Annotated in this window: 56 protein-coding genes and 1 pseudogene (1 of these 57 running past the window's edge); 37 read left to right on the top strand and 20 right to left on the bottom strand. The window is 43.7% G+C overall.

Translation table 11 applies throughout. The annotated features are described in order from the left end of the window. A protein-coding gene (locus FFM75_RS08160) for an NUDIX hydrolase (RefSeq protein WP_137628682.1) crosses the window boundary here: on the top strand, positions 1-413 show its 3' portion. 88 nt of this gene lie to the left of the window's left edge; only the last 413 of its 501 coding nucleotides appear in the window; the start codon falls outside the window, past its left edge; its stop codon occupies positions 411-413. Between the two features lie 165 nt (positions 414-578). Here FFM75_RS08160 and FFM75_RS08155 read toward each other — a convergent pair whose 3' ends face one another. Further along, positions 579-2288: an NFACT RNA binding domain-containing protein gene (locus FFM75_RS08155; RefSeq protein WP_137628681.1), complete on the bottom strand. Its 1710-nt coding sequence runs from the start codon at positions 2286-2288 to the stop codon at positions 579-581. 270 nt (positions 2289-2558) lie between these two features. On the opposite strand from FFM75_RS08155, the gene FFM75_RS08150 reads away from it, so the two are divergent. The 11 genes from FFM75_RS08150 (at position 2559) to FFM75_RS08100 (ending at position 10269) form a co-directional block, all read left to right on the top strand. Continuing rightward, positions 2559-2981 carry a MarR family winged helix-turn-helix transcriptional regulator gene (locus FFM75_RS08150; RefSeq protein ID WP_137628680.1) on the top strand — a complete coding sequence of 141 codons (423 nt, stop codon included), beginning with the start codon at positions 2559-2561 and terminating at the stop codon, positions 2979-2981. Between the two features lie 92 nt (positions 2982-3073). Beyond that, a complete protein-coding gene (locus tag FFM75_RS08145; RefSeq protein WP_137628679.1) occupies positions 3074-3940 on the top strand; it encodes a DegV family protein in 867 nt (288 codons plus the stop codon). 1 nt (position 3941) lies between these two features. Next, a complete protein-coding gene (locus tag FFM75_RS08140) occupies positions 3942-4373 on the top strand; it encodes a GNAT family N-acetyltransferase (RefSeq protein WP_137628678.1) in 432 nt (143 codons plus the stop codon). A 120-nt stretch (positions 4374-4493) separates the two neighbouring features. Next, positions 4494-5270, top strand: coding sequence for a DUF975 family protein (locus tag FFM75_RS08135; RefSeq protein ID WP_137628677.1), 777 nt, complete (start codon positions 4494-4496; stop codon positions 5268-5270). A 294-nt stretch (positions 5271-5564) separates the two neighbouring features. Continuing rightward, on the top strand, positions 5565-6545 hold the full coding sequence (locus tag FFM75_RS08130) for a serine hydrolase domain-containing protein (RefSeq protein ID WP_171001460.1): 981 nt from the start codon (positions 5565-5567) through the stop codon (positions 6543-6545). Positions 6546-6612: 67 nt separating this feature from the next. Beyond that, positions 6613-7368, top strand: a complete 756-nt coding sequence (locus FFM75_RS08125; RefSeq protein ID WP_137628675.1) for a hypothetical protein — start codon at positions 6613-6615, stop codon at positions 7366-7368. An 86-nt stretch (positions 7369-7454) separates the two neighbouring features. Beyond that, complete coding sequence (locus tag FFM75_RS08120; protein ID WP_223876638.1) at positions 7455-7748, top strand: RNA-binding protein; 294 nt, start codon at positions 7455-7457, stop codon at positions 7746-7748. Positions 7749-7822: 74 nt separating this feature from the next. Further along, entirely contained in the window at positions 7823-8584 is a 762-nt protein-coding gene (locus FFM75_RS08115) for a DUF4931 domain-containing protein (protein WP_137628673.1), read from the top strand. A 142-nt stretch (positions 8585-8726) separates the two neighbouring features. Continuing rightward, positions 8727-9059 (top strand): hypothetical protein, encoded by a 333-nt coding sequence (locus FFM75_RS08110; RefSeq protein ID WP_137628672.1) that lies wholly within the window; start codon positions 8727-8729, stop codon positions 9057-9059. 28 nt (positions 9060-9087) lie between these two features. Then, on the top strand, positions 9088-9396 hold the full coding sequence (locus tag FFM75_RS08105; protein ID WP_137628671.1) for a DUF960 domain-containing protein: 309 nt from the start codon (positions 9088-9090) through the stop codon (positions 9394-9396). A gap of 132 nt (positions 9397-9528) precedes the next feature. After that, positions 9529-10269, top strand: a complete 741-nt coding sequence (locus FFM75_RS08100) for a DUF1003 domain-containing protein (RefSeq protein WP_137628670.1) — start codon at positions 9529-9531, stop codon at positions 10267-10269. Between the two features lies 1 nt (position 10270). Here the strand turns inward: FFM75_RS08100 and FFM75_RS08095 are convergent, their stop codons facing one another. Then, positions 10271-11125, bottom strand: coding sequence for a DUF368 domain-containing protein (locus tag FFM75_RS08095; RefSeq protein ID WP_137628669.1), 855 nt, complete (start codon positions 11123-11125; stop codon positions 10271-10273). A gap of 227 nt (positions 11126-11352) precedes the next feature. Here FFM75_RS08095 and FFM75_RS08090 point away from each other — a divergent pair, with 227 nt between their 5' ends. After that, positions 11353-12705, top strand: coding sequence for an amino acid permease (locus FFM75_RS08090; RefSeq protein WP_137628668.1), 1353 nt, complete (start codon positions 11353-11355; stop codon positions 12703-12705). Positions 12706-12757: 52 nt separating this feature from the next. Here FFM75_RS08090 and FFM75_RS08085 read toward each other — a convergent pair whose 3' ends face one another. The 6 genes from FFM75_RS08085 to FFM75_RS08060 form a co-directional block, all read right to left on the bottom strand. After that, the gene (locus tag FFM75_RS08085) at positions 12758-13099 is read right to left on the bottom strand and encodes a hypothetical protein (protein WP_137628667.1); all 342 of its coding nucleotides are present in this window, start codon (positions 13097-13099) and stop codon (positions 12758-12760) included. 158 nt (positions 13100-13257) lie between these two features. Next, a complete protein-coding gene (locus FFM75_RS08080; protein ID WP_137628666.1) occupies positions 13258-14862 on the bottom strand; it encodes an L-lactate permease in 1605 nt (534 codons plus the stop codon). 33 nt (positions 14863-14895) lie between these two features. Continuing rightward, on the bottom strand, positions 14896-16245 hold the full coding sequence (locus tag FFM75_RS08075) for a hypothetical protein (protein WP_137628665.1): 1350 nt from the start codon (positions 16243-16245) through the stop codon (positions 14896-14898). 287 nt (positions 16246-16532) lie between these two features. Continuing rightward, the gene (locus tag FFM75_RS08070) at positions 16533-17861 is read right to left on the bottom strand and encodes a glycosyltransferase family 2 protein (protein WP_137628664.1); all 1329 of its coding nucleotides are present in this window, start codon (positions 17859-17861) and stop codon (positions 16533-16535) included. Positions 17862-17874: 13 nt separating this feature from the next. Next, positions 17875-18405 (bottom strand): hypothetical protein, encoded by a 531-nt coding sequence (locus tag FFM75_RS08065; RefSeq protein ID WP_137628663.1) that lies wholly within the window; start codon positions 18403-18405, stop codon positions 17875-17877. After that, positions 18380-19231 carry an EAL domain-containing protein gene (locus FFM75_RS08060; protein ID WP_137628722.1) on the bottom strand — a complete coding sequence of 284 codons (852 nt, stop codon included), beginning with the start codon at positions 19229-19231 and terminating at the stop codon, positions 18380-18382. Before FFM75_RS08060 ends, FFM75_RS08065 begins: the two co-directional genes overlap by 26 nt. Before the next feature lie 379 nt (positions 19232-19610). On the opposite strand from FFM75_RS08060, the gene FFM75_RS08055 reads away from it, so the two are divergent. The 4 genes from FFM75_RS08055 to FFM75_RS08040 all read left to right on the top strand — a co-directional run bounded on the left by FFM75_RS08055 (position 19611) and on the right by FFM75_RS08040 (position 22544). Continuing rightward, on the top strand, positions 19611-20921 hold the full coding sequence (locus FFM75_RS08055; protein ID WP_137628721.1) for a Y-family DNA polymerase: 1311 nt from the start codon (positions 19611-19613) through the stop codon (positions 20919-20921). Then, entirely contained in the window at positions 20914-21234 is a 321-nt protein-coding gene (locus FFM75_RS08050; RefSeq protein ID WP_137628662.1) for an acetyl-CoA carboxylase, read from the top strand. Before FFM75_RS08055 ends, FFM75_RS08050 begins: the two co-directional genes overlap by 8 nt. After that, complete coding sequence (locus tag FFM75_RS08045) at positions 21227-21607, top strand: hypothetical protein (protein WP_137628661.1); 381 nt, start codon at positions 21227-21229, stop codon at positions 21605-21607. Before FFM75_RS08050 ends, FFM75_RS08045 begins: the two co-directional genes overlap by 8 nt. Positions 21608-21722: 115 nt before the next feature. Continuing rightward, entirely contained in the window at positions 21723-22544 is an 822-nt protein-coding gene (locus tag FFM75_RS08040) for an N-acyl homoserine lactonase family protein (protein WP_137628660.1), read from the top strand. Here the strand turns inward: FFM75_RS08040 and FFM75_RS08035 are convergent. Next, on the bottom strand, positions 22531-23088 hold the full coding sequence (locus FFM75_RS08035; RefSeq protein WP_137628659.1) for a TetR/AcrR family transcriptional regulator: 558 nt from the start codon (positions 23086-23088) through the stop codon (positions 22531-22533). The genes FFM75_RS08040 and FFM75_RS08035 overlap by 14 nt on opposite strands. A gap of 166 nt (positions 23089-23254) precedes the next feature. On the opposite strand from FFM75_RS08035, the gene FFM75_RS08030 reads away from it, so the two are divergent. Further along, on the top strand, positions 23255-24490 hold the full coding sequence (locus tag FFM75_RS08030; protein ID WP_137628658.1) for a hypothetical protein: 1236 nt from the start codon (positions 23255-23257) through the stop codon (positions 24488-24490). Between the two features lie 45 nt (positions 24491-24535). Here FFM75_RS08030 and FFM75_RS08025 read toward each other — a convergent pair whose 3' ends face one another. Continuing rightward, a complete protein-coding gene (locus tag FFM75_RS08025) occupies positions 24536-25480 on the bottom strand; it encodes a helix-turn-helix transcriptional regulator (RefSeq protein ID WP_137628657.1) in 945 nt (314 codons plus the stop codon). Positions 25481-25559: 79 nt separating this feature from the next. Between FFM75_RS08025 and FFM75_RS08020 the strand changes: the two genes are divergently transcribed. The 11 genes from FFM75_RS08020 (at position 25560) to FFM75_RS07970 (ending at position 36209) form a co-directional block, all read left to right on the top strand. Continuing rightward, complete coding sequence (locus FFM75_RS08020; protein WP_137628656.1) at positions 25560-26039, top strand: effector binding domain-containing protein; 480 nt, start codon at positions 25560-25562, stop codon at positions 26037-26039. Between the two features lie 206 nt (positions 26040-26245). Further along, the gene (locus tag FFM75_RS08015; protein WP_223876637.1) at positions 26246-26662 is read left to right on the top strand and encodes a MarR family winged helix-turn-helix transcriptional regulator; all 417 of its coding nucleotides are present in this window, start codon (positions 26246-26248) and stop codon (positions 26660-26662) included. A gap of 290 nt (positions 26663-26952) precedes the next feature. After that, positions 26953-27654, top strand: coding sequence for an IspD/TarI family cytidylyltransferase (locus FFM75_RS08010; RefSeq protein ID WP_137628654.1), 702 nt, complete (start codon positions 26953-26955; stop codon positions 27652-27654). Positions 27655-27656: 2 nt separating this feature from the next. Beyond that, positions 27657-28682 (top strand): ribitol-5-phosphate dehydrogenase, encoded by a 1026-nt coding sequence (locus tag FFM75_RS08005; protein WP_137628653.1) that lies wholly within the window; start codon positions 27657-27659, stop codon positions 28680-28682. Next, entirely contained in the window at positions 28670-29779 is a 1110-nt protein-coding gene (locus tag FFM75_RS08000; RefSeq protein ID WP_137628652.1) for a CDP-glycerol glycerophosphotransferase family protein, read from the top strand. Before FFM75_RS08005 ends, FFM75_RS08000 begins: the two co-directional genes overlap by 13 nt. Positions 29780-29803: 24 nt before the next feature. Next, entirely contained in the window at positions 29804-31726 is a 1923-nt protein-coding gene (locus FFM75_RS07995) for a CDP-glycerol glycerophosphotransferase family protein (protein ID WP_137628651.1), read from the top strand. Between the two features lie 113 nt (positions 31727-31839). Beyond that, complete coding sequence (locus FFM75_RS07990) at positions 31840-32292, top strand: MarR family winged helix-turn-helix transcriptional regulator (RefSeq protein WP_137628650.1); 453 nt, start codon at positions 31840-31842, stop codon at positions 32290-32292. Between the two features lie 29 nt (positions 32293-32321). Beyond that, positions 32322-32840, top strand: a complete 519-nt coding sequence (locus tag FFM75_RS07985) for a GNAT family N-acetyltransferase (RefSeq protein WP_137628649.1) — start codon at positions 32322-32324, stop codon at positions 32838-32840. 57 nt (positions 32841-32897) lie between these two features. Further along, a complete protein-coding gene (locus FFM75_RS07980; protein WP_137628648.1) occupies positions 32898-33137 on the top strand; it encodes a type II toxin-antitoxin system RelB/DinJ family antitoxin in 240 nt (79 codons plus the stop codon). A 255-nt stretch (positions 33138-33392) separates the two neighbouring features. Then, positions 33393-34667 (top strand): glycosyltransferase family 2 protein, encoded by a 1275-nt coding sequence (locus tag FFM75_RS07975; protein WP_137628647.1) that lies wholly within the window; start codon positions 33393-33395, stop codon positions 34665-34667. Between the two features lie 9 nt (positions 34668-34676). Further along, positions 34677-36209, top strand: coding sequence for a hypothetical protein (locus FFM75_RS07970; RefSeq protein ID WP_223876636.1), 1533 nt, complete (start codon positions 34677-34679; stop codon positions 36207-36209). A 53-nt stretch (positions 36210-36262) separates the two neighbouring features. Here the strand turns inward: FFM75_RS07970 and gap are convergent, their stop codons facing one another. Next, positions 36263-37288, bottom strand: coding sequence for a type I glyceraldehyde-3-phosphate dehydrogenase (gene gap / locus FFM75_RS07965; RefSeq protein ID WP_137628646.1), 1026 nt, complete (start codon positions 37286-37288; stop codon positions 36263-36265). Positions 37289-37434: 146 nt separating this feature from the next. Here gap and FFM75_RS07960 point away from each other — a divergent pair, with 146 nt between their 5' ends. The 4 genes from FFM75_RS07960 (at position 37435) to FFM75_RS07945 (ending at position 40839) form a co-directional block, all read left to right on the top strand. Next, the gene (locus FFM75_RS07960; RefSeq protein WP_171001459.1) at positions 37435-38244 is read left to right on the top strand and encodes a helix-turn-helix transcriptional regulator; all 810 of its coding nucleotides are present in this window, start codon (positions 37435-37437) and stop codon (positions 38242-38244) included. Then, positions 38245-38814, top strand: a complete 570-nt coding sequence (locus tag FFM75_RS07955; RefSeq protein WP_137628644.1) for a nucleotidyltransferase family protein — start codon at positions 38245-38247, stop codon at positions 38812-38814. Between the two features lie 772 nt (positions 38815-39586). Next, on the top strand, positions 39587-40441 hold the full coding sequence (locus FFM75_RS07950) for a phage integrase N-terminal SAM-like domain-containing protein (protein ID WP_137628643.1): 855 nt from the start codon (positions 39587-39589) through the stop codon (positions 40439-40441). A gap of 197 nt (positions 40442-40638) precedes the next feature. Further along, entirely contained in the window at positions 40639-40839 is a 201-nt protein-coding gene (locus FFM75_RS07945) for a YozE family protein (RefSeq protein ID WP_137628642.1), read from the top strand. 46 nt (positions 40840-40885) lie between these two features. Here FFM75_RS07945 and msrA read toward each other — a convergent pair whose 3' ends face one another. From msrA to parE, 6 genes are all read right to left on the bottom strand, one after another. Continuing rightward, positions 40886-41401, bottom strand: a complete 516-nt coding sequence (gene msrA / locus FFM75_RS07940; protein WP_137628641.1) for a peptide-methionine (S)-S-oxide reductase MsrA — start codon at positions 41399-41401, stop codon at positions 40886-40888. A 4-nt stretch (positions 41402-41405) separates the two neighbouring features. After that, on the bottom strand, positions 41406-41843 hold the full coding sequence (gene msrB / locus FFM75_RS07935) for a peptide-methionine (R)-S-oxide reductase MsrB (protein ID WP_137628640.1): 438 nt from the start codon (positions 41841-41843) through the stop codon (positions 41406-41408). 379 nt (positions 41844-42222) lie between these two features. Next, positions 42223-43152, bottom strand: coding sequence for a manganese-dependent inorganic pyrophosphatase (locus FFM75_RS07930; protein ID WP_137628639.1), 930 nt, complete (start codon positions 43150-43152; stop codon positions 42223-42225). Between the two features lie 22 nt (positions 43153-43174). Then, on the bottom strand, positions 43175-44134 hold the full coding sequence (locus FFM75_RS07925) for a LysR family transcriptional regulator (RefSeq protein ID WP_137628638.1): 960 nt from the start codon (positions 44132-44134) through the stop codon (positions 43175-43177). Positions 44135-44314: 180 nt separating this feature from the next. Then, on the bottom strand, positions 44315-46765 hold the full coding sequence (parC, locus tag FFM75_RS07920) for a DNA topoisomerase IV subunit A (RefSeq protein ID WP_137628637.1): 2451 nt from the start codon (positions 46763-46765) through the stop codon (positions 44315-44317). A 13-nt stretch (positions 46766-46778) separates the two neighbouring features. Then, positions 46779-48788: a DNA topoisomerase IV subunit B gene (parE, locus tag FFM75_RS07915; RefSeq protein WP_137628636.1), complete on the bottom strand. Its 2010-nt coding sequence runs from the start codon at positions 48786-48788 to the stop codon at positions 46779-46781. Between the two features lie 409 nt (positions 48789-49197). On the opposite strand from parE, the gene plsY reads away from it, so the two are divergent. The 4 genes and pseudogenes from plsY (at position 49198) to FFM75_RS07895 (ending at position 51553) form a co-directional block, all read left to right on the top strand. Next, positions 49198-49815 carry a glycerol-3-phosphate 1-O-acyltransferase PlsY gene (gene plsY, locus FFM75_RS07910; protein WP_137628635.1) on the top strand — a complete coding sequence of 206 codons (618 nt, stop codon included), beginning with the start codon at positions 49198-49200 and terminating at the stop codon, positions 49813-49815. 224 nt (positions 49816-50039) lie between these two features. After that, a complete protein-coding gene (locus tag FFM75_RS07905; protein ID WP_137628634.1) occupies positions 50040-50894 on the top strand; it encodes a hypothetical protein in 855 nt (284 codons plus the stop codon). Between the two features lie 135 nt (positions 50895-51029). Continuing rightward, a pseudogene (locus FFM75_RS07900) lies at positions 51030-51260 on the top strand (helix-turn-helix transcriptional regulator). Next, on the top strand, positions 51230-51553 hold the full coding sequence (locus FFM75_RS07895) for a hypothetical protein (protein ID WP_137628633.1): 324 nt from the start codon (positions 51230-51232) through the stop codon (positions 51551-51553). Before FFM75_RS07900 ends, FFM75_RS07895 begins: the two are co-directional and overlap by 31 nt. 73 nt (positions 51554-51626) lie before the next feature. Here FFM75_RS07895 and FFM75_RS07890 read toward each other — a convergent pair whose 3' ends face one another. From FFM75_RS07890 to FFM75_RS07880, 3 genes are all read right to left on the bottom strand, one after another. After that, positions 51627-55364: a BspA family leucine-rich repeat surface protein gene (locus tag FFM75_RS07890; protein WP_137628632.1), complete on the bottom strand. Its 3738-nt coding sequence runs from the start codon at positions 55362-55364 to the stop codon at positions 51627-51629. Positions 55365-55805: 441 nt separating this feature from the next. After that, positions 55806-57410, bottom strand: coding sequence for a cation:proton antiporter (locus FFM75_RS07885; protein ID WP_137628631.1), 1605 nt, complete (start codon positions 57408-57410; stop codon positions 55806-55808). A gap of 48 nt (positions 57411-57458) precedes the next feature. Beyond that, positions 57459-57671: transposase (locus tag FFM75_RS07880; protein ID WP_368773629.1), on the bottom strand; the 213-nt coding region annotated here is incomplete at its 5' end.

Genomic DNA, 57671 nt, shown 5'->3' with positions numbered 1-57671 from the left:
ATACTAATCGCTTTGATTTACCAGGTGGTAGTTTAGGCGATGGGGAACCATTATTACATGCCATCAAGCGTGAAATTCAGGAAGAAACCGGATTAGTGCCGACAAAATTGTCTCAATTAGGGATTACCAGTTTTCGTTATCCTTGGCACTTTGAGCAGTGGCAATACAATCAGCATATTTGTGTGTTTTATCGGATTGATGAGACCGTTGGCCAAGTAGCAGGTCAAGTTTCCGAAACGATTACGGGACAAGATTCGCATGGGGCACTGCGAGTGCCATTATCACAATTATCAATAAGTAACGCCTCACCATTAGTTTTGAAGGTCAAAGCTTATTTGCTTAATCATGAAACGTTTGATGCGCAAGAAATCGATTATCAAACATGGACAGTATTAAAAAAGTCGGTGTATTAATATAGTATAGTTGTAACTTCTTACTTTAACTAAATGATTACCTCAACCCAAAAACCAGCCATCAGCTTAACGCAGCTCTCGTGGGGAAGCAATAACCAACTTCCGCAAAAAAATAAGCCGCCATTTAAGTAGATACAACTTAAATGGCGGCTTATTTACAATAATCTATTCTTTCTTAGGTGTAAGTCGTTCAACCAAGTCAGCATCTGGCGAAACATACAATGTTTTTTGTCCTTCATAAATAACTAAGCCTGGTTTAGCACCATTAGGTTTACGTATCTTACGAACTTGCACATAGTCAACTGGCACCGTTGCCGAATCACGAGCCTTGGAGAAGTAGGCCGCTAAATTGGCAGCTTCCGTCAATGTTGCTTCACTCGGATCATCACTGTGAATAATGACATGTGAACCCGGAATCTTTTGAGTATGCAACCAATAATCCGATTTACGGGCAGTCTTTAAGGTCAACTGATCATTTTGCCGGTTATTTTTCCCAACTGAAATCTCAGTACCATCAGTTGCCACAAATTGTTGTGGTTGGCTCACTTTGCGCGAAGCCCGTTGTTTCTTCTTGGTCTTCCGTTGTTTTAAATAACCTTGTTGCATCAATTCTTCCCGAATTTCAGCAATATCGGCCGGCGCCGCAAGTTCAATTTGCGTTTGAATATTGTCCAAATAATCGATCTCACCTTGTGTCAATTCAATCTGTTCACCCACATAGATAACCGCATTCTTTTGCTTTTGATAGCGGGAGAAATACTTTTGGGCATTACGTGATGGTGATAGCTGATTGGATAGTTCAATCTTAAGTGGTTGATTATCATGGTAATAATCAGCTAACGTAATCTCGGTCATCCCACGTTTGACCTCATGTAAATAGGTGGTTAAGATTTCGCCTTTTAAGCGTAATTCATCAGCTTGCTTGGTATTCGCTAACGTTTGTTGCAACTTCTTCATTTTCTTACGGTTTTTCTTCAAGTCGTTGCGTACCACTCGAATTAAATTACCAGCTTGTTGTTGAACCCGTTCGCGTTGTGCCGCATCTTGATAATAAAAATCAAGCAGGGCACTAAGCGATTCAAATTGGCGCGTTTTCGTCCCAAAAGCGGCATAATTGCTAGCCGCAAACATCGTCTTATGGGTTGGCAACGTCGTCAACGTTGGCGTTGGGTGATCAAAGTTAGTTAAAAAGGCGTTATAGTGGGCCGTCAAATCACCTGGTTGATGCAATTCATACGCCAATTGTTGCGCACTATCGCGACCAAGGCCTTGATAGTGTTGCTGTAATTGCTTGGCTAAGACATCATCATTTGGATATTGCTTCACTAAGGACAAGTAATCGGTATTCGTATCAAACGGATTTAACTTATCTTGTTTCGGTGGCTCGATATAAGTTGCCCCTGGTAATAACAACCGATAACGGTTTTGGTCGGCACCTACGTGTTTGATGACATCTAAGATTTTACTCGTTTGATGATCCACTAAAATCACGTTACTGTGGCGCGCCATAATCTCAATAATTAACGTTAATTGTTCGGCATCACCTAATTCATTTCGCGTTGTTATGGTAAAGTGCACGACCCGGTCATTGGCCATCTGTTGCACATTGGTAATAATTGCGCCTTGCAAATATTTGCGCATCATCATCGCAAAGTTGGTTGGGACTGCTGGATTAACGTATGGAATCTGCGTCACTTGGACCCGCGGATAAGTTGGATCAGCCGACAACAAAACTGGCCAGTTCTTACCATTTGCGCGGACCGTTAGAATCAATTCATTTTGATACGGTTGATGAATTTTAATAATTCGACCGTTTAATAAATTTTCGTGTAATTCGGTGACCATGGCATGGGTAAATAGTCCATCAAAAGACATGTGATCACTCGCTTTCATCTGAATTTCTGCAATGCCGGTAATGCTACCGGCCAACCTTTATAGTATACATGGCAAGTTAGCGTTTAAACAAGTTATAAGTCGGCAGTCATCAGTCATTTCTGCGACGCCGACTGGTCATCAGGCCAGCGAACGACCAATAAATTGCTTATACCAAAAACCAATTTAGCCGTCTACTAACGAAAACCGGTTCACAATGGCGGGCCAGTTATTGTATAATACATTTAAAGCACAATTGAGGGGGTATATTAAATGAAGTCAAGTTTAGCCGCATTGGCTGATACTGCCAAACAACAAACGGCCATGTTAAAAAAGATTGCTAAAAGCCAAGGGGTCACGGTTGCTGAGTGGCAACTATTATTAAAATTATTAGCGGGGTTTGACACCCAAGAAAAATTGGCTGCTGAAATGCAACTCGACACATCAACCTTAAGCCGCCAATTAGCCAGTTTAGTGAAGAAAGAAAAGTTAAGTAAAGAAGCCGTCGGTCGTGATCGCCGGCAACTGATTTACACGGTGACCCCATTAGGCGAAAATGCTGCCGCCGTTATTAATGCTGACTACGCTAAATATGAAGCAACTATTTTTGATAAATGGCCACAAGACGAACAAAACCTACTCCGGATTCTATTAAACCGCTTAAATAAATCGGTTGACCGTACGTTGGGTGACTAAGCCACTTTTTAACCATCGGTACAAGCTGGTTTCAAGGGCGTATTTATGCTAATATATTTGATATTAATTCGATGAAGAAGTAGGTGTGTGTGATGAAGATTGCTGTTGTTACTGACAGCACTAGCTATTTGACACCGCAAGAGGTTGCCGACAATGATATTCATGTGGTACCGATTCCGGTTATTATAGATGGAAAAGTGTATCAAGAAGGCGTCGATATTACGACGAAAGACTTCTATGCCAATATGAAATCATTCAAGTCATTCCCCAGCACGTCGCAACCACCCGTGGGGGAAATGATTGAATTTTATAATAAATTGGGGGATCAAGGTTATGATGCGGTCATCAGTATCCATTTAGCCAGCACCATTTCCGGTTTTTATAATAGTCTTGAAAATATGCGTGATGCAGTTGATAACATTAAATTAGTGCCATATGACTCACAAATTACAGTGCGTTTAATGGGCTATTTAGCTATCGAAGCTTCCCGAATGGCCAAGGCCGGCCATACCGTTGAAGAAATTATCGCGCGCTTAGATGATTTGCGTGCTTCAATGGGTGAGTACTTTATCGTGGATGATTTACAAAACTTAGTGCGCGGCGGACGGTTGTCGAACGCCTCGGCCTTCATTGGTAGTGTTTTGCGAATCAAACCGATTTTAACCTTTGATGAAAAACATGAAATCGTCGCTTTTGAAAAAGTCCGTTCAACTAAGAAGGCTTTGGCGCGCGTGGAACATCTCTTTGCCGAAGAAAAAGCCAAGATCAACTATCCATTACGGGCGATTATCGTCCAAGGTAATAATCTGGAAGCTGCTGAAGCCTGGAAACAAAAGCTACAACAAGATTATCCAGAAATGCCAATTGATATTACTTACTTTGGCCCAGTGATTGGGGCCCACTTAGGGGATAAGTCGTTAGCATTAGCTTGGTTAAAAGATATCGACAAGGCTTATTAAGATGAAATTCTTATTTTCAAATGTCGCCTATAACCGGGCAGCGGCCTACGCTTTAAGGCAAGCCGTTTTCGTCGAAGAACGTGGGATTCCCGCTGACGTCGAATTCGACCAAAAAGATAACGACGAACGCTTATACGTTGTCGCGTATGAACAACCAGATTTACCAGTGGCAACGTTGCGCTTAGAACCAGAAGCCCATCACGTCATGCGTTTTGGCCGCGTTTGCACCCGCAAGCGCTATCGTGGCCAAGGTATTGGTCAACAATTGCTAACCAAAGCTGAAGTCTGGGCGCAAGGCCATGGTTATACCCAAGGCTTAATTCATGGTGAAGTCACTGCACAATCATTCTATGAACGTTGTGGCTATACGGTCCAAGCGGGCCCATACGATGAAGATGGCGCACCAGTCGTGGTCATGCAGAAAACATTTTAGCTATTATTGAAAACACTGGACCTAGTTTCAGTGTTTTTTATTTGCCCCCAAACTAGTTTGCAGGCGAGATAGGGCATGGTATCATAGAACAAAGTTAGGGAAAGGCAGTTGACTAAACAAATGAAAACACGCGCCGAATTGAAAACGGAAGTGAAGCAACTCTTTAAGGGTCGCTGGAAAGACGCCATTTTACTCTGTATTGTGGTCAGTTTACTCTCTATTTTCAGTGTGATAGCTCAATACACTGATAAAAGCAGTACGACGGGGGATTCAAGTACCACCAGTATGACCAATGCCACTAATATTAGTGGTGCAGTTAAAACCATTACGTCAATTTCATGGCAAACTTGGACCGCGGTTCTAGGTGTTGTGCTAATTGCTGTTTTAATTGAATTTATCTTCTATGCGGTGGTTAAAATTTTCATGGTCGGGACGATGTATTCAATGCTAGATTGGCTACGACAACCAAGTCGTGAGATTCATCCAGTCAGTGATTCAACGATCGGCTTCACCCGGCCATATGCTTGGCCAACGATTGGCTTAATCATTTTGCAAGCCATTTGGATCACCTTATGGAGCTGTTTGTTAATCGTCCCTGGCATCATCAAATATTTTGCTTACTCACAGACGTATTACGTCTATAAAGACATGGTCGCTGCAACGCCAGCTGGTCAACCACGACCACGCTTACGTGATGCCGTGACCCGCAGCCGTCAACTGATGGTGGGGCACAAGATGGAATACTTCGTGTTACAACTTAGTTTCATCGGCTGGGCCATTGTTTGTGCCTTAACTTTAGGGATTGGCTTACTGTGGTTAGTCCCATATCGTTATGGAACTTTTGCCAACTATTATCAAGAGTTAGTCGATCAAGCACAAGTTAGTGCGGTCGCTTAATGACTTCGACGTCCATTATGGTATGGGCGTCTTTTTTTGCGGCCAATTTGATTAATCTCAACTTTCAAGTGGCCTAACGACCGTTAAATATGAATTAATTTATATTTTAAATGACGATTTTAAGCGCAGATTGCAAGCGGATTACAAATCATTTACCACCTGATGTTTTACTGGCATTCACTATCAAAAGTCCTTATGATGAAAATTAGTAAAATCATTAGGAGGTCCCAAAATATTCAGATGAAATTAATTAGGAAAATTAGCTTACTAAGTTTAGCCGTGGTGTTGCTAGGTATGACCGCCACCACCGCCGTTGCCCCAGCTGCACAAGCTAGCAGTGTTGCCAGCCAAGCTAAGGCGTTGGCTAAAAAATATCACTTTAAAGGTCAGATCATGCTGACTAAAAATTATGCCGGTAAATCACAAACTATTTACGTCGGTGATGCTAACCATAAAAAGGGACTAAAAAACAACAAAAACACGATCTACCCAACGGCCTCATTACAAAAGGCCATCACAGGGGCCATGATTGAACAACTGATTGCTAAGAATAAGCTTTCAATGACTACCAAATTGTCGAAATATTACCCGCAAGTTAAATACAGCAGCAGTATCACGATTCGTGAACTGCTTGACCATACTTCTGGGATTCATATGGCTGAAACCGCACCTAGTAAGGTGCTGACGGAGCAACAAGCTTACCGATACACCTTGTCAAAATTAACGTCAACCGGGAATCACACGTATCAATACACCAATGCCAATTACACACTATTGGCGGGGATTATCACAAAAATCACCCATAAGTCCTATTACCACAACGTCCAAACGCGGATTGTTAAGCCATTGAAACTAACGCACACTACGGATAAGTATCAGGCCAGCTCAGCCTTAACTGCAGCCGTCAGTTATCGGGCCGGGACCAACTATCAAGCCCGCACCTATGAGAAACGTCTCTTTTCAAGTCTCGTTGGCGCTGGTAACTTATATACGAATGCCCATGATTATTACAAGATTATGTGTGGGATGCGAAATGGCAAAATCTTAACGCGGACACAATATAAGCAACTGCGCCATAACTACCAAGTTAGTTATGCCGGTGGTATGTATCGCTACAGCGATGGGACTAAATCAAACCACGGTGCGGATAATGGTTATGACAGTTACATGTATGCCACTGAAGGCAACCAACGGGCAATCGTTTACTTTGCCAACCAGCGTGAAACCATTGATGCGAATACGTTTGCAGCCAAGTTATATGCGCTAGTTCGTTAGGGAACTAACGACAAGTGCCGGAAAATATGGTAAACTGGCGGAAGCAAGAAAGGAAGTGCGATAGTTAATGCCTGAACAACAGCAGCCGACGCGGATGTCACGTTTAAAAGCGCGCGAAGTATCGTCCAGCCGCAAACGGTCGCAACCTAAAACGCCTAAGCCACCGAAAGGGCCGCAAAAGCCACAAGGACCTAAAGGACCGAAGAAAAAACGGCACTTTTCATTGTGGTTATTAGCGCTAATCGTGATTGCACTAGGCGGGACCATCGTTTATTTCGTAAAAGCGTCAACCAGTGAAGACCTTGTCAAAACGACGGCCAGTTCATCATCTAGTTCCAGCAGTAGTAGTCATAAAAAGAAGGCGTCATCATCATCGTCTAAGAAGAAGTCAAAATCTAGCAGTGATAGCGATAGTGACACTAGCGATGACTCGAGTGATTCAACTGACAGTGATGATTCAGCAACTACAACTGCTGATAACACCACGACGACTGATGACACTAATTCACAAACCACGACGCAAACGCAACCAGCTAGTTCGTCTTCGACAACACATCATACGACGACCACTACAACGGGCAGCAGCCAACATAGTACGTCGACACCAGCTAGTTCAAGCAGTGCCACGAGTACTAGCAAGGCAAGCTCGTCAACAACTAGCAGCAGTAGTGCTAATAGTACCAGCAGTACGTCGACCGATTCTTCAACGAAGACGTTTAGTTCAAAGTCTTCGGCAATTAAGTACGGTGAAACCCATAGCGGGAATTATACCGTGACGAATGGCGATAAGAACGGCACATACTATAAAGTCACCACTGAATAACTTACGAAAAACTTAAGAATTTAATTCAGCCTGTTCTTTTTTGACGAACCTCGGTATGCTAGAGGTAAAGCTTTAGAATCGGAGTGGTGGGATTGAATCGGAACATCGAAGTAAAATATCCGGCAATTTTTCGGGATGAAGGCACATACTGGGGCGTGCGTTTCCCAGATGTCCCCGCCGCCCAGACTTTTGGTAATAGTGTCCAAGCAGCCGCCGTTAATGCGGCCAACGCTTTAGCCGTGGCGTTATTTGACCAAGAACCACCGCGAGCTTCAGATCCCCGGTTCTGGAAATTAGCCACGACTGAGTTCGTCGTTTGGATCACCATGGCCGATGCCAAATTTGGTCCGGGGTCCACATCGCCGGCACCAACAAATTAAATCTTAAGTCCGTCAGAGAAACGGTTTGTCAGCCTGACAAACCGTTTCTTACTGTTTTTAAGGAGGAATATGGCGTGCAAGCACATCCATTAATCTTTGATACGAATATCGCAAAAGGTAAGCCAGAAAACATCCGGCACCCGCATAATAATTGCCCATTTTGTGATCCAAGCACTTTAACTGATATCTTTGCCCAAGATGACGACCGTATTTGGTTGATGAACAAATTTCCAACTTTACAAGCAACTTGGCAAACGATCATTATTGAAACCGCCGATCATGATGGTGACATTGCCACTTACAGTCAAGCGCAAAACCGGGCTGTTTTTGCTTTTGCCTTAAAGCATTGGCAAGCAACGATCGCCAGTGGCCGCTTTGCCTCGACGTTGCTATACAAAAACTTTGGCCCACACTCTGGTGGGAGTTTACGGCATCCGCACATGCAAATCGTCGGCTTAGATGATATCGATGGCTATGCCAATATCACCCCAGCTAACTTATCCGGCTATCCAATCATCACGAACGGCAGTCTTAAAGTGACCGCGTCTGACCAACCTGTGATGGGATTTGTGGAATTTAACATTACGACGACTTGGGAAGACCACGATCAACTTGCAGATGCGGTCCAAAAAGTCGTGCAATACACCTTAAACGACTACTTCCAGGGGCGTTGTGATAGTTACAACTTGTTCTTTTATCCTTTAGGTGATCAAGTTGTTTGCAAAGTGAATCCATTGTTTAATGTATCGCCATATTACATCGGTTATCGCTTGTCGCAAGTCGACACGCCTGAACGGATGCGTGAAATCGCCGCGGAAGTCCGGCAGAAATTTTAATTACCTTGATAATCCCGTTAGGCCATGCTGGTTTAACGGGATTTTTGGGCAAAAATTTAGTGGCTATCGGTCAATATGTTATGATAATCATTAAGAACTAGTATAATTAGTTAACAAAAGAATCAGAGTGGAGGAATGCACCGTGCAAAACTTAATTCCCGGTGATATGTTAGAAGTTAATCAAAAGTTAAAGTGGGAACTGGATAGTGGCATGACTGCCGATGAAAGTAGCGTCATTAACGATGCCGTCTTAGCGGGCGTTCAATACTATACTGATGAAGCCTTAGAAGGCAGCTATTGGACTGTAAAATGGAACACCGCGCATGATGGCATCGACTTATACGGGACAACTGGACTAGTCGTTGGCACGATTAAACCAGTTAGTGCTAGTTTAGAAGCCGATTTTCGACAAGATGCTCAAAGCTTATTTATGCGGATCGAACAAGCAGTCGCTGAAATCGTCCGTGATAATTAATCTGATTTTTTAAAGCGAGGTGGTTGCGATGTTTGATCAAAATGCAGACCGGTACGCAACGTTTGGGCTAGTTGCCAAGTTGCCGAGTGCCGTCATTGACAGTATTTGGGCCATTATTGACGACGACTTGCAAGGTGTCGTCCCATTAGCACAAGTCTTACAATTTGCTTTAATTGACCGACAAGGGACCGTTACGGTTGTCTTTGATGCCAAAAATGACTCAATTTTTGAGTTTGACTTACCAGCTGATTACGACCGCAGTTTCCCGGAAACGGTCGCCGTTTTAGATGATGGTCAAAATCAAACGATGATGTTAGTCGATGAATTACAAGCTTAAGCCGCAACTAAAAGCGTTCAGTCCGTTGATGGGCTGAACGCTTTTAGTTTGTTCAATTGCCCATTTAAGCCAGCGCAAACCGGCGCATTTTTGCAAACGAGTCGCTATACTGACTTCATGGGGGCGATTTTTATGAGCAGACGACATACCTTAGCCGCATGCGTCGTTGATCATCAACATTATGACATTGTTGACGGCATGACACTGAGTGAACTTGATCAAGAGTTACAAACCGCGATTCAAGCCGACTTTCCACACGCCAGTGGTCGAACGTTTATTTGTAGTGAACATTTAGTGGCTTATCGCATGGCCAAGATGGACCAAATGATCGCTAAAGATTATGAAGAGAATAAAAAAATCAACCACCGATTGACCCATATTTTAGCTAAAAATACGTATCAGGTGGTTGATGTCAACCGTCAGTTAGAAAATTCCTTAACTTGGGGGCAACGCATCGCCGATGCCGTTGCCCGTTTTGGCGGTAGTTGGACCTTTATTATTTTATTTGTCGGCATCATGTTGTTATGGATGCTGATTAACATTTTACACTTATTTGGGATGCACTTTGACCCATATCCATTTATTTTACTGAATTTATTCTTAAGTATGGTCGCGGCGATTCAAGCACCGCTCATCATGATGAGCCAAAATCGGGCCGCTGAATATGATCGGCTGCAAGCGGTCAATGATTTTCGCGTCAATTCAAAATCTGAAGAAGAGATTCGGGTGCTTCATACCAAGGTCGACCATTTGATTCAACAAGACGAACCTAATATGTTAGCGATTCAAAAAATGCAGACCCAAATGTTGGGTGAGATTCAAGCCCAAGTCAATGAACTGCGACGACTGCAAGCAACCCGGCCACCACATTGAGTTACTTATACTTGGCTTCTAAGCGACTCATCCAATATCCAAGGGCAATCCCGGCCAAACAAGCTAACGCGCTCCAGAGCCAAGTTAATGGCGTCACACCGGCATAAGAGATACTTTCAGCTGCATGTGAGTTAGGTACGAGGATCAAGATCGTGCTCGCGACTACGATCCCTAAAATAAAATGATAAACCCGTGAATGGAAGTGTTGCAATAAATGATCCATCACCTTGGAAAACAAGGCCATCGCTAAAACACCACCAATGGCAATTGGTAAATAGACGCCTAAGATATCCAGCCGCTTAAAACCAGTTAGCATCGGTGTAAACAAGCCCAAAATTAACAGCAAGTTTGATGGACTCAACCCGGGCACTAAGACACCTAAGGCAATTAGGACCCCAGCAATGACAAAGCCACCAAAATTAGCTGGCAAGGTGCCAAATAGGTCACTCATAAAGTATAACAAGCCACTACTAATCAGTAGCGTCCCGAAAAACCATAGATAATCGATACCATCACGCGGCCCACGGGCATTCGCCGTTTGCATCAATGATGGCAAAGTACCGATAATCGCACCGGCAAACCCCCAGAGCACGATAACTTGCGCATGTGCTAATAAATATTCCAACGGGGCTGACAGTAGTGCGATCCCAACGATGCCACCAATGCCAACTGGGACAAAGTACCAAAAATCTTGTTTAAAACGTTGCCGGAAATGGGCCATAAAGCCCAATAACCGTTCGTAGATCCCAAGAATTGCCGCCAAGACACCACCAGAAACACCCGGTAAAATAAAGCCGAGGGCAATGATGACGCCTTTAATAAAGCGATTGAACCAATGATCGTTTTGCTTAGTCATAAAATAAACTCCTTTTTTGTGGCTAACGGTCAAACTAGCCTAAAGATAGCAAACTCTTTCCCGCACTGCAATCAAAATTTTTCTTAAGTTTATCACGGATTCGTTGACCCATTTAAATAAATTCAGTGAATTTATTTGCTCCAGTCAGTGTTTTAGCATAAAATGGACTAATATGAAAATACATGTAAATTTATGAAAATGATTAGTAAAAGGAAAGTTGAGGCTATATGGAAAATCAACAGCTCGCTCGAAAGCTAAAACGCCGCCACGTGCAAATGATTGCGTTAGGTGGGGCAATTGGTACGGGCTTATTTCTCGGTTCTGGTTCGGCCATTAAACAAGCCGGACCATCAATTTTATTAGCCTATGCCATTGGGGGCTTTTTTTGTTACCTCATGATGCGGGCACTCGGAGAATTGTTATTATCAAATACAAAATTACATTCGTTCCTCGAATTTATTAATTTATATTTAGGTAAAAAATTCGAATTCGCCATCGGATGGACTTATTGGCTTTGCTGGATCAGTTTAGCCATGGCCGATTTGACGGCCAGCGGGATTTATATCCGTTACTGGTTCCCTTGGATTCCACAGTGGGTGACACCGTTAATTATCATTTTGATTTTGTTGGTGTTTAATCTGTTATCCGTCAGTGCCTTTGGTGAACTAGAGTACTGGTTCTCGATGATCAAAGTCGTGGCCATTATCGCTTTGATTGTGACTGGGGCCATTTTAATTGGTTCTTCGGCGCATGTCGGTGGCCATACGGTGACGATGACTAATCTATTCAGTCACGGCGGCTTCTTCCCTAAGGGGATGGGTGGGTTTTTGACCTCGTTTTCACTCGTCATTTTTGCTTTTACGGGGATTGAAATGGTCGGCATCACAGCTGGTGAAGCTGAAAACCCCGAAACCGAATTGCCACGTGCCATTAACAGCTTACCGATTCGAATTTCATTCTTCTACGTTGGCGCGCTGTTTGTGATCATGTCGATCTACCCATGGGACCAAATTGCGACTAATCAATCACCATTCGTCCAAGTCTTTAGTGACATTGGGATTAAAGCCGCCGCTAGTATCATCAACTTCGTTGTCTTGACTGCGGCCTTGTCAGCTTGTAATAGTGCCATCTTTAGTACGAGTCGAACTTTGTTTACGTTGGCGCATGGTCAAAATGCCCCTAAATGGATGGGGAAGGTCAATCGCTACAATGTCCCCGCACGATCGTTAGTCTTTTCATCATTGATTTTACTCGTTATCGTGGTGTTGAATTACGTGATTCCAAGTACGATCTTCACGTTGATTTCTAATGTCGCCACAACGAACTTTATTATCGTCTGGTGTTCATTACTGGTTTGTCATTACGTCTATAAAACGACTACTGACAGCCGGAATAACCCATTCAAGTTACCGTTATTCCCAGTTTCAAATATCGCCACCTTGGTCTTCTTTATTGCCGTTACCGTTGTCCTATGTTTTGACGCTGTCAATCGTTGGGCGGTCATCGGGTCAGTGGTTTGGTTTATGGCGTTACTGTTTATTGAACGCGGGATGCGTCGTCATCAAGAGACCACTAACTAATCGCACTAAGTTAAAAAGCGCCTGCCAAGTAAATATACTTGGTAGACGCTTTTTAATTGACCGGTGGTTTTAACTGGGCTAAAACCGGTTGCGTGTCTTTTAAAACGACCGCTTGATCCGGTAAAGCAATAATTCGATGATGGGCCAGTATCGCCGTTGTTAACGCTTGATAAGCCGCATCGGCTAAGACCCAACATGTATCCGTATCGTATTCAGTCGCATTCAATAAGTCATAGCCTTCGCTTTGGTCAACATAGACTTGAAACCCAATGCCTAGTTGTGCTTGCAAGCGACTAGCATAGCGACGAAATAACGCTTGATTCGCTTCCTGATCAGCAGTCGGTCCAACGACCCGGTCAGCTAAACGAATATCGGGGACTAAAAAGACTTGCATCGAGACACCTTCCATCCTTGATTGTTTCGACTTAACGCTATTTCTATTTTAGCTGATTCACGGGCTTTTTGCAGGTCTTAGTTTCGGCTATTCACCAATTAACAAAAAAGGCAGTCGCTACCGCTAGCTTCGGGGTAGTGACTGCCTTTACAACTTAATTAGATTAAATTAGCGAGTACCAAACCAGCCACACCAATCAAAGCGGCATAGGCTAAAGCAGGTAAAATCGTCTGGCGCAAGATCGTGCCTTCCTGACCATCCAGGCCGACGACTGAACTTACTGCAACGATATTATGCACACAAATCATATTCCCAGCCGCCGCCCCAATCAATTGGGCTGCCAAGACGACCGATTCACTCAAATGCGCGTTCGCCGCAATATCGGCTTGGATCTGGCCAAAGGTTAAGGTTGAAACAGTCGTGCTGCCAGTCACAAACGACCCTAATTCACCTAAGAATGGGGCAATGATAATCCAAATTCCCGCCAAGTATTTCGCCACAAATTTGGCAATGTACATCGGCATGCTTGGTAAGTTACCACTATTTAAACCAGAGTTGGTAAAGACTTGCACTAAAATCAACGTTACAACTAACGCAATCGCGGTATTACCCATGGAACCAACCACTTTTTTAGCTGTTGGCCAGGCCGGCTTTAATGACCGTGCTTGAATCAAGAGGCCAATTAAATCGGCAACGGTCAAAAGGGTGCCGGGGGAGTATAAGAATTCCCAATCTGAACTGATCGTTTTAAAACCCATAATTTGGGTCCATGATAAGTTCACATAGGTCGTTAGCCAGGTCTTTAATGGCTGCCACACTCGGGTGGCTAATAACAAGACCACCACAATCAAATATGGTGCCCAGGCCGTTAATAAGGACATTTTGGGCGTCGTAGCCGTCGGGTCCTTAGGCGTTGCCGCCGCCACTGATTCGGTCTGCCACGGCTGTGCTTGGACTGATTTAGGTAACAACCAGTGATAACGTAAACTCACGATCGCCACGATCAGTGTAATGAAAGGGGCAATAATCGAGACAAATTCATAACTGATCAACGCCGCTGTTAATAATGCCGTAATACTATACACAAACCCAATCAGCAGGGCCCACGGTAAAACTGCCAACCACTGTTGCCAACGGCGCGTTTTGGGGCCAAAGCTCCAAATCAAAATAAAGATCAATAAGGCCGGCATTAGGGCGCCAACAAACAAGTCGAGCTGGGTGACCCGTTGGCCAATCAAATTAAGTAAATCCGTTTTTTCCGTGACGTTACTTAACCCAACCGTTAACGGGGTCCCAACGGCGCCAAACGCGGCTGGCGTTGAATCCGCAACTAGTGCCAAAATGACTGCCGCCATCGGGGTGAATCCTAACGCAATTAATAGCGGGGCCGTCACCATTGCCGGTGTCCCAAAGCCAGAGACCCCTTCAATCAGACCACCAAATAGGAAAGCCACTAAAACCACTTGTAACCGCATATCAGCTGACAAAGCTTGAAAACCTTGATTGATACGATCAATTGCACCAGTCGCTCGTAAACTATTTAACATTAATAGGGCGCCAAATAAAATCCACAAAATTGGTAACGCCTTATGCAACGACTGTAACACTGAAGCCCCGATCACAGCGGGCGATAAGTGCCAGAAAAAGTAACTTAAAATCACCACGACAACGGCACTAATACTCATCCCGCGGGTCGCCGGTAAATTCAGACCACCTAATAAAACTAACGGTAAAATAATAGCAGCTAAAGCCACTAAAATCATGCACCCAACCTCCTTTAATTTGCCATAACGACACTAGGCCGCTTTAGAAGCAGAAATATGATGTTTTTGACTATAAATCGTCACCATTGAGACGATGAACGATAACCCGGTCAACGGCCAAGCCATCCCGTGTAAGTAAACACTGACATGGGTCGCCGTCGAAGGGTTAAAGAAGGCCATCAAGTTCAAATGATTCAAGACACTTACGGTCACTAATAACCCAAAGAATAGTAATTGACACAACAACCCGCCATAAGTCGAGAAACGATATTTATTAATAATCGCCAAGTCAGGATCATTTTCATCGGCCGTATAAACGCTCGTATTAATGGCCGGATTCTCATAACCGACGTATAGGGCGATTAAAATCAAGCCCAGACTATAAAGCACTGGAATCGTGGTCAACACTAAGACGTGCCCGACGACTAAACCAATTTGCGCGTAACGTTTCGCCAAGGCCTCTTGGTGATGGGCCACTAGATGATATAGTGGGCTACCACCTTCAAAACCAATCAAATAAAATGCAAATGCTAAATACATTCCCGTTTTGCCTAAAACAAAGTAAGCAAAGAAACTGTTGAACAGGAGCACAAAACTAATGAGAAAGCCCCGGTTAACGATTCGTAGTTTATTCGCCGGCATTGCTTTCCAATCAGCTGCTAGCTCAATGTTCAAAACGACGATTGCAATCACGATGACCCCTAAGACATATGGTAGGGCGATGCTGAGGGTGGCTTTTCGTAATAGCGTTAATAAAGCCATTGCCCCAAATAAGATAATAAAGAGCAACACGCGCCAAACTTTGATTGGCGTCCGTTCAGGCTTAGTCTGGTGATTGTAAAAAGCCAGTGAGAATTGATCCAGTAAGCGGCCTGCCGGTAACGCCAGGACAAACAAGATTGCTAGTAAAACAAAAGCCAAGCGATACTGTAAGTCGAACATAAAATCAACGATAAATAGCGACCCTAAAACTAAGAAGATGACCCAATATAACCGTTTTAACTTAAAATCCGTACTAGTTGTTAAATGTAATTTAATCGTTAAGAAGTAAGGCCAAATATTCGCAGACGTATAACCGAGACATAAGGCCCCCGCAACGAGCCACCATAAGTTGCTAGTCACACTATAGATCACGCTACCGAACATCCCTAACCACAAACACATCAACAAATACGTGCTAGATTTTAAATTCAGCCGTTTGGTCGAAAAGATACTGGCCGCGCGCGCCACGTAAAAAACAACGATGGCCACTAAGTAATTGACACTCTGGGTTTCTTTATATTTAAACAAGATCAACACGTAAGGTAACATAATGCCGATGTTAGCCAAAAAATTCAACGTGGCAATCGAAAAGTCTAAAAAGGTACTTCGTAATTTATTCAAATGCGTCACACACCATTCTGTCAGATTCCTTAAGTATTAGTATAGCAATTTCACCAACGAAACGCTGGTAAAACGACTAGTTTACCGCGAAATAACGGGAAAATAGGCTAGTCATCACAAAATTAATTGGTCATAGCAAAATTAAGGTTTTCCTTATGATTAGCACCTTAATGGCCTCACTTGATTGTATGACAAACTACATATAAATAAGGAGTTTTGCCATATGCAAAATGCGTTACATCAACAACTTAAATCATTGCACAAAAAAAGTAACGATTGCTTGACCGTTACTTTTTATTTTGCAGTGATTTGCGTTCAGGGCTACGCCAAGTGCCCGAACCGAAACCTAAGATGGTTTTTAAAGCAGGAATAAAGGTCATCACGACCGTAATCGGATTGATCATCCAATAAAACAACATATATAGTGGTGCAAAAAACCAATACTTTAATTTGGCACCACGATGATCCAACAGCAATGCAGCCAGCAGCTGCATAAAACCAGCTAACATTTCAAACGTCACGAAGACAAATGAAATCATCAGCCCGTGAAAGACGCGTTCATAATTGCCGGTTATCAAGAAATAGCCCATTAAGATTAAAAACATCACCGATGTAATTAGGAAGAAAAACGACCAAATGATCGACAAAGTCGAATCAACAAACATCGAAAGTTGATACCGGCGTTGAATCGGGTGGCAAAGGAACTTCTTAATATTGGTCAACCAGACTTCCGTTCCACCTTGTGCCCACCGTTTGCGTTGCTTATATAACTCATGAATCGTTTCCGGCACATTCATATGAAAGACAATGTTGGGGGCAAAGCGCGGCACCGCACCAACCATTTGATGGTCCCAAGCAATACTGATATCTTCAGTCGCCCGGTTTTGGCGAAACCCACCAACATCAATTAAAAATGACTTCTTATATAGGGTGTTGGCACCACTGTAAGCATACATCGAATCATTGATCGAGGTTTGACTACGTTTTATCACGCCAACGATACTTGAAAATTCCACCGTCTGTGATTTACCTAATAACTTCGTTCGATTTTGAACGTCCATATTCGCCGTGACTGCAGAAGTATTCATATCACGATCATGCATAAAAAAGTTCATGTATTTCATCAGCGCATCTTTTTCGGGAATCGTATCAGCATCATTACTTAGAATGTAGTCGCCCTTAGCAAAATACATCCCAATATTAAAAGCATGCGCCTTACCTTTATTTTCAACAATATCAATCGTCCGTAGCCGTGGATAGGTCGCTTGTAGACGTTTAATAATTGCGGCGGTCTCATCAGTCGAGCCATCGTTCATGACCAACACTTCAAAATTATCATAATTTAGAGCCGTGAATAAGTAAGTAATCGTTTCTTCAATCATGATTTCTTCATTATGTGCTGGAATCATAATCGTAATCATCGGTTGTTTATCCGGTGGAATCACTTGCCAGTCATTATCACGTTTATTGGTTTTCAAAAAGCGATACGACAGGGCCCCGGCAAACCAAAAGAAGGACCCGACGACTGGATATAAACAAAGAATCAATAAAAAAATATTCAGCAACGTTTGCGTCCATGTTGCCGCTAAAATATGATCGATAAATAGATTCGTCATCAGCGCATCCTCGTTAATCTAAATCATTAATATCATGGTCATCATACAAGCGCTGAATTTGGTCAGTATCCAAATTTTGGGCTGGCTTCACTTGATAATACCGCGTGTGCTCGCGAAAATCAGCATCCCCAAAACGGTCATCCATAAATTGGGCTAAAGCCTGTTGCCTTTTCTTTTGATTGATTGGGTTGTAGGTTGGCCATTGCTCAACCAGCCGGTCACGCTTGCGATTTTGAATGATTGTCATGGTCACCGCAAACAACGACGTGGCGACAAAGGCAAACAACAAAATAATGCCGATAAATTTAATTTCAAAAATACCTTCATGATAGGCCCAAACACGTGGAATGCGGCGATCGTAAAGCGACCAAAATGAGAGTACCGTCGTCATGATCGGAATAATCACCGCAATCCAACCGATCAGGCCGACAAAGGTTTGCCAAATTTTTAGTCCCCAGTGACCATGCTCAAAATACGCATCCGTATAAAGTTGTTGCCGTGCCTTAGCAGTTTCAGCATCAGGCGTCGTCTTGGTTGTTTTCATTTGTATCTCGCTTTCTAGTCGCCATGACCGGTGCATCAGGATCGATTGGGCGGCCAAATAAGTAACCTTGGCGAATACCAATCTGTAACTGTTCCGCCAATTTTTCATCGGCCGCATCTTCGACACCCATTAAGATCAACGCAATATGATTGTCTTTCGACAATTTATTCCAAAACTGCAAATTCAGATCTAACCAAATCGAAGGGTCATCCTTGCGAAAACTACGCATTGAACACTTTAATGAATCAATATCAGTCAACATCCATTCAATGTCTTTTAAATTAGCTAAATCTGAACCCACGTTATCAATGCCAAAGGTCATCCCATATCGTCGAGCCTCACGAATGCGGCGACGAAAGAGGCGCTTATTAATCCGATCCGGCTGAAACTGTGGGGTATACTCAATCGCTAAATGCATCGGTTCAATGCGTGAAATCGCCCACCGCACAAAATAACGAAAATCCGGATTGATAATTTGATCATATTCCAAATTAATCGATAGGGTGATTGGTTCGGTTGGTAACGCCTTAAAGGTATCATCCAATAAAAAAATAACCCGCTGCAACGGCAACGAATCTAACGCTTTTGGCAATGACCACGAGCCATCTGGATTATGTTGTCGCAATAAACATTCATAACCGGTTACTTGACCGTGATAATCGACCTGTTTTTGGATGAAATAACGCAGTTCAATGGCATCATTTTCTAGATAATTATTAGTACTTTTACGCGAATACCAGTAATAGCCAATAATTGTAACCAAAAAGATGAGTGCCATCACTAAAGTTGCCCATAATAAAGCGCTTTCTAAGCGTGCTAAATCCATCATATCAAATCCTCACCATCAGCAGTTACGATATTAATAGTCAAAAATTAATTAAAGTATAGGCTTTTGTTATGACGATTTCAATTAGTAAACGGCCTCATATTGGGCAAAAACGACCTTGAATTAGCATCGTAATTACGTATATACAATTACTATACAATGCCTTTTTTACTTGCTTACATCGGGGATCAATCGAGTTACCGTCATACGCCTTATTGGGCTGGTCACGATGATTTTAGGTGTTGCCTGTATTCATTTTCTATCAGAGAAACGGTCTCATTATGATATTTGCTGTTAATAAGTAGCTGGTTTTAAGTTGCATTTAGAACATATGTTCGTGTATAATGAAACCAATCTCATTGAAGGGCAGGTGACGCCGATGTTAACCCTCGATTATCGTCGTGAACCGCACGGCGTTTACTTTTTAATTGATAATAAATCATTTTATGCCAGTTGCGAATGTCTCGCCCGCGGTTTTAACCCGATGAAGGCACCGCTCGTAGTCATGTCTGAAGCTGATAATACTAATGGCGGTTTAGTCCTGGCAACGTCACCTGAGGCCAAACGGCTTTATCACTTGCAAGCCAATGTCTCACGTCAACGTGATTTACCAAATGATCCACGATTAGTAGTCGTACCACCACGGATGAACTTATATATCCAGCGTAATTTACAGATCAATGCGATTTTTAATCGTTTTGTGGCTGATTGTGATCTCTTGCCATACTCGATTGATGAATCGATTTTAGATTTAACCCATTCTTGGCATTTATTCGGCGACACGCCACGACAAGTTGCGCAGCGGATTCAACATACGGTACGCGCTGAACTAGGCTTGTACACAACCGTTGGCATTGGTGATAATCCTGCCCAGGCCAAACTTGCCTTAGACTTATATGCGAAACACACCGACGATTTAATCGGTGAGATTCATTATGAAACGGTCCCCGAAAAAATCTGGTCGATTGCCGATTTAACAGCCGTTTGGGGCATTGGGACCCGGACAGCCAAGCGCTTAAACCGCCTAGGTATCCATAATATGTATGAGCTGGCGCACACGAACCCCTACTTATTAAAACAACACTTGGGGCTCATCGGGACCCAGTTATTTGCGGTCGCTTGGGGCATCGACCGCTCACAAGTAGCGCAACAAACCTTACCCAAAGAAGCCAGTTTAGGTAACTCACAAGTCTTGCCACGTGACTATCAAGATAAGACCGAGCTGGAAACCGTCATTAAAGAAATCGGGGAACAAGTCGCGGCACGCTTACGCCACCATCATCAGTTAGCTGGTGAAATCAGTCTATCATTAGGCTGGTCGTTTGCGACGCAGACAACCACTAAACAAAACGGCAGTCATCAAGCGATGCGCTTAGACCCAACTGATAATGATCAAGCGATTACCCAGCAATTGTTATATCTCTTTGAACGAAACTGGGACGGACAAGCTGTCCGTAATTTAGCCGTTTATTTATCGAAGTTACAAGCTAAACAAGGGCAACAACTCAGTTTATTTACGGGACTAGAACAACAAGTTCGTAACGATAAATTGGCGACCACGGTCGATCAAATCAGAGATCGGTTTGGTTTTACCAAATTAGTCTATACGAGTAGCTTGTTATCCGGTGGCACTGCCATTCAACGGGCAAGTTTAGTCGGGGGACATAATGGAGGTAATGCATATGAATAAAGATGTCAAAGTCATTAATGACCGGCTACAGCCACGGTTTAAGCGGGTGAGTCAGACCCGTTACTGGCTACAAGTGGCCGATGACCACTATGGCCAGACCTATAACTTTTTCTTCAATTATCAGCGCAAATGGCAACGGCTCAAATCGATCCCACTGCATACCATCACCACTTATGACTTAGCCTATTTAGAAACCGTCGTCTCAGAGCTACAAACCCTGACTAAATTAACCATTGACTACGTCGGCTTCACTGACCAAGTTTGGCCTGAGCGGCAACAACTGATTCAAAAAAAGCGGCATGGCTATGAGTAGACCCGAAGACACGTTTGATCTACAAACAGTACAAGACTTTTTTGATCATGTTTATCATGACCGCGGCATGGTTAAATGGCAAGGATTCTACTTATCTGATCATACGAGTGCCTTAAAGAAACAACACGTCCAAACGGCACAGACGTATCCTGAAAAGCCACAGCAAACGTTAGCCGTTATTGGGGCCTGCTTACAACAAGCGTACTTAACGAATCAACGCGTCAGCTTGCAACTAAATGAACGTGATCAAGATGACCGCTTATTACCTGATTTAACTGGGCATGTGACCGGCTATTATGATACTGATATCGTGTTGGATGGCCGCCAATTCATTGCCTTGAACCGTATTCGCCATGTGACGCTTGGACGTTAATGGACAATTTAAGACAATGTGTTAGATAACTAACGTTCTGTTTTGAATTGTGCTTAAGTTAACGCTACCGACTCGCTATACTGAGGTCATTCAATCAGTAAAGGAAGTCATTAAAATGTCAGCAATTAAAATTCATGTTTTACATACCGGATTAGTCAAAGTCGATACCGGATTACCATTCCATGATTTATCACGGAATCCGCTTGCCTTCACCGGGCTGTTCCGGTCCCACATTCATCAAATCACGTTGCCCGTTTCTAGTTATTTGATCGAGCATCCTAACGGGTTGGTCTTAATTGACACCGGTTGGCACGAACGGGTGCGGCAAAGCCAATGGCAAGAACTCGGCTTACAGACACAGATCAACAAAGCTTACTTACCAGCTGGTTGGTCGGTACGCGAACAACTCGCACGGCTCGGTTATCAACCTAGTGATATCGATTACTTGGTCCTCAGTCACTTGCATAGTGATCACGCTAGCGGGTTACCACTTGTCAAAGATGCCCAACACATTTTAGTAAGCCAACCCGAATGGCAAGCTGCCCAACACGATAAGTTACGCTATATCCCTAAAATGTGGCAGGGCGTCAATGTACAAACCTACGATTTTTCCGCCAGCAAATTAGGCCCGTTTCATCAGTCATTTGATTTATTCGGCGATGGGTCCTTACAATTCATTTACGTGCCTGGACACAGTCGGGGATTAGCGGCAACGCTAGTTCAAGGTGCTAGTGGTCAACAAGTCTTATTAGCCAGTGACACGGGTTACGCCCAGACGTCAATCGATCATCTCTATACACCAGGTATCGTTATCAATCGGGCGCAAGCCTTACAATCGATTGCTTGGGTCCAACAAGCAGCTAGTGAACCACAAGTGATCGAGACTTTGACCAACCATGACCCCGCAATTCGGCCACACACGATTACGTTGGCTTAACGATTTGTTGTAAAACGGCGTTAAAGCTCTGATTCATAAAGGCACTGATCCGGGCATCTTGGCCGTGCGTCAACGTATATTGAATATACGTCAACGCATTCGTTGCATAAAGTTCTTGTAAATAAGCTAACGGCACCGATGCAGCTGTTTGTTGCGTCACGTAGTGTGGTAAAGTGGTCGCTAAGATTTGCCGATACTGCTGCGTTAAATCAGCAGTTGGCGTATGAATCTGGAATAATACTAATAGCTGGGCTTGATCTGGTAGTAGCGCTGTCACTAGGGTGGTCAACGAAGCCGCCGTTTCAAAATCTTGTTGTCGCTGCTGCATCACGGCTTTAAATTGGTCAGTGTACAACGCGACTTGCTTTTCTAACCAATCGTATTTATCTAGGTAATATTGATAAAACGTCGAGCGGCCCAGTTGTGCTTGCGTACAAATAGCCGCCACTGATAATTTATCAAACGGGGTGGTCGCCAGTAACGTATAACACGTTGTATCAATTAATTGCAGGGTCTTTTGTACCCGCCGGTCTAATTTAGTCATACACCATAACCTCACTTTTTAGTCCATTACACCTATTATAATCGACACGGCCATCATTTGGTTCGGATATCGTTTTATCCTGCGTCTGGCACCGCAATGCCACGTTAAAGCATGCTATACTATAAACTAGTATGATTGGACATGACTTAACAGGGGGATAAACACAATGCAACGCTGGTTTTTATTGATGATAAGTACACTCAGTTTTGGTGGCATCGCCTTAACTGCTCAGGCCGCAACAACGATCACGAACCCGGCGGCTAAGCAGACCATCCCAACAAGCTATGACCGGACTAATAAAAGTGCATCTTATCAAGGTGTCAGTCATCAATTAACGACTAACCAAGGCCTGCGTTATCAAACTTATTTCTATTTACCAAGTTATTTCGCTAAAGCTGACCCGCACCGTAATATTTATCAAGGTGGGGTCATGGTCGGACATTATTTGTATCTGGTCGAAAGTTACAATAATAATACGACCGGTAACCTAGTAAAGATCAACTTGACCGCTGCTAAAAAACTGAAACTAACCACTAGTGACCGTGGCGCGATGGCACGGGCCTATCATTATTTTGATCCGAAAACAACTAGTGGGCAACAACACCAAGCCACTTATCAAATCCGTAAAACAAGGTTGGCTAAATTAAAACGCCAGCTCAAAACGACAATTGCCAAGCTCGCCAGCCAAACAAAGCAAGTTAAAAAAGCGCGAACTAAAGCGATCCGCCAACGCTTGACCAAACAGCTGGCAAAAACTAAAGCCACTAAAAAACAGCTGACCAAGCAACAAACGACCTTGACTAAACAACAGGCGCCCGCAGTCTTTTATAAAAAGGTCCAGGCCGTCAGCGTCGTAGGGCCCACGATTGAAACCGGGCATGGTCAAGCCCTTGGCTATGATACCAAACACAAACGGCTCTTTATTTATAGTAGTCACGCAATGCAGCCTAAACTACAAGTCGTCAACCAGACCAAGTTAACGACCACGACCACGTACCAAGCCAGTGGGACTCAGCCAAGTGTCCTCACGTTTGACACGAGTGGTCACGCTTATTGCGGGATCTTCAAAGGGCAAGACTACTACTTATACGAGGGAAACTATCAAGGTAAGACGCTTCAATTCAAATTACAGTTAATTATCAAGGATCAAATGACCGATCAAAATCAAGGTCTGAGTTACGACGCTCATAATCAGCGCCTCTATTTATTAGGCGATGGTGGGATGACGTCCTTACCCGTCAACAAATTACGACAAAAGACGCTGACGGCCAGTGATCTGCACAATGTCACGTTTAACAGCACGAAAGAATTTGAAAACTTAACCTTTGACGCGCAGGGCTATGGTTATTTAACCACCTTATATTCACCTGAGTTATTTAAATCACAACACCCACTACCATAACGTTACATCCACAACCCGACATCGTCGGTGTTAGTGGGTGTTTTTTTATTGCCATTGTTGTAATCGTTGTTGCATTTCTAGGCGTAACGGCTGCGGTAACGCCAACGCGGTGACTGCTGGGCCTAAATACAACAGCCAGTTGACGGCTTGTGTCACCGCAGTTGCATCGGTCACATCAACATAGTCTTCATATTGAGCCGTTTGCTCGAAGGGGTCCAGGTACTGTAAGCCCCGGTTGGGCCGATGCTGGCGTTTAAATTGTTGAATCGCGGTCAAGCCTAACCGTAATTTTAAATTAGGCGCTGGTTGGGCCGCTTGAATCTGTTGTTGAATCGTTTTGATTGCTAATGGTTGTGGATTTAAGGCAACGGTTTGTAACCGAGCTAAAGCGAGACGATGCGTCTGTTGGGCAGTTAAGTCCCAAATCACGACCCACCACTGACCGGTTTGTTGATATAAGTACTGGACATAACTATCAATCGTGGTGGCATCCACTAACGTCAACGTCAAATGACGACTGACTAAGCTCGCATTCAATACTGTCTTTAACAAAGGGCTGGCGATATCGGTCAATTCTAGTAAATCTGCATTGGCCGGATTGGTATTCTCAAACCGTAAGAGTTGTTTTAACTCAACTAAATCATCTTGTTGTGTTTGCGAAGCAATCGCCAGCAACTTTTCGGAAAGGGTCTGGCGATTTTTTAGAAAAGGTAACTGCGTATTGGTCGTGGCCATAAAACTCACGAATAACGCTTTTAACTCATCGGTATTGAACTGCACGGCGGGCAATAATTGATTACGCATCACCGTAAACCCACCATCGGGGCCGACACTTGAAATCAACGGCATCCCTAATTCTTGGATAACCGCTAAATCCCGGGCCGCCGTACTGCGAGAAATCTTGAATGCCGCCATTAGTTCACTGATGGTAAACTGTTGCCGATTGTTGATATAACGCATTTCCGTATTAATTCGAGTCGTTTTGGTCATTTTTTCTCCTAATCAGTTCATTTTTTGACATGATTACTTGGTATCATAACATTATTCAATTCAAGGAGGAAACAAACACATGACTAACTACGAAATTGCAACTAAAGATGGCTTTACGGTACTCGGCTTAGGCACGACCCTCAGTGGGGATTATCAACAATTGCCCGCTCAAAAACAAGCTTTTTGGCAACAAGTCACCACGACACCGCGATATCAAGCCTTAAAGGCGAGTGCTAAGAATGCCTGGGAATTTGCGGTCAATGAAGCCATCGATGGCGTGATGTACTTTTATGCCGGTGTTCAAACGGCGACTGATGTACAACCAGCCGCCGACACGGAACGGGCCATTCAATTCCCAACGAGTTCTTACCTCATCGTCAAGGGTACTGCAGATACGGCCATCAACTTATTCGGTCAGCTTGAAGGCGCTGCTTTTGGTCAGATCTTGCCAAGTTTAACTGATCAAGCTTATGTCGGTGGACCCAATGCCACGGTAATTACAACTAGTACGCCTGAACAAGTCACTGGTGAACTATGGATTCCGATTACTAACAAATAAACCAATTGAAAAGTAACTTAAACAACCCCCGTTACTGGCAGTTTGACTGCTAGTGGCGGGGGTTGTTGGTGCTATAATGCAGAAAAATCGAAGGGCAGGCGGGCAACGGCAACAAGTATTAATCAATTTAATAATTAACAATTCGATTGTGTGAAAGGTTTAGAACCGGTATAATGATTATTGCTAGAAGGAGGGCCATGCACGCTATGCGTAAACTAGAAGATCATTTTTGTTTTTTGATGTATGTCACCGCGCGCGCCATCCAACGCGCGTATCAACCCGAGTTGGCCGAACAAGCCATCACGTATCCGCAGTATTTAGTCTTAGTCTTATTAAGTGAACAACCACATCTAACGGTCAAGTCGATCGGTCATTGGTTAGACCTCAGTACCGGGACCGTTACCCCATTACTCAAACGGATGGACGAAGAAGGCTTGGTTAAACGCCAGCGCAGCCAAACTGACGAACGGCAAGTCCAAGTCTCAATCACGCCAGCGGGGCGTATGAAACGGGCCGCTATCAGTGATTTACCAGAAACGTTAGTCACCAAAGGCCAATTAACGGACGAAGAATGGGCCACAATGACCCAATTAGTCCACAAATTAATGATTAATTTGAAATAATCCACTAAAAACGTGAACTCTGCATCGCTAGTTATGAAGCGATGCACGGCTCACGTTTTTTTGTGAATTTTTTTAAGTACAACTGGTTAACTAGTTATTGGCTGGGCATTGGCTGCTAAATGTTGGGGGATAGCCCCCAGCTTTATACAAAAGTTGTGAAAATCGACTTCATATTTTCTTCATACCGTGATCACTAGCCTCACGCAAATTTTTGCAAACTCCCAACATAACTTTCACATCTGTTCATTATGATGGCAATAACAATTAAAAATGAATGGAGACATGCTGATATGATTTATGCTCAGATTTTAGCTGGTGGGAAGGGCACCCGAATGGGCCACGTCAAAATGCCCAAGCAATTTTTAACCCTTGCTGATAAGCCCATCTTGATCCACACCGTTGAAAAGTTTGTGCTCGAAAGTCGGTTTGCGGCCATTCTGATCGTTTGTCCGGCCGATTGGCTGAGCCATACTAAAGAAATTGTCCACCGTTACATTCACGATGACCGGGTCAAAGTGGTCACGGGCGGTGCCGAACGCAACGAAACCTTGATGCAAGGCATCAATTACTTACAAACCCATTACGACTTAACTGACGACGATGTCGTGATTACCCACGATGCCGTGCGACCATTTATTACCCAACGCATCATCGCGGATAACATCACGGCCGCCTTACAATATCCAGCCGTTGATACGGTCGTACCGGCCATCGATACGATCGTTCAAGGGGCCACCGAATCGGTCACGACCATTCCGGTGCGTGAATCGATGTACCAAGGCCAAACACCACAAAGCTTCAATATCCAAGCCTTGATCAAGGCTTATGACAAGCTGACGACCGATCAAAAGGCCACCTTGTCTGATTCTTGCAAAATTTGCTTACTTGCCGGTGAGACGGTCCACTTAGTCCGCGGTGAAAACTTTAATTTTAAAATTACCACGCCATACGATTTAAAAGTTGCAACGGCGTTAGTAGAAACGAGGGAATAACCATGTTAAATCAAGTCTATCGCTTAGTGGCCGCCCGCCAATTTGAAGTCCAAACGGTCGATGAAGTATTAGCGCCGACCGATATCATTGTCCGGCCAACTTATCTCTCGTTATGTCATGCCGATCAACGTTACTTTACCGGCAATCGCTCCCAAACCGCCCTCCGTAAAAAGTTACCTATGGCCTTGATCCATGAAGGCGTTGGCACGGTGGTGGCTGACCCACAAGGTGAGTTCAAACCCGGGGACTTAGTCGCCATGGTGCCCAATACCCCCACGAAAACCAATGAAATCGTTAAGGAAAATTACTTACCTTCATCGAAGTTTCGGTCTAGTGGCTATGACGGCTTCATGCAAGAATATGTCTTCTTACACCGCGACCGCGCCATCAAGATTCCTAAAGACTTCGATCCCCAAATGGCTGCTTTCATTGAAATGGTCTCAGTGGGGGTCCAAGCGTTGACCCAACTAAAACACACCATGGATGCCGACCAAAAAGTCATTGGTATTTGGGGTGATGGTAATCTCGGCTACATTACGGCGACTTTAGCCAAAACGATGTTTCCAAATAGTCAATTAGTCGTCTTTGGCCGCCATCAAGACAAATTAGACTACTTCTCATTTGTCGATGCCACGTACTTAGTTGATGATGTGCCGGAAAACGTGCAAGTGAGTCAAGCCATTGAATGTACTGGTGGGCTAGGTAGTGCCCAAGCTATCGATCAAATCATTGACCATATTCAACCCATGGGAACAGTCGTCTTAATGGGGGTTTCTGAACAGCCAATTGACATCAATACCCGGATGGTTTTAGAACGTGGTTTGACCTTGCAAGGCTCTAGCCGCAGTGGACGGCAAGATTTTCAACAAGCCGTTGATATTTTAAGCCACAGTGCCGTGACCCGCGAACGCCTCCAAAACTTAATTGGGGTGACTGGGACGGTTCACACGCTCCCCGAAGTGACTGAGTTCTTTGAACGGGACTTAGCCAACTATTGGGGCAAGGCGGTGATGCGATGGGCCGTCTAAAAAAAGTCAAACTCAATTTATTACGTCATACGTTTAATGGTTTTTATCAGCTTTGTTATCACTTAGTGGGGCCGAAACCACGCCGAGTCGTCTTCGCGACCATGCGGAATACCAAACTCGCTGATAACTTAAAGTATCTATACGCGGAATTTGACCATGCGGATGACGATTATGAGCTTAAAGTGCTGTGTTTCCACTATGATCGGACCTTACTAAGTAAGCTAGGGTTCGTCTGGGCCTCCATGCGGGCCCTTTATTACTTAGCAACGGCGCAGTTATTCATCATTGATGACTACTTTTTTCCACTCTATGCCATTCAAAAGCACGACGATAACATCGTGATTCAACTTTGGCATGCGATTGGGTCACTTAAAAAGTTCGGTCTCAGTTTACCGAGTGCCAACCGTAGTATCATCAAACCACATACCAATTACGATTGGGTCTTTATCAATGCGGAAGCCGATAAGCCCGCTTATACAGAAGCCTTTGATCTACCAGCCGATCACGTCTTAGCTTTAGGCGAGCCCATGATCGATGGGTTAATGACGATGCGGCATCACGACCATGAACGACCGAAGCGCTTGTTCTACGCTCCCACATATCGCGCGGGCGGTGCTAAGCGGGTCGCCGGCTATATTCAAGCTTTCATCAAAGCCAGTCAAGCGTTGAACGGTGAGTGGGAGCTTTACATCTCCGTCCATCCATATTTGAAATTACCGGCCTTAGCGGCTAATTTACCCGCTAACGTGCACTTGTTTCAAGATGCCGAACGCGTCAAAAACTTATTGCCGAAAGTCGATGTTTTTGTCACCGACTATTCGTCATTATCGTTGAACTTCAGTTACTTTGAACGACCGATCCTACTATTTACACCTGATTACGCGCAATATGCCAAACACTGTGGCTTTTACGTTGACTACTATCAATACTTGGGGGCGCCGCACTTTAAAACGGCGTCACAAGTCATTGCGGCCGTTAACCAACAGGTCCCAACCTTAGATTTGAGTTACGTGCAACAACTCAAGCAACGGACCTTCCCACAGCAAGATGGGCATAACAGTCGTCGCGTTTTCGACTTTGTCACACAACTACTCTAACCTAATTTAAGCGGGGGGATTCAGATGTTAACACGATTAAAACGCCGCGCCCATCAAGTGGTCCGGCACCTAAGACGACCAGCACCAACCACTGATCCTGTGGCGGATGTTGATGACACAACGCCGCGCCAACTATTGAATGAACCACATTTAGCCACTGACGTTGATTCGTTGATCAAACGGCAAGTCACCCAACTCGATTTTAACGGCGCTTACTTAACGATCAGTGGTCAAGCGTGGTTCGAACAATTTCCAGAAACTGATCCTGAAAAGATCATCAAGAGCTTAATTTTAATCGACCAACAAGGCGTTGAAATCACCGTGCCACTCGTGAATGTTCCGGTTAAAGTCGCCAACTTCCCACAGGCAGGCTACCACGGTGCCATTAACTTCTCTAAGCTCAATAACGGTAAACCGCTCGCACCCGGACGATACGAGATTCGCTTGCAATTACGGCAATATTTACCAAAAGGGTGGCTGATTCGCCGCACTTCGATCGGGCAAATCGGCCAGGCAGCCAAAGATTTGAATTACACCACTAAAATGACTAGTTATTCGGCTAAGAGCAATCAGACGTTTAGCTTGATTTTTGAATATAAATTAGCCGCACAAGCCTTTTATGTGAGTTCACACAAGCTCAGTGACATCAATCCATTGGAAAATGAAGTCGCCGATGCGGGGTATGAGCTGGAATCACCGACATTACGCGCCTTTAAACGGCGGTTATTAAAATGGTGGTACCGCTGGTATTGTTTGCGACCAATCAAGCCTGATCAAATCGCATTTGTCTCTGACAGTCGGACCTCGATTTCCGGAAACTTTGAATTCATTTATCAAGCGTTGCAAAAGCAGGCCAATTTCAAGACGACCTTCTATTTAAAACCTAGTATCAAAGCTAAAAAGAGCTTTCGTGAAGTTCGGCAGCTAGCTAAGGCCATTGCGACCAGTCGCTACATTTTACTTGATGACTTTTACCCCTTAATTTATCCGTTGAAGATTCGTGAAAATGCTGACTTGATTCAAGTTTGGCATGCCGTTGGGGCCTTTAAGACGTTTGGTTATAGCCGCGTTGGGATGCCAGGTGGCCCCAAACCGACGTCGCTGAACCATCGAAACTACACGAAAGTCTTAGTCTCATCGCAACAAGTCGTTGACAAATATGCAGAAGGGTTTGGGATTACTGAAGATAAAGTCTTGCCACTAGGTGTGCCTCGGACCGATGTCTTTTTTGACAAGCCTAAACAAGCCCAAATCAAAGCGCGCTTAAACGAAGAATTACCGTTCATTAAGGGCAAAAAGGTGATCTTATTTGCCCCAACTTTTCGAGGTAATGGGCAACAGTCGGCCAATTATCCGTTTGAAACGTTAAACTTCAAACAATTATATGATAACTTACACGATGATTACGTCTTTTTATTAAAGATTCATCCATTCGTCCAAAATAAACCCACGATTCCATATGAATATACGGACTTCTTCTATGACGTTTCTGATTATCGAGAAATCAATGATTTACTGTTAATCGCTGACCAATTGATTACTGATTACTCATCAGTTTGTTTTGAATACGCCTTATTGAAACGACCAATGGTCTTCTTTGCCCCAGATTTAGCGGATTATATGCGCTCGCGGAGTTTCTACTTTGATTACTTCGATTTTATTCCTGGCCAATTAGCCGAGAATATGAGCGAGTTATTAACCCAGTTAAAACATCCTCACATCGATCAAACAAAAGTCGATCAATTTGTCGATTATTTCTTTGATGATCTGGATGGTCATGCGACTGATCGGTTAGTCGCGGCCTTAAATGATGGGTTTGCTGAATCCACGGCTGAAGAAGCTCAATTAGACGCCGATGGTCAATTAAGAACTGAAGATGGAAAAGTCATTCCTGATTGGGGTCAACGGACCCATGCGCCAACGCAACCGAAGCAGGATCAAGCTTAACTAGATTAAAAAAGGTTAGTTATCCGACTAGCCTTTTTTAATCTAGTTATTTTGTTGTAAATACAGCAAAACGATGCTATACTCAGTACTAATCTCAATAAGGAGGTTCGGCCATGCCTGATGTGCTCCGGCAAATTGGTACCATTGCGCGTGCCTTAGATTCAATCAGTAATCGGGAATTCAAACAACTGGCCTTAAACAAAGGGCAGTATTTGTATTTAGTCCGCATCTGCGAACGGCCGGGGGTGATTACCGACCATTTAGCAGCCCAACTGCAAGTCGATCGAACAACTGCTGCGCGTGCCGTCCAAAAACTTGTCATGCAAGGACTAGTGGAGAAACGAGCGGCGACACAAAACCGTAAAAACAAAGAACTATTTCCAACGGCCGCCGGTCTAAAGCGTTACGTCACGATCCATCGCGAAAATGTCTATTCTAATCAAGTCGCTTTAACTGAATTGACCTCAACGGAAGCAGCTCAATTATCCCAGTTATTAACGAAAGTCAGTCATCAAGTGACCGCTGACTGGGAAAAAGTCCAACAAGGGCAAACCAGACCATATTAACCAGTATCTAAACGATAAGGAGTTTTACGATGACCACAACTTTAGTCCCACTTACGACCGCTGATAGCCAAGCTTTACAGCAAATCAGCATTGAAACCTTTCAAGATACGTTTGCGGCCCAAAATACCGCCGCTAACATGCAAGCTTATCTCGATGAGGCTTATAACTTACCTAAATTGACCGCTGAACTACAAGTGGCTAATTCACGTTTTTATTTTATCGAACGTGACGGTCAGCAAATAGGCTACTTAAAAGTCAATATTGGCGATGCTCAGTCCGAAGCCATGGGACCAGATGCTTTAGAAGTTGAACGGATTTATATTCGACCAGCGTTCAAACATCAAGGCCTCGGCAGCACCTTGATTCGTCAAGCCATCAAGCTGGCACAAGCTGACCATAAAACCTTAATTTGGTTAGGCGTTTGGGAACACAATGAACCGGCTAAAGCTTTCTATGAACACTGGGGCTTTGAACAATTCAGTGCGCATGAATTCGTCATGGGCACTGACCACCAAACTGACCTGTTGCTGCAAAAGTCCCTCGCTTAAACCATATGTATTGACATCTACTATACGTTTAGTATAGTTAAGGATGAGGTGACAACTATGGATAACCCAAAGAATATTGCCGTGTCATTCCGTGTCAATGAACAAGACAAACAGCAAGCGGCTTTGATTTATGATGCCTTAGGACTGAATTTATCGACCGCATTTAACATGTTTCTAAAACAAACCATTGCCGTCGGTGGCTTACCGTTCAATGCTCAAAATCCAGCTTATGGTACTGCCACAGAGTCAGCAGTCTTACAGCAACTCGCTAAAATTCGCCAAACACCAACTGAATAGTCGTCATCCCCATTGCCAAGTGAAAAGGTAATGGGGATTTTTTTGTCAACTTATATCCCTTATAAATTTTATGATTAAAGTAGTCAGTCGTGCAGCGGCCAACTAAATCGAGTTAATAAACTAGCAATTAATTTGACCAGCATTTTATTAGTTCACTAGGTATTCTTACCCTTATGATTAGGCGTTGCGATTAAGCGTTTTGTATAATAGCGCCAAGTTAAAATAATCGCAAGGATTGAGAAAGGCGGTGGGCCGATGCTGACTAATTTAGCAATTGGGATTTCGAGCCTATTTTATGGTTACTTCATTATTGAAATTTTGTTGATCAATCATTATCGGGTACCCAAACGATCAATGACTAAAGGAAAGCAGCCATATCAACTCTATCTAGTCATTCCAGTTTTGAATGAAGAACGTGTGATTACAAAGACCATCACACAATTATCACAGCAGCTGGCACAGTTACCATCTACGATTACCGCGCAAATCATTGCGGTCGATGACGATTCCCATGACCATAGTCTAGCGTTACTAGCAACTAGTCCGTCGCCATATTTACAAGTCCTACATCGTGCCGGCAATAAGCGGCAGGGTAAAGGGGCCGTCATTAATACGGCAATCGATTATTTACAGCATACCTTAGCCAAGCAAGTGGCACCTAATCAGGCCATCGTGGGCATTTTAGATGCGGATGCCTTTATGACTAGCCAAGCATTGACTCAAGTCGTCGCTCATTTTGAGCACGATCCACAACTGGCAATGCTACAAACCGGGGTCACGATTTACAATCAAACCAACTGGTTAGCTCGTATGCAAAATTTTGAATTTATGGGCGTCAATAGCGCCACACAACAATTACGCAGTCGGCTTGGTCAATGCATCGCTTCTGGTAACGGTCAGTTCGTCAGCTTAGCTTTAGCTGAACAAAACCCTTGGGGCAATAGCTTGTTAGAAGATTTAGAGTTTACGCTGCGGACCTGGCTATTAGGAGGCAAAGTCGATTTTCTACCGACCCAAGTTGTGCAACAAGAAGCCGTCACTCAATTGCGGCCGTTCTTTAATCAACGTGTTCGCTGGTGTCAAGGGGCCTTACAATGCATGAGCTATTTACCAGCACTATGGCAGTCTAAGAATGTCAATTGGTTTCAACGTTTCGACACGACTTTTTGGATCCTGATGCCCATTACTGGTTGCATTGTCCCAATAACAAGTCTGGTCGCGTTAGTCAACTTAACCACCCGCAGTTTAAGTAACTGGAATCAAGGCTGGCATCACTTGGCCATATTGACAGTAATCAGTATTGCCTTGCTCGCATGTGGGGCATTAGCGTTATTGCTGCACCGTAATTCCAGTCTGGCACAGTTGCCAACCACATTTGGACAAACTTTAAGTGATAGTATTAGCTTTCAAGCCTACTTATTAATTATCGCTTTAACACCATATGCCGCTATCACGCGGCAATTACTTGGCCAAACAAATTGGACCAAGACCCGCCATTTGTCATATGCTCGACTAAAACGATCGTATTAGGGGGCGATAGTGATTAAACGGTTCTGTGTAAAGTTCGGTCAAGCAATCGTTTTAATCATCGCCGGTTGCTTGCTCGCATGGATGTTCATTGCACTTTGGCGCGCGACAAAACGGTTACCGCTAACCTTAACCCCAGCCATTTGGTGGGCCGGGGTGGCAATACTTGTTTTGCTAGCTGGAATTCTTGGGTTAGCCCGTTGGTTGGCAACGCGGTCAACAACTTGGCTACTGGTCACGTTAGGCGGTTTGACCGTCATTAAGCTTCCCTTGATTGCACTGTTTCGAATTCATCCAACATCTGATTTTTGGAATTACCATGCGCTAGCTGCGTATAGTACCCAAGGCCTGACTTGGCAGACCATGTTTGCACACGGCTCACTCGGTGACTATTTGATTTTTCCACATGCCCTCAATATTGCCAACGCATTTAGTTGGGAAATGGCGTTCTTCGGTCAAAATTACGTGGTCAGTCAACTCGGTAACGTTTTATTAACTAGTTTGGATATGTTGTTACTATACTTTATTGGTGCGCGTTGGCTTAACCGGCAACTGGGCATTTCGATGGCACTAATATTCTATAGTTTGCCGGCATATTGGTTATACAGCACTTTGTTAAACGGGATTGAACCACTATTTATCACATGTATTTTGATCGCAATGTATAGTTTGACCAACGTCGTCCATCCCTTAGCGACCACCACACCTTGGGATCAGTGGTTCAATTTGATTTTAGCGTGGGGCACAACCATCGTGGCCAACTTACTGCGACCAATCATGGCTGTCTGGCTAATCGGCCTGGTCCTATTAAGTGGTTGGTTAGCGCTACAATCAGTTAAAATTTGGCGCCGTTATTGGATTCGACTGGGGCTATTCATTGTCGGTGTGGCGCTTATTATGGGCTTTACATCGCCAATCGAGGATTGGCTATATGGGGTGCAACTAGCACCTAACCGTATCGAAACTGCTTATAGTGTCGCAACCGGGAGCAATCCACAGACGGGTGGCATGTATGAAGATCAGCTGATGGGACAGGTGACACATACACTACGCGTCGCGCCATCCTATCAGGTAGCCTATCAAAGAATTGCGATTGAGATGCAGGCAGCAACGACACAACATCTCACCCAGCTCAAACAAACCCACGCTTGGTTACCGTTTTTAAATGCTAAGTTGCAAAACTTAATGACCGAAGACTACGGTTATAACTGGGTGCTATATAACTTGAATACCAATCACCAGTTAACAACGACTTGGTATCACTTGAAGTCCTGGATTGTCTTGTTCTCGGTCGGAGGCTTACTAAGTTTGATTGGCGGGGCACTGATCAGTGTTTTAATTGGGCTCGGTTTACTAGCCACCCATACGGACTACTTGAATAATTACTTCTTTTATAGTGGCTTATTACTGGACGGCTTTGTGCTCAGCGCCTTATTAGTTGAAGTCCAAGGGCGCTATCATATCATTATTTATTTGCCACTTATTTTCCTGCTGACTTGTGGTATCGCTGCTTGGCGACGTTGGCGTTATCAGGAACGACATTAGTGGCTAAAAAAACGCAGTGACCTTTTTCCCATCACTGCGTTTTTTTACTATTATCATGCTTGTGCTAACTTAGCCAAAGTCCGAATCAATTGACACGTAAAGCCATATTCATTGTCGTACCAGGCCACCGTCTTAACGAGTTGGGTCTCACCGGCAGTGACAACTTCTGTTTGGGTCGGGTCAAAAATGGACCCATAAGTCGACCCAATCACATCACTTGAAACGATTTGATCAGCATTGTAGCCAAATGACGGATTTTGTTGAGTTGCAGTTTGCATGACTTGATTGATTTGGTCAACCGTCACCGGCTGTTTTAAAGTCGTAACTAATTCCGTTAACGAACCCGAAACTACACCAACACGTTGTGCGTGGCCTTGTAGTTTGCCATTCAAGTTAGGTAATACTAAACCAATCGCTTTAGCAGCACCAGATGAATGGGGAATCGTATTCACACCAGCCGCCCGTGCCGCGCGGAAATTGCCACCACGAACGGGACCATCCAATAACATTTGCGTGCTCGTATAAGCATGAACAGTCGTCATGGTGCCAACCAAAATACCGAAAGCTTGATCGAGATAATAAGCCATGGGTGCTAAACAATTGGTCGTACAAGATCCCGCTGAAACAATTTGATCACTCGCTTTTAACGTCTGATCATTGACATTCATAACAATCGTTCGAACATCGTTACCAGCCGGTGCCGAGATCAACACCTTTTTAGCACCAGCAGCTAAATGCGCTTGGGCCTTAGTGCTAGACGTGTAAAAGCCCGTACACTCCAACACAATTGCGACACCATCTTGAGCCACCCATGGTAACTGCTCGGCCTGAGCTTCTGCATAAACTGGATAACGCTGACCATCAACGATAATCGCATCCGTTGTCGCCGTTACTTCAGCGGCCAAGGTGCCATGCGTTGAATCATATTTTAGCAAGTGGGCCAGCAGGGCAGGCGCCGTCAAATCATTAATAGCCACGACTTCTAAATCAGTTGCCCCTTGCTGTTTTAATGCTAACAAGCGGCGAAATGCCAATCGACCGATCCGACCAAACCCATTAATACCAATTTTTACTGTCATGTTAAAATCCTCCTGAAGTTAAATGTTATACTTGATTGGTGTTAGTCACCCTCAAGCACAACTATATTATGCCAAGCTAGCCGGTGGGTAACCAGATTGACATCATCCTAGGATAACTTGTCCTAGGTAAGTAAGGAGCAGTCATGATGAATGAAAAAGTTGTGGGGCATTTTTTGGCCTATAAACGCTCACTCCTAAAACCAGCCGATTATGGCTTGACGACTAGTCGCCGACGGGTGGCAGGGTTGCGGCGTGATGAAGTTGCTGACTTAGCACACATCAGTAGTGATTGGGTAACACGTTTGGAGCAGGGACGACCAGGGGTGAAACCTTCAATTGACGTCTTATTGGCGTTGAGCCAGGTCTTAAAACTAAGCACCGCCGAAACGCAGTATTTATTTAATTTAATTGGCGCTCAACTTCCCGCCGATCAACGAGCCAACACGACTGTACCAGCTAGTCTGGTCGCACTAATGCAAGCACAGGGGGACAATCCAGCCATAATTTTAGACCAACGTTTAACGATTACTAACTGGAATCTAGCTTATACTAAACTTTATGGTGCGTTAACTGACCAGTCGTCACAGCAGCGCAATCTAATTTGGCGAACCTTCAACGTGCCAGCACTACAAGCTTTAATACCAGATTGGTCTGCTTACGCACAACAACGAACCGCACAGTTTCGACAACTCTACAGCACCATGCCAACTGATGATTTTTTATACCAAATATTTGACACGATAAAAACCATCCCAGCATTTCAAGCACCATGGCAAACGCTACAGACTCAAGCATTAACACCATTACCATTGCTGTTAAACCATCCAACTGTTGGGGCGCTATATTTGACTGAAATACCATTACACACTGATTTAACGGATTACTATTTACTAGTACAATTGGCTAACGACCAAGCCACTAAAGCTAAATTATCACACTTAATGGGGGCAAAATAAATGTCTGCAACAGCTAACGAAACTTTGGTACGGCAAATCATTTTGGATAATCCGGAGCTTTGCCAACTTTTACAAATCGTCCAAAAACTACAGTTACCACAAGGTGCACTTGCAGCTGGCTGCATTCGTAATACGGTATGGTCCGTACTCAGTCAGCAACCAGTCACGTTTGCCAGCGATATTGACGTGGTTTATTTCGATAAAACACAACCAGCAAGTCATGATTTAAGCGTTCAAGATAAGCTTCAGCAAGCATTCCCACAATATCAATGGCAAGTCAAAAATGAAGTTTACATGCACCAATATAACTTTGCCGACCAGCCGCCATTTACGTCAGTTACTGATGCAATCGGTCATTTTGTTGAAACCGCAACTGGTGTCGGTGCATATTTAGATCCACAAAATCAGTTGCAGCTAATTACGCCACATGGGTTAACTGACTTAGTGCAGTTTATTTGTCGGCCAGCGCCGTATTTACAACAAGATGCTGCACACTTAGCGATATTCAAACAACGTATCCAGCAAAAGGATTGGCAGCAACGATATCAGCAATTATCAGTTGTATATTAGCGTATCCGTTGTTCATTTGTAGTTTTCGATAATATCAAACCAAATAATTTTGTTTATCCGTACTAATTTAATTTCATTTACTCGAGTTTAGTTTACAAATAACGACAAGTAACTAAAATTATTGTTTTAACAACATGATTTGTGCACTTTAGTGGTAACGAACGTTATAACCACAGGGGATACCGTAATTCAGGACTGGGCCATTTTTGAATATATTCTAGTTTACATAATATATATTATACAAAGTAGAAGTAAAACGAAAATTGGGTCCCCCACGACCTAATTCAGGCTTTTTGGCCTGTTTTTTGCTTACGATTCTTTTTAGCTTTATGATCATCATTTCAGTTAGCTACTTTTTTACGGTTCTATTTTTATTTTGTTGGTTTCGATTCGAACTTGATGATTTTATTTAGCAGCTTTTAAATTTGCAGTTTAGATTTCATTTTGTGTAAAGCCATAATCAAGCTTGCACATTAAAAACCGTCAATTAATAGCAATTCATGAAATCTGCTATTTATTGACGGTTTATCTTAAGTTATATTATTAATCATTTTACCAGTTGCTGTATCGCATCATTTTGGGTGTTTTTTGGTCAAATGATACCTTTTTTGCATGCGTATTCTGTTGTTAATTAGACCAACAAGTACCCATTAAACAAACGAACCTGTCCTTAGAATGCGCCTGACAGCACCCGTGCTAATGGCTTGTTTTTGGGTTAAAATTGTGTTTTAGTTAAAGTAACGAAATACGACTAGAAAGGCTGTGACCTACAATGACAATTCATTTTCCATACGAAAAAAGCTTTATTGCACACTTAACCACAGCTGGTAAACATCCACAGACAATTGCCCAATATCAAATGACTTTGACCGACTTCTTTAATTACCAACAACACTTTAACGACACGTTTGCAGCCAGTGGCTTACTCGCTGATTTAACTGAAAATGATATTAAAGTTTATTTGACCATGCTAAAGACCAATCGCGGCTATCAGCAATCAACTTTAAATAAAAGTCTATCTAATCTTAATGGCTATTTTAACTACTTATTTGAACATCGCGTCATAACCACGTTGCCAACGTTTGCAGTCAAGGGTAAACCACTCGTCAACAATCACCAGATTGATACTTGGCCGGAACAATTACCAACATTGCTGACTAATGATGATATTCATGTGTATACACGTGCGTTTTTATTATTTACAAGTAAAGCTTATCCAGTCAGTGAACTATTAGCACCAAATTTCTACCAACAGGTAAAAAAGATCACTTTTTCGCCTGTTGAACATATGTTCTTATCTAAATTATACGCCTTTATTACACCTTTACAAACCCAATTTCAAACTCAGGATTTATTCTTAAAAACCCGGCAACGTGGGACTGATCCACATTTAACCTTAGCCGCACTACACAAGTATTTAACTGGCGACAGCCAGCGCCTGGGCTTACCATTAAAGCCAACAACGTTGTACCAAAGCTATATTTTATGGTATTTACGGCAACATCGGGCCACTGAACCGACAGCAATCATGCAGACCCTAAGATTAGATTTAACAAGTCTAGGTTACTATCAGAACTTGTTACGCCAACAAGATTTGCGTGAAATACGACAACAACAAGAAAACTAAAGTTGCTAAAAAGCAGTCAATTATGATGATATTAATCTTTTTTACGCGTATTTGCATGAAGATGTTGCAGTTAATTTACAAGCCGTTACGACCAGTTTACAGCCGATTTTCATCTTGATTAAGAAGCTAAAAATCGCTGTACATCAAGCTTTTGAGCCCTTAAACTGTTAATAATAACTTTTGAGAGGATGACTCAGATGACTTTTTACCGTTGGCTCGAACCGTTTGTTAACCAACATGGCCCATATTATCCGGCTGCGTGCTATGCCCATTCTGACTTTGATTTCCCGTTAACTAGTGACGTCCACGAATTATCTGACTACATCACTTACCTAAATATTCGAGATTCCATTAAACAATCATTTTACTCGGCTTTAGATGCCTATCAAACAAATTAAAAACAAAAGTCCCAGGTTAATCGACGTTAACCTGGGACTTCTGTTTTTAATCATGCCAATGTTGTTGAATAAACGCAGTCCGACCACCCATTTCTTCAATCTGATACCGAAATGGATTTTGACGATAGAAATCTTGGTGTTCGGCCTCAGCCGGATAAAACGGCTTAGCAGTTTCAATCTGTGTCACGATTGGTTTATCAAATTTACCACTGTCGATTAACGCTTGTCGTGAAGCAGTTGCGATTCGTCGCTGGTCAGGACTATTGACAAAAATCACTGGTCGATAGCTGTCACCACGATCTTGAAATTGACCCATCGCGTCAGTCGGATCGGTTTGGCGCCAGTATATCTCGACCAAGTCCGCATATGACATCACTTCAGGATCATACGTAATTTCAACAGCTTCCGTATGGCCAGTCGTATGACTCACCACTTGCTCATAAGTTGGATTAGGTACGGTACCGCCAGTATAACCAGCAACGACTTTTTGAATACCTGGCAAACTATCAAAAGGTTTGACCATACACCAGAAACACCCACCCGCAAAAATTGCAGTTGCCATCTGATTAACCCTCCTCATTAAACAAAATTAAGTAATCACCATAACCAGCCGCTTTGAGTTTTGCAACCGGAATAAACTTCAACGCTGCCGAATTGATACAATAGCGCAGACCACCTCGCGCTACTGGACCATCAGTAAACACGTGACCTAAGTGTGATTCAGCTTGCGCACTACGCACCTCAGTTCGAGCCATGCCAAATGACTGATCAAGATGTTGTTTTAAATGGGTCTTATCGATGGGTTTGGTAAACGACGGCCAACCACACCCGGCATCATATTTGTCCAATGAACTAAATAACGGTTCACCACTTACAACGTCAACGTAAATACCGGCTTGATAGAAGTCATCATATTCTCCTGTAAATGGCCGTTCCGTCGCAGCTTCTTGGGTCACCGCAAACTGTTCAGGTGTTAATTTTCGCTTTAAGTCATCTGATTTCATCTTCTCAATTCCTTTCAGCAACCGCTAATTGAGTTGTGTACAATCTAATTACAACCTCTATCATACGTCAAAACCGACTAAGTGCAACTTATTTGTTTAAAGCTCACAACGGCTTGCCAAACATCTTGATCAACTATGACAACAGTTTCATCTCTGGCCTTAACAATTCGAATTGGTTGATGCGTTACAGCGACAGTGTCACCACTTGGCGCATGTTTTTACTAGCACTAGCAAGCGTATGATTAGTCATTGTTTCAGTCATGCTAATCACCTCATTTTTTATCAAAAGCATCTCACAAGCTAACCTAAATCTATATTATCCTGGTCCACAAAAAAAGACACCCTAAACAGGATGCCCTCTTGAAACCAAATATGCTAATTAAGCGTTAAAAGCTTCAGTCAATTGTGGTACGACTTGCTTCTTACGTGAAACAACACCTGGTAAGCTTAAGCGATTGTTTTCAATCTTCTTACCAAAGGCAGCTTCAACTGGTGCAGTTGGGCCCCCAACGACTAATAATTCGGAATTACTATCCAAAATGTTCGTTGCTAAGATTAAGAATAAGTCGTAACCATTAGCTGCATTTTCATCTTTAGCAGCGGCTTCTAAAGCAGCTTGACGATCAAAGACTTCGGCCAAATCAACCGTGTTGATTTGTGCAACGCGAACTGTTGAACCGTTTAATTCAAAGGACTTTGCATCAGCATCAATGAGTTCAGTTTCGCTCTTGCTTGCTAAGTTAGTCCCAGCTTTAAGCATTTCCAAACCATAAGTTTGATAGTCAACGTCAGCAATCTTAGCCAAGTCCTTAACAACGTCAACATCAGTTTGCGTCGTGGTTGGTGACTTCAATAATAACGTATCTGAGATGATTGCTGAAAGCATCAACCCAGCTAACTTAGCTGGAATTTCAACGTTATTTTCTTTGAATAGCTTATAGATAACCGTACTGCAGCAACCAAGTGGTTCCGCACGGTAGAACAAAGGTTGTGCCGTTGCAAAGCCGGAGATCCGGTGATGATCAACCACGTGCGTTACAGTAACATCAGCGATATCGCTAACACTTTGTTGTGGTTCGTTATGATCAACTAACATAACTGAATCAACTTCAGGCGCGGCCTTTTCGATAACCCGTGGTGCAGGTTCGTTAAAATGATTCAATACAAATTGCGTTTCTTCGTTAGGTTCACCTAAAGCAACAGCTTCGGTGTCAGCACCCAATTTATTTTCTAAATATGAAAATGCCTTTGCGGCTACGATGGCGTCCGTGTCAGGGCTTTGATGACCAAAAACTAATTCCTTACTCATTAGCACATAACTCCTTTAGTAACTATTTTTGATTGATTTTTTGTAACCGTGAAATATAATCTTCCGCACGTAAGTAATTATCAAATTCATCCAAGAAGTTCTTAATCCGAGGAATTTGATCCTTATCTTTCCGGAAGACGAAGTTCAAGTCAAATTTAATCGCCGGTTCAAACGAAACCGTGTGTAAGTCATCCGTTGCTGGGTTTGCAACCATAAATGAATTTGGCAAAGCCGTATTCGTTCCAGTTGCCGCCACGAAACGATAAATCTGTTGTGGCGTCGTAAACCGAGCAATCGCCGTTGGTAAATCAGCTAATTGGTTCTTATATGATTCTTTAATCACTTGATCCAAATAGTAATTTTCTGGATACATGACCCATGGTTCGCTCGTCGTGTCTCTAAATTTGATGCGCTTCTTTTTAGCTTGTTTTGGATCACTCGTAATGAACAATAATTCATCTTGAATAATCTTCTTCGATTGATATGGTTTCCAGTTCTTGATGCTTTCATCAGGTAAGTACATCACCGCTAAATCAATCCGATTATTTTCCAAACGTTCCCAAATTTCCTTACGCGTTAACATGTGGAATGAAATAATCACATTAGGGTTAGCTTCGTAGTACTTAATCGCAAAGTCTTCAAAAACATGGTCTTCAATTGATGCCAAGATCCCGATATTAATTGACCCTTGAGTGGCACTAGTTGTTTGTTGAATTTCGTCAGTGGCTTTGTTTAACACGTTATAAATGCTATGCGTCGCATTTAACATCGTGTACCCAGCATCTGATAACCGCAACTTCTTACCAACCGAATAAAATAACGGTGCCCCAACCGTGCGTTCCAACTTTTTAATTTGTTGGGTCAATGCTGGTTGGGTAATGCCTAAAATTTGCGCCGCTTGGGTGTAATTCATTGTTTCTGCCAATTGTAAGAAATACGTTAAGGTTTTAGATGAAAAAATACTTTCTTGAGTTGTCTTCATGTCGTTACCTGTTCCTTTCGTCTTATAGCCTTCTTATGATATCTATAATATATACAAAATCACAGTTGAAAGCAAGCAATCGTTATCGGTAAATAAACCTTAACTAATTATTAATCTAAACTGGCACTGGTTTAAGTCTAAGCTAATGTTTAAACCCATGCAAGGGGTGTTAACAATTTCTTAAACCGTCAATGGCACTGGATGCACTTGCATGCTAACCGGAGTTCCTTCGATATCCGTATCAATCACAAATGAACCGTTCGAATATCGTGCACTCACTGGATGGTCATCACTTAAAATCGAATGATGTTTCAACCGATCCGTTAAGACTTCTAATGCCACCCCAGTTTGACCGGCACTAATTAAGACAAAATCAGCGACCCGATGTGGATGACTCTTCAATTCACGTAAGACTTGGACCCCACGGCGCGCACGACTCGTCAATGGAATATCCGCGACCTTCATCTTCTTAAATGACCCGCGTTGGGTAATCATCGCTAATAAGTCTGGTTCTGCCGCAACTGCCGCCCGGACAATCAAATCATCACGTAAGTCCATCGACTTTACACCGACTGCTTTGGCCCCAATTGTTGGGACTTCACTTAAATCGTATCGTAACCCATAACCATGTTGCGTCAATAAGACTAAACTACCTTGTGGTACGGTTTCAAAGTACGTGACCGTCACAACTTGTGAATCTGCATTCTTCAACTTAATGAATTGGCTCGCCCGCGTCTTATAAGTCCGTCCTGGCGTATAGTCTTCAAAAGCGGTCTGCTTAATGTATCCATCGTTAGTCGCAATCAAGAACTTACCGGTTTCTTTCAGTGTTGGGAAACTAAAGACCCAAGTAATCCGTTCATCGGCCGCTAAGCCAATGGTTTGCGAGATATGCTCACCGGTATCTTTCCACTTAGCATCCGTGATTTCATAAACCGGCCGGTAAATCAAATGACCGTGGTTGGTAAACATCATCAAATGATCTAACGTACTATTCTTCGCCAAGTAGATTGGGAAGTCTTCGTCTTTCAACCCATTATCATCCGCATCTGAAGCCGTATACGACCGCAAGCTCGTTCGTTTGATATAGCCATCATGACTAATCATGACAACAACGTCTTCTTGTGGCACGACAACTTCGGTCTTAATCTTGATTTCTTGAATTTCAGATTGAATTTCAGTCAACCGTTGGCTTGGATAAGCTTTTTGAATTGCTTTAAGTTCGCGTCGCAAAACTTTATCCAGTTCTTTAGGATTTTCTAGGATTGCACGATAACTTGCAATCGCTTCAGCCAATTCCGCCGCTTCTTTTTCCAATTGTGTAACATCGGTATTGGTCAACCGGTATAACTGCATCGTCACAATCGCTTCAGCTTGCGTTTCAGTAAAGGCAAATTCACTAACTAAGTTAGCCTTAGCATCTTTTTTATCTTTACTACCACGAATCGTCTTGATGACTTGATCTAAGATCGACATCGCTTTAATTAACCCTTCAACGATATGTTGTCGGTCTAAGGCTTTTTGCAAGTTAAATTGAGTCCGTCGTGTAATCACATCACGTTGATGTTCTAAGTACGCCGATAAAATCGTCTTTAAGCCGACATGTTCTGGTCGTTGATGATAAATGGCCACCATGTTGAAGTTGTAGGTGATTTGGAGATCGGTATTTTTAAATAAATAGTTTAAAATACCTTCCGCATTAACATCACGCTTTAATTCGATGACAATCGATAATCCTTGACGATCACTTTCGTCACGAACTTCCGCAATCCCTTCGATCTTCTTCATGATCCGAATTTCATCCATCTTTTTAACCAATTGGGCTTTGTTGACTTCATACGGAATCTCTGAGACTTCGATCTGTGACTTATTTCCCTTTAATGGCACGATTTTAGTCCGTGAACGCACCACGACCCGGCCACGACCGGTTTCATAAGCTTTCTTGATGCCATCAAGGCCTTGAATGATCCCACCAGTTGGAAAGTCTGGTCCTTTGACAAAGTCCATCAAATCGGCTAATTCAGCCTTAGGATGATTCATTAAGTAGAGGATGGCATCGATGACTTCACCTAAATTATGCGGTGGAATTTCCGTCGCGTAACCCGCTGAGATCCCGGTCGCACCATTAACGAGTAAGTTAGGAAAACGTGCTGGTAAAACCGTGGGTTCATATTCCGTGTCATCAAAGTTTAAGACCATATCAACAGTCTTCTTATCAATGTCTTGTAACATTTCGCCGGCGATTTTACTTAACCGGGCTTCGGTATACCGCATCGCGGCCGCCGGATCACCGTCCATCGACCCGTTATTTCCGTGCATCTCAATTAATGGTTCGCGTAATTTCCAATCTTGACTGAGCCGAACCATCGCTTCATAAATTGACGAGTCCCCATGTGGATGAAAATTCCCCATGACGTTCCCAACTGATTTAGCGGATTTCCGGAACCCCTTATCATACGTATTGCCATCTTGATTCATGGCATACAAGATTCGCCGTTGAACTGGTTTCAGGCCATCACGAATATCTGGTAAAGCCCGTTCTTGAATAATATATTTAGAATAGCGACCAAAGCGATCGCCCATGACGTCTTCAAGCGTTAATTCTTGAATCTTAGGTTGTTCTACTGCCATTGTGCGACCTCCTTTAGTGTTTGTTTAATTGTTGTGCTAATTCAGCATCGGCTTGTTCATGTGCAGAGCTGACTGCTTGGTTATCTAGGATCGACCCATCTTCATCCAAACTGAACTGCACATTTTTTTCGATCCACTTCCGCCGTGGTTCAACTTTATCACCCATTAACGTGGTGACTCGTTTCTCAGCCAAAGCTGCGTCATCGATGCGAACCCGCACTAACGTCCGTTTTTCAGGATCCATCGTGGTTTCCCACAACTGTTCGGCATTCATTTCACCAAGCCCTTTATAGCGTTGTAGCGCATAGCCCTTGCCAAACGTCTTGGTCCGAAGTGCCAATTCCTCATCGGTCCAAGCATATTCAGTTCGGAGTTGTTTGCCTTGCTTTTTCTGCAACCGATACAATGGTGGTAACGCAATATAAATCTTACCGGCATCGATCATTGGTCGCATGTACTTATAAAAGAAGGTCAATAACAAGATTTGAATATGGGCCCCATCGGTATCGGCATCGGTCATGATGATCACTTTGTCATAGTTGCTGGCTTTTAGGTCAAACTCTGACCCAACGCCAGCACCAATCGTGTAAATCATCGTATTGATTTCTTCGTTCTTCACGATATCTTGTAATTTCGCTTTTTCGGTGTTTAACACTTTCCCACGTAATGGCAAGATTGCTTGGAACTTCCGGTCACGGCCTTGTTTAGCTGAACCGCCGGCAGAATCCCCTTCGACCAAGAACAATTCATTGCGTTTGGCATTCTTAGATTGCGCTGGCGTCAACTTACCCGATAACAAGCGTTCTTGCTTATGCCGCTTCTTACCGTTTCGACTTTCATTCCGCGCTTTACGAGCCGCTTCACGCGCTTCACGGGCCTTAGTGGACTTACGGATCAACATTTGACCGAACTCACCATTTTCCATTAAGAAAAATTGTAATTGTTCGCTGACGACATTATCAACGATCGTCCGAGCTTCCGGCGTCCCGAGCTTTTCTTTCGTTTGCCCTTCAAATTGTAAAAGGTTTTCGGGAATCCGTAATGAAATTACAGCCGATAACCCTTCACGCACGTCTGAGCCTTCTAAGTTTTTATCTTTGTCTTTTAATAAGCCAACTTTGCGGGCATATTCATTGAATGCTTTTGTCCAAGCACTTCTAAACCCGGCTTCATGAGTCCCACCATCGGGCGTCCGTACGTTGTTAACAAACGATAGGAGGTTTTCCGAGTAGCCGTCGTTATATTGGGCGGCAACTTCGACTTCAACGCCTTCTTTGGTGCCATCAAAGAACATCACATCACCTAACGTGTCTTTATCCTCATTGAGGTAAGTGACGAATTCTTTGATACCAGCTTCATAATGGAAGACTTCTTCTTGGGCTTGACCTTCACGTTCATCAGTTAACGTGATTTTAACGCCTTTGAGTAAGAAAGCTGATTCACGTAATCGTTCTGATAACGTTTGGAAGTTATAAACCGTCGTCGTAAAGATACTTGGATCTGGCTTAAAACTAATCGTCGTCCCAGTTGGTTTATTGGTCTTACCTTTTTTCTCTAACGTTCCGACCGGATGGCCGCCGTCTTTGAATTTTTCTTGGTAGCGATAGCCGTCACGAATAATCGTTACGGTCAGTTCGGTTGACAAGGCATTGACGACACTGGCGCCGACCCCATGGAGGCCCCCAGACGTCTTATAGCCGCCTTGACCAAACTTCCCACCGGCATGTAAGACCGTTAAGATGACTTCAGGCGTTGGAATTCCTGAAGCATGCATCCCAACGGGCATCCCACGACCATGATCCACGACAGTAATGCTATTATCCGCGTGAATGATGACATTAATTTCTTGTCCATAGCCAGCTAACGCTTCATCAACGGCGTTATCAACAATTTCATAAACTAAATGATGTAATCCGCGAGTATCGGTCGACCCGATATACATGCCGGGCCGTTTACGAACGGCTTCCAAGCCTTCAAGGACTTGGATGGATGAATCATCATAGGTTTGTACTTTTTTTGCCATTCATGATTTGCTCCTTTATAACGTCTTAGCCCAATTGGTGATAATTCACCAGGTAAGGCGCTTTCTTTACACTGATACCGCGACTGGTTAAAACCGCGCAGATTAAATTATAGCACAGCAAACCTGATTTCTACTCAATTTACTAATTTTTAATGCTTATCAGGCGAGTTTTAAGCTGATTTTGTCGTTCGTCGTAAACTGAATTGACGTACCGACCACTAAAAATCATGTTAATTGTTCCGTTTAAGTTTGCTGACCTTAAAAATGCCGTTTTTTGCCACCGCGAATGTATGTTCGCTTAATTGTAAACAGCCCATTTGAAATTGTCAAACTTTTTAGTCAAAAGCCCCCCACCAAACCATAAACAATGCTAAAATATTGGTTGACTCTATTGCAGGAGGAACCAACTGTGGAAATTTTAATCATGTTGGTCGTGGCCTATTTACTAGGTTCGATTCCGTCGGGGGTCATTATCGGCAAGCTCTTTTTCCATACCGATATTCGACAATCCGGCAGTGGTAACATTGGCACGACGAACACCTACCGGGTCTTAGGACCCACGGCGGGAACGATCGTAATGGCGATGGATATTTTAAAAGGGACGCTCGCAGCGGCCCAACCAGCCCTCTTACACGTTCCAGTCAATGCGTTGTTGATTGGACTCGCAGCAATTTTAGGCCATACGTTCTCCATCTTTATTGGCTTTAAAGGTGGTAAAGCGGTCGCGACTAGCGCCGGCATCTTGCTTGCTTACAACTGGCACTTTTTCTTAATTGCCAGTGCCATCATGTTTAGTCTCGTTTATTTGACCAGCATGGTCAGCGTCGCCAGTATGGCGTCATTAACGCTCGTCAGTCTCATCGCGATCTTTTATTATCAAGATTGGATTCTTTCCGTCATTGCCGTCATCTTAACGATTTTTATCTTTTATCGCCACAAGGCCAACATCGCCCGTATCAAGGCTGGGACCGAATCAATGGTCCACTTTGGGGTTGGTTGGCGGCATCGGCAAAATAAACAAGCTTAGATCGAGTGAAGTCATCTCAATTAGGAGATGACTTTTTTCGTGGGCTGCGGTAACCTGAGTTTTGGGTGTGGTTGGTTGTGAGTCATTTAGTTAAAGTAACGTGTTACAATTGTTTTAGTTTATCTCTGATGTTTATTTCGCTAGTGTTAATCCCGCGTTACCTGCGTTAAACTAATGATGGGGTACGTTTAAGACCCACTTTTAATCAAGGGAGTTCTGTTCACATGCAAAAATCAGTCATGGGGGCCGCACTTGTCTTACTTGGTGGCTTAGGGCTAACTGGCCTGACCGCGCAAGCCACGACAAAAACGACAAGCACTACCTATCTACCAGAAACAACTAAATATGTGCGTTTAAAGAAAAACATGTACGTGGGGATTTATCAAAAATCCGGGACTAAGTATAAAAAGCTGTTGAAACATAAAGGCGCGCTTTTACAAATCGCCGGTTTCGGTGGCAGCTATCAAAATGGTCACCAAATCGTGACCGCCGCCTTTACATCCGGGGCCGTTCATTATAACCGCATCAAAAAACTAAAATTTGATAGCATGAACAAAAATAAGATTTCAGACATCCCACTGACGACCGCCAACTTCAAAGCGGTCAAGTTAGCGGTGCCGACCCGCGCATTATTGTTCCAAGCTGGGACTGGGTTTAAGACGACTAAAAACGATGATTTCACGAATCCCGCTGCCTTCTATCTCACCTTGGACAATTACTTGCAATATTACGATACTAAAGCGATGACCAAATATGGTTACGGCTCTGGGGCTGAAGAAACAATGGATGGGGCGCGATTCATTTGGAAACCGACCGCCTCAGTCAAGGTCTCTAAAGTAACATATAAGGGTAAAACGACGATCATCGATTATCCGAAAGCCATTAAAGGGCTACCCAATAAGAAAATCAGTACCGGGCATTATCGGTTAACGATTACGCATAACCCGAAAAAACATCATCAGAGTTATACGCTTGCTGGTTACGGTTTTGATAGCTACTGGACGACTTACAAGATCAATCAAAAATCCTACTTTGTGGGTCAGGCCATTGAAACGCGCGATTTTCTTGAAGATGACTAATTGACCACTTAAAAAGGATGCTTACCGCGACTTTTCGCAGCAAGCATCTTTTTTTGACGTTGTGTTGTAAGCGGATTCTTTTTGTCCGATACTTGATGTAAAGAACCCATGACATTTTGTAAAGTTGGTGTGACATTGATTCAAAACCGCCTTAAACTGTATCGCGTCAAAAATGACTGAACGCAAGCCGATTTAGCCGCCCGTCTTCAAGTATCTCGGCAGGCCGTTATCTCGATTGAAAAAGGCCGCTACTTACCATCGTTAGAATTGGCTTTTAAAATCGCCCAAACTTTTAATTGTCAAATAGAAGCTATTTTTTATCAGAAGGTCAACCAATGGCTATACAACGCTTACTACTTGCACTGATTATTTTGGTCCTGTTCTTATATCTTTTCGCCAACTGGCAAATTGCTAATCGCCAGCGAAAGTATCGGAATGATGAACGTTGGCAACTGATTCGATTGCGCGCCAACACTTTAACTAAAGCTTACTATGAAGGCCTTGTTATTTTAATTTGCCTCGTCACCGTCGGCTTACTTTTCACCGCTGGCACCGTCTTAATTCGTTTAGACCGAGCCTTGCTCATTGCCGCCCTTTTAATTATGCTTGGCCAAATCGTCGAATATCTCGCAATTCGACGATTGGATCAGCAATTGTAAAACGACCCTCGCAGCTGATACGTTTAATGGTGTCAGCTGTGAGGGTCGTTTTTAGTCTAAGCTTATTTTATCTTTAAGACCGCCGTTTACGCCAAAATAGCAGTGGACTGAAAATAGCTAGTAGCAACAATCCGAAACCATGTCGTTGAGACTGATTCGTTACCTCATCAGTTTGTGGTAATGTGTCTTGTTTAGCCTTAGCCGCCGACGCCTTAAGCGGTGTGCGCGTTGGCACTTTTGACGTTGGTTTAACGGTCGTTGACACTTGTACTGGCACTGCAATTGTTCGTTGACTGACCGGTACTATGTTAACCGTCGTTGGATCTGACTGCTTTTTAGGCATCGCCTGCTTAACTTTCTGCCCCGTCGTTGGCTCAACTGGCGATGGCGCCTCTGGTTTTGTTGGTACTGTTGTCGCCACCGGCGTGGTTGGATTAGTAGGTTGACCAGGTGTTGTTGGTTGAATTGGTGTCACTGGTGTTGGTGCGACCACCGTCAAAGTTGCCTGCTGGGTCAATTGCTTACCAGTCGTATCAGTATACTGATACTGAACCGTGTAAATACCGGGCTGTGATAACGCTGAAGCTGGCACTAACTGGCCAGCTTGCCGATAAGTGACCGTCACCGCAGTTGGTGAAACTTGATGACCATCAGTCGTCACTAAACTGGCAACATTACTTAAAGCCGACCAGCTCTGACCTGCTGTAATCGTGGGATTAGTCGTCGTTAATACAAAATCTGCTTGGTCGGCTTTAACGGTCACTGGCACAACCGTCGTCGTCACGTTCCCATCTGGGTCAGTGTACGTATAAGTCACCTGATGTTGGCCGACTGTTAGTGGCAAAGTCGGCCCCGTTACTAGCTGACTATCTAAACGCAACTGTAACGCTGTTATTGGTAGGGGTTGTCCCGTCGCACTCAATGACTGGGCCAAACCAGCGGCTGCATCCCACGGTAACGGTTGCTGGGCATCGGCATAATACGTTTGATTGACCGTAGTTGGTGTTAGTCGTGCTGCTGAAGCTTTAACGGTCAATGGCGCATTGGCCGTTATCGTATTACCATCAACATCAGTGTACGTATACGTGATGGTATACACGCCCGGGACTTTGGTATTAACGACTGGCTCACCATTTTCAGCAGCCACGGTCACGACCATCCCTGGACTAGTTGCGGTTAATGGCTGCCCATTTTCGTCAGTCCCGAACTGTAAATTATCAGCTGCTTGCCATTGTGCCTGTCCACCTGCATATTTCGTCACGGGTTGCGTTTGTAAGTCCGCTAACGATGGTTTAACCGTCACCGTAGTCGTTGCTGTCTTTTGATTGCCAACCACATCAGCATACGTATACGTGACGGTATACACCCCCGCCTTAGCTGGCTCAACTTGATTCGTGGCTGTTGGCTGGCCATCCTTAGTCACCGTGACCCGAGTTAAAGTCGTCGGTTGACCGGTTGCATCGGTCACCTGGTCAAGGTTTGCTAAGGCCGACCAAGTCGTATGCTGATTACCCGCAAAAAACGTGACCGTGGCTTGTTTAACGCTAACGGCAGCGGCCGACGCCTTGACTACCACTGTGACCGTGTCAGTCCGTTCATTACCAGCCGGATCCGTATATTGATACGTGATGGCATAAGTCCCAGCTTTAGTATAGTCGACCGTATCGACCGGCGTTTGATCACGAGTAATGGTCACCGCTGTCAATTGATCAAGTGCCAAGGCTTGCCCCTGAGCATCGGTCGCTGAAGCAAAATTATCACTAGCTTGCCAAGTCAATTGGCTAGTAGCGGGGCCAATCAAAACTGGTTGGTCCGTCGACTTAGCTTTGACCGTGGCTTTGGTTGCGATTACCGTGACAGCACCATCAGTTGTCATTGGATTGCCAAAATTATCTTCAGTCGCGTAATGGATCGCATAAACCCCTGGTTGCGCCGCAAGTTCTGCTGGCGTGACTGATTGACCTTGCGCATCGGTAATCGTCACGGTAATTGGATGTTGCATACTCGTCAGACTGCCCGTATTAAGTTCACCAGTATGCTCAGTCCCATCCGCGTTATACAAGGTTTGACCATCAAACGTATACAGCTGTTGGTCGGTCTGATCCTCAGTCCCCATAAATGCATCTAGGACCGTAATATTGTGTAATGGATTCCAAGTCGCCTTAGGACCCGCCAACTGGGTCGTTGCTTTACCCGTAAAGAAGCTTTTATGCGTATACGTATCCAATACTGCGGTATCACGATTACTGCCATATAAATTGGTTAAGTCAAACGTGCTGTAAGTTGTACCATCATTTTGGGATACCCATTGATCTAAATAGCTACCAGCACTACCTTCCAGCTGAGTAAAAGCACCTAGTGTATTTTGGGGTCCCAACGTTAAAGTGGTTAGCGCCGGTAACTGACTCAGTAGATTGTCAGTATTATCAGCATTGTTAAGTTGAAAGTTCGCCAGGTCTAAAGTTTTCAGCTTAGCCATCATGCTTAACATGCCACTATAATCAATCGCCCGACTCCCATGATTGACGCTACTTAAGGTCAGACTAGTTAATTGATTCAAGTTTTCAAACACATATTGCATTTCTGGCACATTCGTCAAATCAAATGTCGGTAGCTTTAAAGTCGCCAATTGCGAGTTAAAGCCGCCCGCTACTAATTCGTTTAACGTAAACGTCCCGGTGTCACCGGGATCATAACCGACTGACTTGGTATTTAGTTGGCTCAAATCCAAACTAGTCAACCCATCCAGCCCCGCAAACATCCGAGCCATATCATAGACATTACCCGTATCAAAGCCGGTCACATCCAATGACGTTAGCCCCGCATCGCCATCGAACATATTATTCATCCAATGAACGTTACTCGTTTTGAATTTAGATAAATCTAGGCTAGTTAGGGCCGTCATGTACTTGAACATGCTCCCCATATCAGTCGCGTTAGTCGTATCCAAATTAGTTAGATTATTAATTGTCTTAACATTGCTTAGTCCACTGAATAAGCCATTGATCCCGGCACTCGCAACGACTGGGCCATCAAAATCGATTGTTTTAATTTGGTTTTGGTACTTTTGCCAAGGACTCACATCAACGTTATCACTTAAATCCGCTAATGTCCCGGCAGCCAAATGTAACGTCCCATCCGCCGTGATTTTCCAATCGATACCGGTCGGATCATTCGCCACACTCGTCGCAAGATCTGGCGCAACCATTGCCTTACTCATGCGTGCTGGCCATGCCTGAACTTTGGTAGGTGCTGGCGTCGTCGGTGTGGTTTGCGACGGCGTTGGTTGGACCGCCGTTACTTGCGTAGGCGTCGTTTCAGTTTGCTGGTCAACTTGATCAGTCGCAGCTGGCTGATTAGCTGGTGTGTCACTAGCATCGTCCGGCTTAACAGACGTCACTGGTTTGTCAGCTTGGACGGGTTGCGTTGTGGTACTTACCTGTGGCTGTTTAGCCTCAGTTTGCGCTGATTGTTGCGACGGCGTCGTCGATGCGGTCGGTTGCGCCGCGTTGGTCGCTGTTTGGCCAGTTGGTTGTGCAGTAGTTGTCGTCGGTGTTTGCGGTGCCGTCGCCGCTGGTGTTTCCTGATCCGTATGACTTGATAACACTACCGTATGTGACTCAGTAGTCGTTGTCGCTGGATCAGTTGCGGCTTTATGCGTTGTTGGTATCGTTGTCTCTGTCGTCGTCGCGGCTGCTTGTGCAGTTAACTGTCCTAATTGCCACGTCGCTGAAATTGTGGCTAACCCAACATAGATCCATAAATTACCATGTTTATAATGTGGTTGATTACCCTGATTAAATTGTTTCATAACGCCATCCCCTAAAAAGTAATGAATACAAAAACTCGAATTTCCCCGTTGTTACTAGCTGAGCCATCAAAGGCATGCCCCCTCGTAATCCTCAAAAAGCAATCGGTCAGATAACGATTAACAGACGTCACTAAATAGCACCTTAATTGCAAGCGTTATTAGTGATAAATGCCACATGATTTATTAGAAAAAAATTATTTCTATTTTTAATTGCCAGATCATTCACATGATAAAAGTGTCATTAATACCGATCATAACAGGCGTCAAGCGTGCCTAGTTGTGCAAATATTACACCATAAACTACTTACAGTAGAATAATAATGAAATAATGTTTCCCCAATAAATTGTGATAACCACTCATACGCCTCTTCAATTGCGTACAAAAAATCTCCTGATTCAAAACAGCATTAAGCGTTTTGAACCAGGAGATTAAACTAACCGTTATTTTGAGACCCCATATTCTAGGACGACCATCTCAGCCATCGCAATTTCTCGATAAAGCTGATTGAAAACATCTTCGCTAATTTGATGGGTCGTTTCATATTGTGCCGTCAAGTAATCCCGTTCTGTTTGGAAGACCCCGCGGTAAATCGTCATCAAGTCCCGCATTTGGTCTGCCGTGTATTCAGGATGGCGGACCATCCGTTGCCATTCTGAGATAAACTGACTGACCGAAGTGTGCCCATTTTGAGAACGTAAATCAAATGTGACCGCTGCTTTGAATTCTTCAGAAGTTGGCATTTGCCACAACGTTTCAATCCCGGCATCGATCATTTGTTGACGAATCCGTGCCATCTGTTTACCGATATTTTGATCAACATGGACGCTTGGCAAGAGCCAACGGAAAATAATCGTTGGCACTAGCATACTCAAGATGATCAAACAACTTTCAGACAGCAAGACTAAGTTAAAGTCGGCTGTCTTAACTTGGGTTTCCGCTACGGTGAACGCCAACGCAAAGGTCACTGCCCCGTGAATCCCACCTAATGCAAAGATCCACGCCAGTCGGTTATTGATGCGATGGACGAGCCGCACATACAAATACCGCGCCACAAGGTTGGCTACATATAAGATGACCCCAACAATTAACCAGAGCCAAGAGCCGTTCGTTGAAACAGTACGATCTAGCGTCGTTCGCAGTAAAACGATGCCTAGCACGATAAAAACCGCGCTGTTTAAAATATCACTCAATAAACCGACCAATTGGTAAATATCACTGGCCAACTGTGGATTAGCCAACGCGCTCCGTTCACCTTCTGCATTATGCACTAATCCCGCAAAGACAACCGCGATAATTCCTGAGACACCAATGGCTTCGGCACCAAAGTAAAGTAAAAACGGTGTCATTAAATAAATGATTTTTAACGGCGTCCCATTATTATACGTATTATTAATAAAGTTCAGCTTCGACCGTAACATATGTTGCCGGATATAAACAATGATGGCACTAACTAAGCCCCCAAAAACAATCCCGCCACCCGCCGAATAAATGAAATCGACCAAAGTTTGCGAATAATTGATATAACCATTGACGTACCACAGAACCGCCATATTTAACAAAATAATCCCAGAAGCATCGTTAAATAATGATTCCAATTTTAAGCTCGTCGCCACCCGCCGCGGTAGAATGCGTCCCATCGTCACTGATTCTGTGGCTGTCGCATCGGTCGGTGTACTGATGGCCGCTAAAATGAACGCTAACGGTAACCCGATACTAGCCCCCAGATGCACACCTAAGCCAGCTACTACCGCACACAATACCACCATGCCCACCGTTAAACTGATAATGTCACGCACATGGCGACCTACCAAATTCAAGCGGGTATTTTGACCCTCAAAATAAAGCAATGGCGCCACGATCAGTCCAATAAACACTTCCGAATTAAATTGCTCAACGAGTCGATTTAAAAACGGCACGACTGCGATAACCGCCCCAATCAAGAGACTGACATAATTAACAGACAAACGTGGTAACCAGCGCCGATTGATCACAATACTGACCATGGCTGCGACTACCAATACCCCGGTTGAAATAAGCAACCCCATTTTGTCGCCACCTTTTTTAATTAATATAACTAATGGTAGATTGCAAATTTAATCCGAATTTTTGGACAAATTTGTCAGCATAACCTGATACGGTGTTTGCCAGTCGAGTATTTTAAGCGGTCGCTGGTTAATTTGGAGTAACGTCGTCGTTAAATCTTGAGCACTAATGTGCTCAAAACGAGTCCCTTTAGGATAAAAATAACGTAAATTCCGATTAAAGCGTTCATTACTACCACGTTCAGCTGGCGTATAAGCATGGCA

Source organism: Lactiplantibacillus daowaiensis (assembly GCF_005405085.1).
In the GTDB taxonomy this organism is placed as follows: domain Bacteria; phylum Bacillota; class Bacilli; order Lactobacillales; family Lactobacillaceae; genus Lactiplantibacillus; species Lactiplantibacillus daowaiensis.
Note: the sequence above shows the minus strand (reverse complement) of the source record. Positions and strands in the feature narration are given on the sequence as shown.

Coding starts and splice junctions, on each gene's coding strand:
- FFM75_RS08150 (WP_137628680.1), top strand. CDS start 2,559: ATGAAGTCAAGTTTAGCCGCATTGGCTGATACTGCCAAACAACAAACG.
- FFM75_RS07925 (WP_137628638.1), bottom strand. CDS start 44,134: ATGAAGACAACTCAAGAAAGTATTTTTTCATCTAAAACCTTAACGTAT.
- msrB (WP_137628640.1), bottom strand. CDS start 41,843: ATGAAATCAGATGACTTAAAGCGAAAATTAACACCTGAACAGTTTGCG.
- FFM75_RS08060 (WP_137628722.1), bottom strand. CDS start 19,231: ATGGATTTAGCACGCTTAGAAAGCGCTTTATTATGGGCAACTTTAGTG.
- FFM75_RS07895 (WP_137628633.1), top strand. CDS start 51,230: ATGGCTATACAACGCTTACTACTTGCACTGATTATTTTGGTCCTGTTC.
- FFM75_RS08125 (WP_137628675.1), top strand. CDS start 6,613: ATGCCTGAACAACAGCAGCCGACGCGGATGTCACGTTTAAAAGCGCGC.
- parC (WP_137628637.1), bottom strand. CDS start 46,765: ATGGCAGTAGAACAACCTAAGATTCAAGAATTAACGCTTGAAGACGTC.
- FFM75_RS08015 (WP_223876637.1), top strand. CDS start 26,246: ATGCGTAAACTAGAAGATCATTTTTGTTTTTTGATGTATGTCACCGCG.
- msrA (WP_137628641.1), bottom strand. CDS start 41,401: ATGGCAACTGCAATTTTTGCGGGTGGGTGTTTCTGGTGTATGGTCAAA.
- FFM75_RS08130 (WP_171001460.1), top strand. CDS start 5,565: ATGACCGCCACCACCGCCGTTGCCCCAGCTGCACAAGCTAGCAGTGTT.
- FFM75_RS07905 (WP_137628634.1), top strand. CDS start 50,040: ATGCAAAAATCAGTCATGGGGGCCGCACTTGTCTTACTTGGTGGCTTA.
- FFM75_RS07985 (WP_137628649.1), top strand. CDS start 32,322: ATGACCACAACTTTAGTCCCACTTACGACCGCTGATAGCCAAGCTTTA.
- FFM75_RS08070 (WP_137628664.1), bottom strand. CDS start 17,861: ATGACGAATCTATTTATCGATCATATTTTAGCGGCAACATGGACGCAA.
- FFM75_RS08030 (WP_137628658.1), top strand. CDS start 23,255: ATGCAACGCTGGTTTTTATTGATGATAAGTACACTCAGTTTTGGTGGC.
- FFM75_RS07990 (WP_137628650.1), top strand. CDS start 31,840: ATGCCTGATGTGCTCCGGCAAATTGGTACCATTGCGCGTGCCTTAGAT.
- FFM75_RS08040 (WP_137628660.1), top strand. CDS start 21,723: ATGTCAGCAATTAAAATTCATGTTTTACATACCGGATTAGTCAAAGTC.
- FFM75_RS08135 (WP_137628677.1), top strand. CDS start 4,494: ATGAAAACACGCGCCGAATTGAAAACGGAAGTGAAGCAACTCTTTAAG.
- FFM75_RS08080 (WP_137628666.1), bottom strand. CDS start 14,862: ATGATTTTAGTGGCTTTAGCTGCTATTATTTTACCGTTAGTTTTATTA.
- FFM75_RS07975 (WP_137628647.1), top strand. CDS start 33,393: ATGCTGACTAATTTAGCAATTGGGATTTCGAGCCTATTTTATGGTTAC.
- FFM75_RS08155 (WP_137628681.1), bottom strand. CDS start 2,288: ATGTCTTTTGATGGACTATTTACCCATGCCATGGTCACCGAATTACAC.
- FFM75_RS07945 (WP_137628642.1), top strand. CDS start 40,639: ATGACTTTTTACCGTTGGCTCGAACCGTTTGTTAACCAACATGGCCCA.
- FFM75_RS08105 (WP_137628671.1), top strand. CDS start 9,088: ATGTTTGATCAAAATGCAGACCGGTACGCAACGTTTGGGCTAGTTGCC.
- FFM75_RS08045 (WP_137628661.1), top strand. CDS start 21,227: ATGAGTAGACCCGAAGACACGTTTGATCTACAAACAGTACAAGACTTT.
- FFM75_RS08065 (WP_137628663.1), bottom strand. CDS start 18,405: ATGAAAACAACCAAGACGACGCCTGATGCTGAAACTGCTAAGGCACGG.
- FFM75_RS08000 (WP_137628652.1), top strand. CDS start 28,670: ATGGGCCGTCTAAAAAAAGTCAAACTCAATTTATTACGTCATACGTTT.
- FFM75_RS08035 (WP_137628659.1), bottom strand. CDS start 23,088: ATGACTAAATTAGACCGGCGGGTACAAAAGACCCTGCAATTAATTGAT.
- FFM75_RS08020 (WP_137628656.1), top strand. CDS start 25,560: ATGACTAACTACGAAATTGCAACTAAAGATGGCTTTACGGTACTCGGC.
- FFM75_RS08095 (WP_137628669.1), bottom strand. CDS start 11,125: ATGACTAAGCAAAACGATCATTGGTTCAATCGCTTTATTAAAGGCGTC.
- FFM75_RS08055 (WP_137628721.1), top strand. CDS start 19,611: ATGTTAACCCTCGATTATCGTCGTGAACCGCACGGCGTTTACTTTTTA.
- FFM75_RS07995 (WP_137628651.1), top strand. CDS start 29,804: ATGTTAACACGATTAAAACGCCGCGCCCATCAAGTGGTCCGGCACCTA.
- FFM75_RS07955 (WP_137628644.1), top strand. CDS start 38,245: ATGTCTGCAACAGCTAACGAAACTTTGGTACGGCAAATCATTTTGGAT.
- parE (WP_137628636.1), bottom strand. CDS start 48,788: ATGGCAAAAAAAGTACAAACCTATGATGATTCATCCATCCAAGTCCTT.
- FFM75_RS08145 (WP_137628679.1), top strand. CDS start 3,074: ATGAAGATTGCTGTTGTTACTGACAGCACTAGCTATTTGACACCGCAA.
- FFM75_RS08100 (WP_137628670.1), top strand. CDS start 9,529: ATGAGCAGACGACATACCTTAGCCGCATGCGTCGTTGATCATCAACAT.
- FFM75_RS08090 (WP_137628668.1), top strand. CDS start 11,353: ATGGAAAATCAACAGCTCGCTCGAAAGCTAAAACGCCGCCACGTGCAA.
- FFM75_RS08005 (WP_137628653.1), top strand. CDS start 27,657: ATGTTAAATCAAGTCTATCGCTTAGTGGCCGCCCGCCAATTTGAAGTC.
- FFM75_RS07950 (WP_137628643.1), top strand. CDS start 39,587: ATGACAATTCATTTTCCATACGAAAAAAGCTTTATTGCACACTTAACC.
- FFM75_RS07885 (WP_137628631.1), bottom strand. CDS start 57,410: ATGGGGTTGCTTATTTCAACCGGGGTATTGGTAGTCGCAGCCATGGTC.
- FFM75_RS08025 (WP_137628657.1), bottom strand. CDS start 25,480: ATGACCAAAACGACTCGAATTAATACGGAAATGCGTTATATCAACAAT.
- FFM75_RS07930 (WP_137628639.1), bottom strand. CDS start 43,152: ATGAGTAAGGAATTAGTTTTTGGTCATCAAAGCCCTGACACGGACGCC.
- FFM75_RS07890 (WP_137628632.1), bottom strand. CDS start 55,364: ATGAAACAATTTAATCAGGGTAATCAACCACATTATAAACATGGTAAT.
- FFM75_RS07960 (WP_171001459.1), top strand. CDS start 37,435: ATGAATGAAAAAGTTGTGGGGCATTTTTTGGCCTATAAACGCTCACTC.
- FFM75_RS08050 (WP_137628662.1), top strand. CDS start 20,914: ATGAATAAAGATGTCAAAGTCATTAATGACCGGCTACAGCCACGGTTT.
- FFM75_RS08085 (WP_137628667.1), bottom strand. CDS start 13,099: ATGCAAGTCTTTTTAGTCCCCGATATTCGTTTAGCTGACCGGGTCGTT.
- FFM75_RS08010 (WP_137628654.1), top strand. CDS start 26,953: ATGATTTATGCTCAGATTTTAGCTGGTGGGAAGGGCACCCGAATGGGC.
- FFM75_RS07980 (WP_137628648.1), top strand. CDS start 32,898: ATGGATAACCCAAAGAATATTGCCGTGTCATTCCGTGTCAATGAACAA.
- FFM75_RS08140 (WP_137628678.1), top strand. CDS start 3,942: ATGAAATTCTTATTTTCAAATGTCGCCTATAACCGGGCAGCGGCCTAC.
- gap (WP_137628646.1), bottom strand. CDS start 37,288: ATGACAGTAAAAATTGGTATTAATGGGTTTGGTCGGATCGGTCGATTG.